The 56,001-nt window shown below is 62.0% G+C and carries 56 protein-coding genes and 1 pseudogene (1 of these 57 only partly in view); 27 read left to right on the top strand and 30 right to left on the bottom strand.

All coding sequences use genetic code 11. The annotated features are described in order from the left end of the window. Positions 1-168 precede the first annotated feature (168 nt). The 3 genes from ASF84_RS22375 to ASF84_RS22385 all read right to left on the bottom strand — a co-directional run bounded on the left by ASF84_RS22375 (position 169) and on the right by ASF84_RS22385 (position 3,453). Positions 169-801 carry a LysE family transporter gene (locus tag ASF84_RS22375; protein ID WP_056841062.1) on the bottom strand — a complete coding sequence of 211 codons (633 nt, stop codon included), beginning with the start codon at positions 799-801 and terminating at the stop codon, positions 169-171. A gap of 131 nt (positions 802-932) precedes the next feature. Next, positions 933-1,526 carry a mechanosensitive ion channel domain-containing protein gene (locus ASF84_RS22380; protein WP_056841063.1) on the bottom strand — a complete coding sequence of 198 codons (594 nt, stop codon included), beginning with the start codon at positions 1,524-1,526 and terminating at the stop codon, positions 933-935. 16 nt (positions 1,527-1,542) lie between these two features. Beyond that, positions 1,543-3,453, bottom strand: a complete 1,911-nt coding sequence (locus ASF84_RS22385; protein ID WP_056841064.1) for an ATP-binding cassette domain-containing protein — start codon at positions 3,451-3,453, stop codon at positions 1,543-1,545. 47 nt (positions 3,454-3,500) lie between these two features. Here ASF84_RS22385 and ASF84_RS29405 point away from each other — a divergent pair, with 47 nt between their 5' ends. Continuing rightward, a complete protein-coding gene (locus ASF84_RS29405) occupies positions 3,501-3,962 on the top strand; it encodes a TIGR02444 family protein (RefSeq protein WP_056841065.1) in 462 nt (153 codons plus the stop codon). Here the strand turns inward: ASF84_RS29405 and ASF84_RS29410 are convergent. Continuing rightward, a complete protein-coding gene (locus ASF84_RS29410) occupies positions 3,959-4,843 on the bottom strand; it encodes an AlgP family protein (RefSeq protein WP_056841066.1) in 885 nt (294 codons plus the stop codon). The genes ASF84_RS29405 and ASF84_RS29410 overlap by 4 nt on opposite strands. Positions 4,844-5,057: 214 nt before the next feature. On the opposite strand from ASF84_RS29410, the gene ASF84_RS22400 reads away from it, so the two are divergent. Beyond that, a complete protein-coding gene (locus tag ASF84_RS22400; RefSeq protein WP_056841067.1) occupies positions 5,058-5,732 on the top strand; it encodes an FKBP-type peptidyl-prolyl cis-trans isomerase in 675 nt (224 codons plus the stop codon). Positions 5,733-5,743: 11 nt separating this feature from the next. On the opposite strand, the gene ASF84_RS22405 is transcribed toward ASF84_RS22400, so the two are convergent. From ASF84_RS22405 to ASF84_RS22440, 8 genes are all read right to left on the bottom strand, one after another. Then, positions 5,744-6,202 (bottom strand): Rsd/AlgQ family anti-sigma factor, encoded by a 459-nt coding sequence (locus ASF84_RS22405; RefSeq protein WP_056841068.1) that lies wholly within the window; start codon positions 6,200-6,202, stop codon positions 5,744-5,746. 170 nt (positions 6,203-6,372) lie between these two features. Beyond that, positions 6,373-6,903 carry a disulfide bond formation protein B gene (locus ASF84_RS22410; RefSeq protein WP_056841069.1) on the bottom strand — a complete coding sequence of 177 codons (531 nt, stop codon included), beginning with the start codon at positions 6,901-6,903 and terminating at the stop codon, positions 6,373-6,375. A 232-nt stretch (positions 6,904-7,135) separates the two neighbouring features. Next, complete coding sequence (locus ASF84_RS22415; RefSeq protein WP_056841070.1) at positions 7,136-8,380, bottom strand: heme biosynthesis protein HemY; 1,245 nt, start codon at positions 8,378-8,380, stop codon at positions 7,136-7,138. After that, positions 8,377-9,516, bottom strand: a complete 1,140-nt coding sequence (locus ASF84_RS29815) for a uroporphyrinogen-III C-methyltransferase (RefSeq protein WP_056841071.1) — start codon at positions 9,514-9,516, stop codon at positions 8,377-8,379. The genes ASF84_RS22415 and ASF84_RS29815 overlap by 4 nt, the downstream gene beginning before the upstream one ends. A 48-nt stretch (positions 9,517-9,564) precedes the next feature. Continuing rightward, positions 9,565-10,329 carry a uroporphyrinogen-III synthase gene (locus ASF84_RS29820; RefSeq protein ID WP_056841072.1) on the bottom strand — a complete coding sequence of 255 codons (765 nt, stop codon included), beginning with the start codon at positions 10,327-10,329 and terminating at the stop codon, positions 9,565-9,567. Next, entirely contained in the window at positions 10,326-11,267 is a 942-nt protein-coding gene (hemC, locus tag ASF84_RS22430; RefSeq protein ID WP_056841073.1) for a hydroxymethylbilane synthase, read from the bottom strand. The genes ASF84_RS29820 and hemC overlap by 4 nt, the downstream gene beginning before the upstream one ends. Positions 11,268-11,570: 303 nt before the next feature. Then, the gene (locus ASF84_RS22435; protein WP_056841074.1) at positions 11,571-12,317 is read right to left on the bottom strand and encodes a LytR/AlgR family response regulator transcription factor; all 747 of its coding nucleotides are present in this window, start codon (positions 12,315-12,317) and stop codon (positions 11,571-11,573) included. Beyond that, positions 12,314-13,384, bottom strand: a complete 1,071-nt coding sequence (locus ASF84_RS22440) for a sensor histidine kinase (RefSeq protein WP_056841075.1) — start codon at positions 13,382-13,384, stop codon at positions 12,314-12,316. Before ASF84_RS22440 ends, ASF84_RS22435 begins: the two co-directional genes overlap by 4 nt. A gap of 135 nt (positions 13,385-13,519) precedes the next feature. On the opposite strand from ASF84_RS22440, the gene argH reads away from it, so the two are divergent. Beyond that, entirely contained in the window at positions 13,520-14,914 is a 1,395-nt protein-coding gene (argH, locus tag ASF84_RS22445; RefSeq protein ID WP_056841076.1) for an argininosuccinate lyase, read from the top strand. A 30-nt stretch (positions 14,915-14,944) separates the two neighbouring features. Here the strand turns inward: argH and ASF84_RS22450 are convergent, their stop codons facing one another. Then, a complete protein-coding gene (locus ASF84_RS22450) occupies positions 14,945-15,619 on the bottom strand; it encodes a glutathione S-transferase family protein (RefSeq protein WP_056841077.1) in 675 nt (224 codons plus the stop codon). Positions 15,620-15,786: 167 nt separating this feature from the next. Here ASF84_RS22450 and ASF84_RS22455 point away from each other — a divergent pair, with 167 nt between their 5' ends. From ASF84_RS22455 to ASF84_RS22465, 3 genes are all read left to right on the top strand, one after another. After that, positions 15,787-16,062 (top strand): hypothetical protein, encoded by a 276-nt coding sequence (locus tag ASF84_RS22455; protein ID WP_056841078.1) that lies wholly within the window; start codon positions 15,787-15,789, stop codon positions 16,060-16,062. Positions 16,063-16,179: 117 nt separating this feature from the next. After that, positions 16,180-16,428: a TIGR02647 family protein gene (locus tag ASF84_RS22460; protein WP_056841079.1), complete on the top strand. Its 249-nt coding sequence runs from the start codon at positions 16,180-16,182 to the stop codon at positions 16,426-16,428. A 235-nt stretch (positions 16,429-16,663) separates the two neighbouring features. Beyond that, entirely contained in the window at positions 16,664-19,510 is a 2,847-nt protein-coding gene (locus tag ASF84_RS22465; RefSeq protein WP_056841080.1) for a class I adenylate cyclase, read from the top strand. Here the strand turns inward: ASF84_RS22465 and ASF84_RS22470 are convergent. Together ASF84_RS22470 and cyaY are read right to left on the bottom strand one after the other, a co-directional pair. Next, positions 19,503-19,739: a DUF1289 domain-containing protein gene (locus tag ASF84_RS22470; RefSeq protein WP_056841081.1), complete on the bottom strand. Its 237-nt coding sequence runs from the start codon at positions 19,737-19,739 to the stop codon at positions 19,503-19,505. The two genes, ASF84_RS22465 and ASF84_RS22470, sit on opposite strands and share 8 nt — an antisense overlap. Before the next feature lie 2 nt (positions 19,740-19,741). Next, positions 19,742-20,074, bottom strand: coding sequence for an iron donor protein CyaY (gene cyaY, locus ASF84_RS22475; protein ID WP_056841082.1), 333 nt, complete (start codon positions 20,072-20,074; stop codon positions 19,742-19,744). A gap of 241 nt (positions 20,075-20,315) precedes the next feature. On the opposite strand from cyaY, the gene lptM reads away from it, so the two are divergent. Genes lptM through ASF84_RS22500 form a run of 6 tightly spaced genes read left to right on the top strand, consistent with a single transcriptional unit; the run spans position 20,316 to position 24,908 of the window. Next, a complete protein-coding gene (gene lptM / locus ASF84_RS28715; RefSeq protein ID WP_082481780.1) occupies positions 20,316-20,468 on the top strand; it encodes an LPS translocon maturation chaperone LptM in 153 nt (50 codons plus the stop codon). Positions 20,469-20,471: 3 nt separating this feature from the next. Further along, complete coding sequence (gene lysA / locus ASF84_RS22480; protein WP_056841083.1) at positions 20,472-21,719, top strand: diaminopimelate decarboxylase; 1,248 nt, start codon at positions 20,472-20,474, stop codon at positions 21,717-21,719. Positions 21,720-21,723: 4 nt separating this feature from the next. Continuing rightward, positions 21,724-22,554 carry a diaminopimelate epimerase gene (dapF, locus tag ASF84_RS22485; protein ID WP_056841084.1) on the top strand — a complete coding sequence of 277 codons (831 nt, stop codon included), beginning with the start codon at positions 21,724-21,726 and terminating at the stop codon, positions 22,552-22,554. A gap of 13 nt (positions 22,555-22,567) precedes the next feature. Next, positions 22,568-23,299 carry a DUF484 family protein gene (locus ASF84_RS22490; protein ID WP_056841085.1) on the top strand — a complete coding sequence of 244 codons (732 nt, stop codon included), beginning with the start codon at positions 22,568-22,570 and terminating at the stop codon, positions 23,297-23,299. 2 nt (positions 23,300-23,301) lie between these two features. Continuing rightward, a complete protein-coding gene (xerC, locus tag ASF84_RS22495; RefSeq protein WP_056841086.1) occupies positions 23,302-24,201 on the top strand; it encodes a tyrosine recombinase XerC in 900 nt (299 codons plus the stop codon). 14 nt (positions 24,202-24,215) lie between these two features. Next, complete coding sequence (locus ASF84_RS22500) at positions 24,216-24,908, top strand: HAD family hydrolase (protein WP_056841087.1); 693 nt, start codon at positions 24,216-24,218, stop codon at positions 24,906-24,908. Between the two features lie 78 nt (positions 24,909-24,986). Here ASF84_RS22500 and sutA read toward each other — a convergent pair whose 3' ends face one another. From sutA to glnK, 4 genes are all read right to left on the bottom strand, one after another. After that, a complete protein-coding gene (gene sutA, locus ASF84_RS22505; RefSeq protein WP_056841088.1) occupies positions 24,987-25,316 on the bottom strand; it encodes a transcriptional regulator SutA in 330 nt (109 codons plus the stop codon). 96 nt (positions 25,317-25,412) lie between these two features. After that, positions 25,413-25,838: a secondary thiamine-phosphate synthase enzyme YjbQ gene (locus tag ASF84_RS22510; RefSeq protein ID WP_056841505.1), complete on the bottom strand. Its 426-nt coding sequence runs from the start codon at positions 25,836-25,838 to the stop codon at positions 25,413-25,415. A gap of 234 nt (positions 25,839-26,072) precedes the next feature. After that, positions 26,073-27,410 (bottom strand): ammonium transporter, encoded by a 1,338-nt coding sequence (locus ASF84_RS22515; RefSeq protein WP_056841089.1) that lies wholly within the window; start codon positions 27,408-27,410, stop codon positions 26,073-26,075. 34 nt (positions 27,411-27,444) lie between these two features. Continuing rightward, complete coding sequence (glnK, locus tag ASF84_RS22520) at positions 27,445-27,783, bottom strand: P-II family nitrogen regulator (protein ID WP_002555808.1); 339 nt, start codon at positions 27,781-27,783, stop codon at positions 27,445-27,447. Between the two features lie 410 nt (positions 27,784-28,193). On the opposite strand from glnK, the gene ASF84_RS22525 reads away from it, so the two are divergent. From ASF84_RS22525 to ASF84_RS22570, 10 genes are all read left to right on the top strand, one after another. Continuing rightward, a complete protein-coding gene (locus ASF84_RS22525; protein WP_056841090.1) occupies positions 28,194-28,457 on the top strand; it encodes an accessory factor UbiK family protein in 264 nt (87 codons plus the stop codon). Positions 28,458-28,998: 541 nt separating this feature from the next. After that, the gene (mqo, locus tag ASF84_RS22530; protein WP_056841091.1) at positions 28,999-30,654 is read left to right on the top strand and encodes a malate dehydrogenase (quinone); all 1,656 of its coding nucleotides are present in this window, start codon (positions 28,999-29,001) and stop codon (positions 30,652-30,654) included. A 273-nt stretch (positions 30,655-30,927) separates the two neighbouring features. Then, complete coding sequence (locus tag ASF84_RS22535) at positions 30,928-31,980, top strand: ABC transporter substrate-binding protein (protein ID WP_056841092.1); 1,053 nt, start codon at positions 30,928-30,930, stop codon at positions 31,978-31,980. Between the two features lie 324 nt (positions 31,981-32,304). Then, positions 32,305-33,231 carry an ABC transporter permease gene (locus tag ASF84_RS22540; RefSeq protein ID WP_056841093.1) on the top strand — a complete coding sequence of 309 codons (927 nt, stop codon included), beginning with the start codon at positions 32,305-32,307 and terminating at the stop codon, positions 33,229-33,231. Further along, entirely contained in the window at positions 33,232-34,026 is a 795-nt protein-coding gene (locus ASF84_RS22545) for an ABC transporter permease (protein ID WP_056841094.1), read from the top strand. A gap of 159 nt (positions 34,027-34,185) precedes the next feature. Then, on the top strand, positions 34,186-35,646 hold the full coding sequence (locus ASF84_RS22550) for an NAD-dependent succinate-semialdehyde dehydrogenase (RefSeq protein ID WP_056841095.1): 1,461 nt from the start codon (positions 34,186-34,188) through the stop codon (positions 35,644-35,646). Positions 35,647-35,801: 155 nt separating this feature from the next. After that, positions 35,802-36,890 (top strand): ABC transporter ATP-binding protein, encoded by a 1,089-nt coding sequence (locus ASF84_RS22555; RefSeq protein ID WP_056841096.1) that lies wholly within the window; start codon positions 35,802-35,804, stop codon positions 36,888-36,890. Positions 36,891-37,105: 215 nt separating this feature from the next. After that, positions 37,106-38,395: a 4-aminobutyrate--2-oxoglutarate transaminase gene (gene gabT, locus ASF84_RS22560; RefSeq protein WP_056841097.1), complete on the top strand. Its 1,290-nt coding sequence runs from the start codon at positions 37,106-37,108 to the stop codon at positions 38,393-38,395. Between the two features lie 92 nt (positions 38,396-38,487). Then, on the top strand, positions 38,488-39,174 hold the full coding sequence (locus tag ASF84_RS22565) for a hypothetical protein (protein WP_056841098.1): 687 nt from the start codon (positions 38,488-38,490) through the stop codon (positions 39,172-39,174). A gap of 38 nt (positions 39,175-39,212) precedes the next feature. Further along, positions 39,213-39,704 carry an Lrp/AsnC family transcriptional regulator gene (locus ASF84_RS22570; RefSeq protein WP_056841099.1) on the top strand — a complete coding sequence of 164 codons (492 nt, stop codon included), beginning with the start codon at positions 39,213-39,215 and terminating at the stop codon, positions 39,702-39,704. Between the two features lie 58 nt (positions 39,705-39,762). Here ASF84_RS22570 and ASF84_RS22575 read toward each other — a convergent pair whose 3' ends face one another. The 4 genes from ASF84_RS22575 to ASF84_RS22590 all read right to left on the bottom strand — a co-directional run bounded on the left by ASF84_RS22575 (position 39,763) and on the right by ASF84_RS22590 (position 43,625). Beyond that, positions 39,763-40,473: a cupin domain-containing protein gene (locus ASF84_RS22575; RefSeq protein WP_056841100.1), complete on the bottom strand. Its 711-nt coding sequence runs from the start codon at positions 40,471-40,473 to the stop codon at positions 39,763-39,765. A gap of 15 nt (positions 40,474-40,488) precedes the next feature. Further along, positions 40,489-41,772 (bottom strand): NAD(P)/FAD-dependent oxidoreductase, encoded by a 1,284-nt coding sequence (locus ASF84_RS22580; protein WP_056841101.1) that lies wholly within the window; start codon positions 41,770-41,772, stop codon positions 40,489-40,491. Positions 41,773-41,832: 60 nt separating this feature from the next. Continuing rightward, the gene (locus tag ASF84_RS22585) at positions 41,833-42,537 is read right to left on the bottom strand and encodes an HAD-IA family hydrolase (RefSeq protein ID WP_056841102.1); all 705 of its coding nucleotides are present in this window, start codon (positions 42,535-42,537) and stop codon (positions 41,833-41,835) included. 140 nt (positions 42,538-42,677) lie between these two features. Further along, positions 42,678-43,625: a LysR family transcriptional regulator gene (locus ASF84_RS22590; RefSeq protein WP_056841103.1), complete on the bottom strand. Its 948-nt coding sequence runs from the start codon at positions 43,623-43,625 to the stop codon at positions 42,678-42,680. A gap of 139 nt (positions 43,626-43,764) precedes the next feature. Here ASF84_RS22590 and ASF84_RS22595 point away from each other — a divergent pair, with 139 nt between their 5' ends. Further along, positions 43,765-45,204 carry an aldehyde dehydrogenase family protein gene (locus ASF84_RS22595; protein ID WP_056841104.1) on the top strand — a complete coding sequence of 480 codons (1,440 nt, stop codon included), beginning with the start codon at positions 43,765-43,767 and terminating at the stop codon, positions 45,202-45,204. A gap of 25 nt (positions 45,205-45,229) precedes the next feature. On the opposite strand, the gene ASF84_RS22600 is transcribed toward ASF84_RS22595, so the two are convergent. The 3 genes from ASF84_RS22600 to ASF84_RS22610 form a co-directional block, all read right to left on the bottom strand. After that, on the bottom strand, positions 45,230-46,963 hold the full coding sequence (locus ASF84_RS22600; protein ID WP_056841105.1) for a GMC family oxidoreductase: 1,734 nt from the start codon (positions 46,961-46,963) through the stop codon (positions 45,230-45,232). 12 nt (positions 46,964-46,975) lie between these two features. Further along, entirely contained in the window at positions 46,976-48,025 is a 1,050-nt protein-coding gene (locus tag ASF84_RS22605; protein WP_056841106.1) for an ABC transporter substrate-binding protein, read from the bottom strand. Between the two features lie 179 nt (positions 48,026-48,204). Further along, positions 48,205-49,164, bottom strand: a complete 960-nt coding sequence (locus ASF84_RS22610; RefSeq protein ID WP_056841107.1) for a LysR substrate-binding domain-containing protein — start codon at positions 49,162-49,164, stop codon at positions 48,205-48,207. Between the two features lie 117 nt (positions 49,165-49,281). Here ASF84_RS22610 and ASF84_RS22615 point away from each other — a divergent pair, with 117 nt between their 5' ends. From ASF84_RS22615 to ASF84_RS29285, 4 genes and pseudogenes are all read left to right on the top strand, one after another. Next, positions 49,282-50,373, top strand: coding sequence for a tartrate dehydrogenase (locus tag ASF84_RS22615; RefSeq protein WP_056841108.1), 1,092 nt, complete (start codon positions 49,282-49,284; stop codon positions 50,371-50,373). Between the two features lie 95 nt (positions 50,374-50,468). After that, positions 50,469-51,395, top strand: coding sequence for a 2-hydroxyacid dehydrogenase (locus ASF84_RS22620; protein WP_056841109.1), 927 nt, complete (start codon positions 50,469-50,471; stop codon positions 51,393-51,395). 240 nt (positions 51,396-51,635) lie between these two features. Further along, positions 51,636-51,949 (top strand): magnesium chelatase domain-containing protein (locus ASF84_RS28720; RefSeq protein WP_274604972.1); only part of this gene is annotated, 314 nt, incomplete at its 3' end. Between the two features lies 1 nt (position 51,950). Further along, a pseudogene (locus ASF84_RS29285) lies at positions 51,951-52,104 on the top strand (magnesium chelatase domain-containing protein); the annotation flags it as partial. 148 nt (positions 52,105-52,252) lie between these two features. On the opposite strand, the gene hglS reads toward ASF84_RS29285, so the two are convergent. The 4 genes from hglS to ASF84_RS22640 form a co-directional block, all read right to left on the bottom strand. Further along, the gene (gene hglS, locus ASF84_RS22630) at positions 52,253-53,647 is read right to left on the bottom strand and encodes a 2-oxoadipate dioxygenase/decarboxylase HglS (protein WP_056841111.1); all 1,395 of its coding nucleotides are present in this window, start codon (positions 53,645-53,647) and stop codon (positions 52,253-52,255) included. Positions 53,648-53,792: 145 nt separating this feature from the next. Beyond that, positions 53,793-54,158: an ethanolamine utilization protein EutQ gene (locus tag ASF84_RS28725; protein ID WP_236709465.1), complete on the bottom strand. Its 366-nt coding sequence runs from the start codon at positions 54,156-54,158 to the stop codon at positions 53,793-53,795. Next, on the bottom strand, positions 54,155-55,486 hold the full coding sequence (locus ASF84_RS22635) for an NAD(P)/FAD-dependent oxidoreductase (RefSeq protein ID WP_056841112.1): 1,332 nt from the start codon (positions 55,484-55,486) through the stop codon (positions 54,155-54,157). The genes ASF84_RS28725 and ASF84_RS22635 overlap by 4 nt, the downstream gene beginning before the upstream one ends. A 1-nt stretch (position 55,487) precedes the next feature. Next, positions 55,488-56,001: the final stretch of an FAD-dependent oxidoreductase gene (locus ASF84_RS22640; protein ID WP_056841113.1), read on the bottom strand. Its footprint extends 920 nt past the window's final position; the window shows 514 of its 1,434 coding nt (coding positions 921-1,434); its start codon lies off the right edge, out of view — the gene reads right to left on this strand; its stop codon occupies positions 55,488-55,490.

Consider the following 56,001-nt stretch of genomic DNA (forward strand, 5'->3'; position numbering starts at 1 on the left):
CTACAAAGCAGGTTATTCGCACAGGCACCGACCGGTAGGAGCGCGCTCTGCCCGCGACCGGCTGCGTTAGCAGTCGTAAAATTGTGGCGTTTTATAAATTTTGCGAGCGCTTCGCACTCGGTCGCGGTGGTCCGGCATTCCGGCAAGCGCGCTCCCACGGTAGCTATTTCAGGCCGTACCGCGATGCAAGGTGGCGATGAATGCCGCGGCTGCGACAAACAGGCTGGCGAAGGTGCGGTTCAGGCGTTTCTGCTGGCGCGGCGTCTTGAGCAGGCGCAGCACCTTGGCCGCCAGGCCCGTGTAGCCGGCCATGACGATCAGGTCCACGGTCACCATGGTCGCGGCAATGGTCACGTACTGGGCCAGCAACGGCGCGTTCGGGTCGATGAACTGTGGCAGGATGGCCAGCATGAACACCATGGCCTTGGGGTTGCTGATATTGACCAGGAACCCGCGCAGCATCAGGCTCATTGGTTTGCCGACCGGGCGCACGGCCGGGTCTTCGTTCATGTCGGTGGGCAGCGCTCGCCACTGCTTGACGCCCAGGTAGATCAGGTATGCCACGCCGAACCACTTGATCACGGTAAAGGCCAGCTCGGAAGTGGCCAGGATGGCGCCCAGGCCGGCGGCGATGATGCCGATCTGCACCACCAGCGCGATTTGCAGTCCCAGCGCGTTCCAGTAGCCGCGCCAGAAGCCGTATTGCAGGCCGCAGGACATCGACGCGATGGCGCCGGCACCCGGCGACAGGCTGATCACCCAGCAGGCGGCAAAGAATGCCAGCCATGTTTCAAACGCCATCGCACACCTCACTTTATCGGATGGCGAATACGTTAATCCTGATCGGCAAGTGTAGCCAGATGTTTATCGCGGACAGGTTGGGGTCGATAGATCCATTTCGGGTGCAGGAATATTCGCCATCACCCTCCGGCCTATTTGCCCTCGCCGGCCGGCCGCTCGGTGATCACCTGCGCCAGGCCGTCGGTGCCGCGCCAGCGGCGTACCGATTTCTGGAAGAACTGGCTGTTGGGCACCTGCACCAGTGCGCCGCCCTGCTCGGGAAGTTCGATCAGGGTGGTGAACATCAGGTTGATGGCCGTGACCCGGCCCTTGACCCCGGGCTTGTCGAGGGTGTCGACCAGCTCGACGATGTCGCCGATACGAAACGGGCCGATGGTGAAGATCATCACCGCGCACAGCAGGTTGGACAGGACGCTCCACATGGCGAAGAAGGCCACCGCCGCCACGGCGACAAAGCCCGACAGCGCCGTCCACAACACGGTGGCCGAGACGCCCAGGCGCCCGAGCACGACCACGAAGGCGCTGCCCATGATGAACCACCGCAGGCACCCGCGCACCGGCATCAACAGCTCGGGTGGCAACGGGTAGCGCTCGCCCAGGCGCGTAAGAAAGCGCCCCACGACACGCTGGGTCAGGTAGCCCACCAGCAGGATCAGCAGAATCTGCAGGCCCAGCCAGATCGGTTCGACCCAGTGCGCTGCCAGCGGTAAACCAAAAACGTCCATCACCCTCTCGCCTCGCTTACGACAATGCTTCCAGCTCGGCCTGCATGGTTTCCAGCACTTCCAGTGCCTCCATCCAGCCCTCTTCCAGTTCGGCCTCGCGCACCTTCAAGCGAGCCTGGTCGGCCAGCAGGTCGCGCAGCTTGTCTTTGCTGGCGGCCTCGTAGAGGGCGCTGTCGGCCAGGCCCTGTTCAATCCGGGCCAGCTTTTCGTGGACCTCGCCCAGCTCCTTTTCCAGCTTGTCAGCCTGGCGTTTGTGCGGTGCCAGTTGCTGACGCAAGGCGGCGGCCTGTTGGCGCTGGGCTTTTTTGTCGGTCTTGTCGGCATTGACCGGCGTGGTGCTGGCCGGTGCATGACGCACGCGGTAATCGGCCAGCCAGCGGGTGTAGTCGTCCAGGTCGCCATCAAAGGTTTCGACCCGGCCATCGGCCACCAGCAGGAAGTCGTCAGTGGTGCTCTTGAGCAAGTGCCGGTCGTGAGAGACCACCAGCACCGCTCCGCTGAATTCCTGCAGGGCCATGGTCAGCGCCAGGCGCATTTCCAGGTCCAGGTGGTTGGTCGGTTCGTCGAGCAACAGCAGGTTGGGCTTTTCCCAGGCAATCAGCGCCAGGGCCAGGCGGGCCTTTTCGCCACCGGAGAAGTTCAGCACCGGCTCGTCGAGCCGCGCACCGCGAAAATCGAAGCCGCCGAGGAAGTCGCGCAGGGTCTGCTCGCGTTCGGTCGGTGCCAGGCGCTGCAAGTGCAGCAGCGGCGTGGCCTTGGCATCCAGCGAGTCGAGCTGGTGCTGGGCAAAGTAGCCGACCGAGAGGTTTTCACCGCGTTGCAGGCGCCCGCTGATGGGGTCCAGCTCGCCGGCCAGGTTCTTGATCAGCGTCGACTTGCCCGCGCCGTTGGGGCCCAGCAGGCCAATACGCGCGCCGGGCACCAGTTGCAGTTTGACCTTCTCGAGGATGACCTTGTCGCCATAGCCCAGACGGGCATCGGACAGGTCCAGCAAGGGGCGCGAAAGCTTGTCGGATTCGCGGAAGACGAAGTTGAAGGGCGAGTCGACATGGGCGGCAGACAGCTCTTCCATGCGCTCCAGCGCCTTGATGCGGCTCTGGGCCTGGCGGGCCTTGGTGGCCTGGGCCTTGAAGCGCGCAATGTACTTCTCCATGTGCGCACGTTGCACCTGCTGCTTCTCGTAGGCCTGTTGCTGCTGGGCCAGACGTTCGGCACGGGCGCGCTCAAAGGCACTGTAGCCGCCGCGATACAGGGTGATCTTGCGTTGCTCGACGTGGGCGATGTGATCAACCACCGCATCGAGAAAGTCGCGGTCGTGGGAAATCAGCAGCAAGGTGCCGGGATAGCCCTTGAGCCAGTCTTCGAGCCACAGGATGGCGTCGAGGTCCAGGTGGTTGGTCGGCTCGTCGAGCAGCAGCAGGTCCGAAGGGCACATCAAGGCTTGCGCCAGGTTCAGGCGCATCCGCCAGCCGCCGGAAAAACTGCCAACAGGCCGCTCCATCTGCTCGTTGCTAAAGCCCAGGCCGGCCAGCAGCTTGCGGGCACGGGCGTCGGCGGTATAGCCGTCGGCGCTGTCGAACTCGGCATGCAGGCGTGCCAGTGCGGTGCCGTCGTGGGCGGCCTCGGCCTCGGCCAACTGGCGCTGGATATCGCGCAGCAGCAGGTCGCCGTCAAGCACATAGTCCACGGCCAGGCGTTCGAGGGTCTCGATTTCCTGGCGCATATGTGCGATGCGCCAGTCGGCCGGCAGATGGCAATCGCCGGAGTCGGGGCTCAACTCGCCGCGCAACAGGGCAAACAGGCTGGATTTACCGGCACCATTGGCACCGATCAGACCGGCTTTCTGGCCGGCGTGCAGGGTCAACTCGGCGTTTTCTAGCAGACGCTGAGGGCCACGCTGTAAGGTAAGGTCTTGAATTCGAATCATGATGGCGGCGGAGTCTACCAGCTTCGTCCCGGACGGGGTTGACCACTATGCCTGTTGATCTATGGAGTTTCACCCTCGATTTCTATGCCCGGCCCGGTGTGGAGCCGGCGTGCCTGCAACTTCAGGCCCAGGGAGCCGACGTTTGCGTGGCGTTGTTCGGGGTGTGGCTGGGGTGGCGCGCCGTGCCGTGCACTGACGCCCGGGTGGCGGCCATTGTCCAGGCAGCAGGCGCGTGGCAGGCGCAGGTCGTGGGGCCTTTACGGGCCTTGCGCACGCAATGGCGTCAAGCCGCGGCAGGCGATAGCGCGCTTGCCACCTTGCGCGAACAGGTCAAGGCGTTGGAGTTGCAGGCGGAGCGAACATTGCTGGAACGGTTGCAGGGTCTGGCCAGGGACTGGCCACAGGGGCAGGTGCAGGATATGCAGGGCTGGCTTGATGCGTTGGCGGGCCGGCAGGACCGCGCCGCACGGCAGGTGCTGTGCGACGCGGCCCTTACCCTGAGGGCTTAGACGCTGTCGGTAGCCGCCGGCGCAGCAGGGGCCGGTGTACCGGCAGGCTGGGCAACCGCTGTTACTGCGGTCTCAACCTTGGCGGCCGCCGGTGCCTTGGCCGGTTTTGCGGCCGGCTTGGTCGCGGTCTTTACAGCAACCGGCTTGGTGGCTGGCTTGGCGACGGCAGGTTTGGCAGCGGCGGTCTTGGCTGCAGGCTTGGCGGCCGCCGTTTTGGCCGGCGCCTTGGTGGTCGCAGGCTTGACGGGTGCCTTCTCGGCAACCGGCTTGGCCGCCGGGGCCTTCACCGGTGCCTTGGCTGGCGCCGCAGCGGCTTTTTCAGTGGCTGGTTTGGCCGGGGCCTTGGTGGCTGGCTTGGCCGCTGCTTTGGCAGGCGCTTTCTTGACCGCGGCAGGCTTGGCGACGGCGTTGTCGGCGGGTGCTGCGTCTACCTTGGCAACGGCGGGCGTGGTTGCGGCCTTGCTCGCGGCCGGTTTGGCTTCGCGGGTGGTCAGTGCCTTGCCGACGGCTTCCTTGACCCGGCCTACGCCCTGGGCCAGCTTCAGGCTTTCCTGGACATCGCGTTTGAGCTGCTGGATGTAGGTGCGTGTTTCGGTCTGGCGATCCTTCAAGGCATCGAGCAGTTCTTCAAGCTCATCGATGGCGGCCTTGGCCTTGGTCTGTGCCTTGGCTTTGCCGGCAACAGCGGCGTCCTGCACCTTGGTGCGCGACTTGTGCAATTTTTCCTGGGCCTTGACGCGTTGCTTTTCCAGCTTGGCGAGCAGTTTCTCGGCATCAGCCAAAGCGGTGGAACAGGCGTCTTCCAGGTGTTCGAGCAGGCTGCCCGACAATTGTTGGAGCAGATGCAACGGCGTGGTTACGGGCTTCTTGTTGGCCGACATGACTTACCTCCGGGCTGGCGAAATAGCGGCTCATACTAGACCTCTGCCTGCAGCGCCGCTAGCGCTGTTGACAGCATGAACAGTCCGCTGTTGCACGGCGCCACCTGCAATGGCCGGGGGTTTGAGCCGTCTGTGCAAAATTTCACCCGGGCCGCTCTCTGCGTAACGCTGTCGGTACTGGCATAATCACAGCCTTCTCAGCCGGAGAGCCTCCATGTCGCGCTACTTGTTGATGTCGTTATTGCTTGTGCTGCCGCTGGGACAGGCTGCCGAAAATCCGGCTGCCAACGATGCCCATGACCTGGCGTACAGCCTGGGGGCGAGCCTGGGCGAGCGCATGCGTCAGGAGGTGCCGGACCTTGACCTGACTGCCCTGGTCGATGGCTTGAAGCAGGCGTATCAGGGCAAGCCCCTGGCACTCAAGCAAGCGCGAATCGACCAGATCCTGGCCGATCACGATGCCGCGATGGCGCAGGCCGAAGCTGCGGGCACCGACTCGCAGACCGAGGCAGCACTCAGTGCCGAACGGCGTTTCATGGACGCGGAAAAGGCCAGGCCTGGCGTCAAGGTCCTGGCCGACGGCATCCTGATGACCGAGCTGGTGCACGGTGACGGTCCCAGGCCCGATGCCAACGGCCGGGTGGAAGTGCGCTATGTAGGGCATCTGCCGGACGGCACGGTGTTCGACCAGAGCAGCCAGCCGCAATGGTTCCGCCTGGACAGTGTGATCAGTGGCTGGACCACGGCCTTGCAGGACATGCCGACCGGAGCGAAATGGCGTTTGGTGATTCCCTCGGCACAAGCCTATGGCGCCGAAGGAGCGGGCGACCTGATCGACCCGTTTACACCACTGGTGTTCGAGATCGAACTGGTCGCCGTGTCGTCGTAACCCCGTCGGCGTTACGCGCTGGCCTGTTCCTTGTGCGAGGTGTGCAGCACCTCGATCAGGCAGTCTTCAAGCTCGAAGCGCTCATGCAACAGCCCGCCCAGGGTCTTGAACTCGCTGGCGCAATCGGCTGACGAATCACCGTGATCACAATGGTCGTTGAACGCCAGCGCCAGTTGCGTCAAGGCCTCCAGGCGCGGGATGAGCGTATCGGCCAGTTCCAGCCCGCGCTCGTCGTTGAACGCCTTGGCCTCGTTGCTCAGTTGTTCATAGACCTCGAAATGCCCCGCCGACACGTAGTCGACCAGCAATTGACAGAAGTCCTGCTTGGCCGAGCGGTCCCGCAGGGACTCGGGCGTTCCGCCCAGCGCATCGTAGGCCTGGATCAGTTCGTGACGATTGTGAAGCCAGCGATCGATCAGCAGATTGACCCCGCCCCAGCGTTCCTGAGCATTCTGACAACTTTCCAGCATGATGATCTCTCTTCCCTTCAGGGGGCATGCAGTCCTGTACCGGCATCAAGTCGTACCCGATCTGTGTAAACCGAGCCTGAATGAGCGTCATGACAACAGACTTGGATTGACGCGTGCGAGCCAGATTATGCCCGCAGGATAAGGGCTTCAAGCGATGAGGTCGAGAAAGTTCATACAAGCGTTTGATCGTTGGGCAATATCTTGCGGGGTATTTCGACCAGCAGCAGATACAGCGCCAGCAGGATTGCCCCGACAAACGCCAGCAGGCTCCACTCCGGCAGGCTGATACCGAACAGCGACCAGTTGATCTCGGCACAGCTCAGCAGTGCGTGCTCCAGGATGCCTCCCCAGGCCGGCAGCGCGAGCAGGCTGAAACCTTCCTTGACGTGGGTGACGGCCAGGGCCAGTTGCTCGGGGGACGAGGTCTGCGAGCCGATATGAGCGCCTGCGACACCGGCGCCAAGCAGGGCCATGACCAGCAACGCCAGCGCATAGCGATGCCAGGTGCGCAGGGTCGTGGGGCCGTGCACGGAAGCAGCCAGGCAGATCAGGGCGCAGGCAAGCAGCAGCGCCCGTTGTACATGGCATAACAGGCAAGGCGTGAGGTTGTAGGTGAACTGCAGGTAGACCGCCGCGCCGACGGATGTTGCACAGGCGATGAACGCCAGACAGAACAGAAAGCGCGTGCGGGCCGGGTGCATGACAAATCCGTAACGGGAAACAAGGGGGGCTACGGTAGAGGAAAGCGTACAGAGCTTTCAAGGCGGCCGCGCGCCAGGATGCTGATAGCTGCACGCGGAAACAAACACCCATGAATCAGGTTTTATTACATTTTCATGTACGAATTATCTTCATACACAGTATTTGCCGGGCAATTCCCCCGCCGCGCCGGCAAGGCGTTCGCGCAAGAAGGCTCTTGCGCGAACGTCAGCCTCAAGCGCGGGCCAGGGCCGGCAGGGGGCTGGCCAGGAAGCGTTCGTCGAGCATGCCGAGGCCTTGCTGGAACAACTGGTTGCTGCGCTCGGTCTCGCCCATCTGCGCCAGCAAGCGTGCCAGCTCCGCACAGGTTTCCGGGTTGGGCTGCAGGCGCAGGCTGCTTTCGAGGTAGTCGCGTGCCTTGCCCCACAAGCGGCCCTGCAGGCAGATGCGACCCAGGGTCAGCAGCAGGCTCGGGTCCTTGGGGTGCTGTTTGAGCCAGCCTTCGGCCGCCTGCAACTGCTTGCCATTGTCGCTGCCGTGCACCAGCCCGTAGAGCCGTGCCAGGTGGCTGTCGTAGTCGCGCTTGAGAGCCGTGCGCAGCACTTCTTCGGCCTGGGCATGGGCGTTGAGGCGCCGCAATTGCTCGGCATAGGCCAGCACCAGCGCCGGTTCCTGGCGCTGCGCCGAGGTCAGGGCTTTCCAGGCCTTGTCCAGCGAGGCCAGGCCGGTGCTGGCGCCTTCTTCGGCCTCGCGCCAGGCCGACAGGCTGAGATTTTCACCCCAGGCACGGCGTTCCAGCTCGGCCAGCTCTGCCGGCGGCAGCACCTTGTCCTTGCGCAGTTCGGGCATCAGGCGGATCAGTTCCGGCCAGTCGCCACGCAGTTGATACAGTCGATGTAATTGACGCAGCACCTGCGGGTTGTGCGGATGGTTCTGCTGCATGGCCTGCAGGGTGACCAGGGCCGCGTCGGTGTCACCGCGGTCCTGTTGCAACTGCGCATGGGTCAGCGCAATGGCCAGTTCGGCATGCGGCTGGCGCTGCAAGGCCCGCTCCAGCAGGCTGTCGCTGTCTTCGTAGCGGCCTTGCTCGTTGGCGGCACGTGCAGCGCCGATGTAATACAGCAGTGGCTGGGGATCGGCCTCGGCGGCGCGATGCAAATGGCGCTGGGCGCTGGCCCAGCGGCCTTCGGCCAGGTCCATCTGGCCTTGTTCGATCGCCACCTGCACGCGGCGATGACGATTGCGGCGCGACCAGGGGTTGACCACACCACCGGAGGTGGTCAGCAGCCTGATCGCCAGGCGCACGATCAGCACCACCAGCCAGAGGGCCAGCAACAGGCCCAGCGCCGCCCACAGGCTCGATTCAAAACGGAAGTTCTGGTACGAAATGAGCACATAACCGGCGTGCTCGGCCATGCCGATGCCAATCAGTGCGGCGACGGCAATGGCAATGAACAGCAGAACGTAGAAGCGCTTCATGGGCTGGTGCCTCGCTGCGTTTCGGTCGGCTGCGACGCGCCATGGCGACGCTCCAGGTAGGCCTGTACCGCGCTGAGGCTCTGCGCCAGGTCAGGCGTCATGACCGAGACAGGCTGGTCCACCAGTGCATCGAGACGCTCGGCGATGACCTTGCTCTGCGGGTTGTCCTTGTTGAAGTTGGCCGTCAGCACGCTGCGCGCCTCTTTGATGGCCGCCGCATAAATCTGCGGCTCGCCATTGAGGGCGGCCCACTGCGCCTGCTCCAGCGCCAGGGTCAGGGCCAGGCGTACCTGGGCCAGGCTCTGGCCCGCGAGCACAGGGCGAATGTCTTTTTCAGCGTTGAAGTCGATACGGATGTAGTGCGAGATCTGTTCCCACCATTTGGCCCAGTAATGCTCTTCACTGTCGGCCGGGTTGGTGGGTTGGGTGGGGGTCAGGCCGAACAGCGAGCCGCCCTTGTCTTCATACTCGGGCGCCAGCGCATTGAGCTGCGCGGCCTGCTCGCGCAGGGCCGCCAGTTGCAGGAACAGGCCGGTGCGGTCGGGTTGTTCGATGCTGTGCAGGGCTGCCAGGCTCTTGGCCAGTTGCTCGCGGGCGCCGAAGGACCCCGGATCGTCCTGTTCGCGCAGGATTTCATCGGCGCCCTGCACCAGGGCCCGGGCACTGTTGATGTCCTGCAGGGCCGACAGGCGCAGGCTGGCCAGGCGCAGCAGGTGCTCGGCCTCGGCCAGGCGCCAGTCCTTGCGGCTGGCGCCCAGTACGCCTTCCAGGCGCTGGCTCAGGCGTTGCTGATCGCCCTGCAGTTGTGCCACCAGGCGGCGGCTGTCTTCAAGCTGGTCGGCGGGCGGGAATTGCGCCAGGCGCGCCGTCAGTTGCTGGTCATTGCGTGTCAGCGCCAGCGTCTGCTCGGCGATGTCCTGCACCTCGCTGCGCTGTTGTATATGGCCAGCCTGCAGCATACGCAGTTGCCATACGCCCCAGCCGGCCACGCCGACGCCGGCGATGCCCAGCAACAAGGCCACGACCGCCAGGCCGCTGGTGCGATTGCCCGAGCGCTCGCGGCGCTTGGGTTCGGGCGTTGGGGTCGATGTTTTCGACACCGATTCTTCGTCTTTGGGCAAGGCTGTTTCGCTCACGTATCCGTCCTTTGCAATTGGGTGCCGCTGGCAGCGACACTTCGTCGATCAACAGGCGGGCGTTGCCCGCAAAGCCTCCAGCAAGGCCGTGGCGCTGGCGCCACGACAGTCAACAACCCTTCGAGCCCCGGCGGCATGCGCCAGTTGCGCAACCCGCGGGCTCGGTACAAACAGCGGCAGCCCGGCCAGCTCAGGCCAGCGCTCCCCCGCCATCTGGAGCAGATGCTCAAGACCCTGCCCACTGCTGACCACCAGCCCGTTCAAGCGTTCCCCCTCGACCTGCCCGAACAGGGCCTGCGGCGGGTAAACGGGCAAATAGCGGCGGTACAGTGGCAGGTACCGGACCCTGACGCCTTGCTCGCGCAAACGCTCGGCCATCCATTCGCGTCCCTCGTCACCGCGCATGATTAACACACGGCTTCCCGGTATGGCGATGGCCTCTTGCAGATGCGGCAGTGCCAACAGTGCTTCGCTGTCGTCGCCCTGCTGCGGCCAGCTGACATCCTGCAGGCCGTAGTCGAGCAGCAGCCTGCCGGTGCCGGCGCCTACGCAGAACCATGGCTGCTGGGGCGGCTGCGGCCAGATTTCATCGAGCAGTTCCAGGCACAGGCGGGCGGCCGGCTTGCTGACCACGATCACCGCCTGAAACTGCATCAGCTCAAAGATCACTGCGCGATGCGCGTCGTCCAACGGCAAAGGCTCCGTGGCCAGCAACGGCAGGCTGCGGGTGAAAATACCATGCTCGGCCAGTACCTGAGCCACCGCTGCCGACTCTTCGGCAGGGCGCGTCAGCAACAGGCGCCAGGCGCTCATTGCTCATCCGCCTCGCCGTAGATGGTTTGCAGGATTCGCCCGGCACCCTGGGCCAGCAGGTCTTCGGCCACTTGCACGCCAAGGGCCTGGGCGGCATCGCGTGAGCCACGTGCCTCGGCCCGCAGCAACAGGCCGCCATCAGGTTCGCCTACCAGCCCGCGCAGCCACAATTGCTCGCCTTCAAGCACGGCGTAGCAGGCAATCGGCACCTGGCAGCCGCCGTTGAGGTGACGGTTGAGGGCGCGCTCGGCCGAGACCCGCAGGGCGGTGTCGGCATGGTGCAAGGGGGCCAGCAAGGCGTGGATGTCGGCATCAAGGGTGCGGCATTCGATGCCGACCGCGCCCTGGCCACCGGAAGGCAGGCTGTCTTCGATCGACAGGCTGGCAGTGATGCGCGCCTCGAAGCCCAGGCGGATCAGGCCGGCGGCAGCCAGGATGATCGCGTCGTACTCGCCGGCATCGAGCTTGGCCAGGCGGGTGTTCACATTGCCACGCAGGAAGCGGACCTGCAGGTCGGGCCGCAGTGCCAGCAGTTGCGCCTGGCGACGCAGGCTGGAGGTGCCGACGATGCTGCCGGCCGGCAATTGGTCGAGGCTGGTGAAACGGTTGGATACAAAGGCGTCGCGTGGGTCTTCACGCTCGCAGATGCAGAACAGCCCCAGCCCTTCGGGAAAGGCCATCGGTACATCCTTCATGGAATGCACGGCGATGTCGGCTTCGTTTTCCAGCAGGGCGGTTTCCAGTTCCTTGACGAACAAGCCCTTGCCGCCGATCTTTGCCAGCGGAGAATCAAGCAGCTTGTCGCCACGACTGACCATGGGCACCAGGCTCACTGCCAGACCGGGATGGGCCTGTTCGAGCCGGGCCTTGACGTATTCGGCCTGCCAGAGCGCCAGCGCGCTCTTGCGGGTCGCAATGCGGATTTCGCGAGTGGACATGAATCAATCCGTACAGGGTAAAGACTGTCGATGATAACAGTTCGGCTGCGGGGGCTTCAGCGCCGCCGGTAAAGTCCGGGCATGGCCTGACACCCGTCAATGAAATCGACGCCCGCCGGCACGTTCAGTGGCTCATGCATCGTGACCGGGCAACGCCTCGACGATGCAGGGCATGTTGGGACAGGCAATGATAGTCGCCAGGGCAGCGACCATGCTGTGTTGAAAACAGCACGCAATTGCTTGTTAACGCCAGGCAGGTCAAACGGACATCAGGTCGTTTGCCATGCCCGATCGTCAAACGCTCTAGAGTTGCTGCATCATCTTGCGCACCCCTGCCACATGGCGACGGCTGACCACCAGGGCATCACCATTGAGGCCCTTGAGGTACAGCTGGAAATGCCCCAGTGGCGTGCGCTGCAGTCGTTCGATCCGCTCGCGGGCCACCAGGGCATTGCGGTGGATGCGCACGAAACGATCACCGAACTCGTCCTCCAGCGCCTTGAGGGGTTCATCGAGCAGTACTTCGCCGCCCTCGTGACGCAAGGTCACGTACTTGTGGTCGGCAATGAAGAAGATGACCTGATCCAGCGGGATCAGCTCGATGCCCTTGCGGGTCCGCGCACTGATGTGCGTGCGCGGGCCATTGCCGCTCTCGGCCGCAGGACGGGTCATGGCGGCCAACTGCACGCGATTGGGCCGCTCGGCTTTTTTCAGGGCCTCGGACAGATGCTCGGGACGCACTGGCTTGACCAGGTAGCCCACCGCACTGACCTGGAAGGCTTCCAGGGCAAATTCATCGTGTGCGGTGCAGAAAACAACGGCGGGCGGGGCTTCGCGCTCGCACAGTCTGGCAGCGACCTGCAGGCCGTCGAGGCCAGGCATGCGGATATCGAGCAGGACAATGTCCGGCTTGTGGCTTTCGATCAGCGCCAGGGCTTCATCACCATTGGCGGCGCTGGGTTCCAGGACCCGGTAGCCCTCGATTTCGCCGACCAGGCGGCTCAATCTTTCCCGGGCCAGGGGTTCGTCATCAACGATCAGGACATTCATATTGCTTTGGCTTCCTGCGTGAGTCTCGCACAAGGATAGCGTAGACAGGTGTAGTGACGGCCGTCACGGCGCTCCACGCTCAGACTGGCCTGCGGACCGAAAAGTGCCGTAATACGCGCACCTATGTTCGACAGGGCCTGGTGGGTGCCGCTGGACGTCTGCCGTGGGGCAACTTCGTCATAAGGATTGCTGACACACAATATGAACACTCCCCTTTCGTAATCTGCCTCAACCCGCACCACGCCGCCTTCGATGCGTGGGGCAATGCCATAGGTCAGGGCGTTTTCCAGCAATGGTTGCAAGGTTAGCTGGGGAATCGGCAAGTCATCGTCAATCTCACTCACCGCCCAGTCCAACTGTAGACGCTCGCCAAGGCGATATTGTTCGATCGATAAATATCGCCTGGCCAATTCCAGCTCCTCGCGCCAGCTCACCAGCGTTCCGGGGCGTGCCAGGCTGGCCCGGAACAGGTCGGACAGATCCAGCACCGCCTGCTCGGCCTTGACCGGATCACTGGCGACAAGGCTGGCAATACTGTTAAGCGTATTGAACAGAAAATGCGGCCGGATACGCGCCTGCAGCGCTTCGATCCTGGCCCGAAGTTCGGCCTGCTGCTGCTTGCGCCACTGACTCTGCAGATAAAAGTAGCGCAACATCAGCGCCGACATGATCAAGGCAATCAGCGAGTAACGAATATAGCGCTCGACCATTCCCTCCAGTGAAATCCGGCTGGACAGCTGGCAGACGTCGGTCACGGCCGTGCACAGCAGCGTCAGGCCCACCACCATCAGGCAGCCCAGAAGCCCCGCCAGGCCTGCCGGCAGTCGCGCCAGCCAGGGCCGCAGGCCGCAGAGCAAGGCGGCCGAAAGCAGGACGATCCACTGCACGAACAGCGACATCAAGGCCAGGCGCACCCAGGGAAAGGCACCGGGCATGGGCTCGACCAGCACAAGGGCCAGCACCAGCAGCTCGGCCAGTACCACCAGCACCAGCAAGGCCTGGGGCAGGCACAGTTCAGGCAGGAAGAAATCCTGCTCGGCAGTGGTTTTGTCGTTATTGATGATCATGGAGGCCCTCGCGCATGCGCCAGTCTCGTCGCGGGGGCTGAGCGCGACAAGCCGTTCGAGGATAAAAAAACCTCACCCTGCTATCATCGCCGTCGTTTAGCGAACTTCCTTTCACGCAGAGCAACGAGCGAAATCATGAGCACCGACAAGACCAACCAGTCCTGGGGCGGCCGCTTCAGTGAGCCCGTCGACGCCTTCGTCGCGCGCTTCACCGCCTCCGTCAACTTCGACCAGCGCCTGTATCGCCATGACATCATGGGTTCGATCGCCCATGCGACCATGCTGGCCAAGGTCGGCGTCCTGACCGATGCCGAACGCGACACCATCATCGACGGCCTGAAGACCATCCAGGGCGAAATCGAGGCGGGTCAGTTCGAATGGCGCATCGATCTTGAAGACGTGCACATGAACATCGAAGCTCGCCTGACCGACCGCATCGGCATCACCGGCAAGAAACTGCACACCGGACGCAGTCGCAACGACCAGGTCGCTACCGATATCCGCCTGTGGCTGCGTGATGAAATCGACGTGATCCTCGGCGAAATCACCCGCCTGCAACAAGGACTGCTGGAGCAGGCCGAGCGTGAAGCCGAGACCATCATGCCGGGCTTCACTCATCTGCAGACAGCCCAGCCGGTCACCTTCGGCCATCATTTGCTGGCCTGGTTCGAAATGCTCAGCCGCGACCACGAGCGCCTGGTCGATTGCCGCAAGCGCACCAACCGCATGCCGCTGGGCAGCGCCGCGCTGGCCGGCACCACCTACCCGATCGACCGTGAGCTGACCTGCCAGTTGCTGGGTTTCGAAGCCGTTGGCGGCAATTCGCTGGACGGTGTGTCGGATCGCGACTTTGCCATCGAATTCTGCGCCGCCGCCTCGATCGCGATGATGCACCTGTCGCGCTTCTCCGAAGAGCTGGTGCTGTGGACCAGCGCCCAGTTCCAGTTCATCGACCTGCCAGACCGCTTCTGCACCGGCAGCTCGATCATGCCGCAAAAGAAAAACCCCGACGTGCCTGAACTGGTGCGTGGCAAGAGCGGCCGTGTATTTGGCGCCCTGACCGGCCTGCTGACCCTGATGAAAGGTCAGCCGCTGGCCTACAACAAGGACAACCAGGAAGACAAGGAGCCGCTGTTCGACGCCGCCGACACGCTGCGCGACTCGTTGCGCGCCTTTGCCGACATGATCCCGGCCATCAAGCCGCGCCACGCCATCATGCGCGAAGCGGCCCTGCGCGGCTTCTCTACCGCCACGGACCTGGCCGACTACCTGGTCCGGCGCGGCCTGCCGTTCCGTGACTGCCACGAAATCGTCGGCCATGCGGTGAAGTACGGTGTCGAAAGCGGCAAGGACCTGGCAGAAATGAGCCTGGAAGAACTGCGCCGTTTCAGCGACCAGATCGAGCAGGACGTGTTTGCCGTGCTGACCCTTGAAGGTTCGGTCAACGCTCGTGACCATATCGGTGGTACAGCCCCGGCGCAGGTGCGTGCCGCCGTGGTCCGCGGCCAGGCCCTGCTGGCCAGCCGCTGATCACATCCAGTGACCCGTCAGGCGGCGTTGTTAGCCCGCCTGCCGGGCCACGGCCTGTACGCGGGCCAGGAACCTGGGCCAGTCGGCCTCCCTGGCCGCTGCCACCTGTTGCACATTCGGGTTTTGCGCCAGATGCTCCAGCAAGGCCTGTGCTCCGGGCAACTGCCCCAGCAGGTCCAGGCCAAACAGTTGCTCGCCCACACGCTGTGCCAGGTCGACGCTGTACAGGAAATAAATGTCCGCCACCGTGAAATGCTCACCGCTTATATAGGGTGCAAAGCGCGCGCGCTGGGACAGGGCGGCAAAACCCTTGATCAGGTCACGGCGCGCCTTGGCCTTGAGGTCGGCAGGCGTTGCCCGGCCGCCAAAGATCACTTCGACATAGCACAAGCGTGCCGGCAGCTCGATGTACAGCTCGATCTCCTTGGCAATGGTCCAGGCCTGGGCCCGGCAGAAAGGATTGGCCGGTACCAGCGGCCGGGCCGTCGAGGTGTCTTCCAGATAACGCAGGATGACATCGGTCTCGCTGATGAATCCCTGTGGCGTGCCCAGCACCGGTACCTTGCCGCGCGCGCTGATGGCCAGCGCTTCGGGATTCTGGCAGCCATGCAACGGCACGAATTCGAACGGCACCTGCTTCTCCAGCAAGGCCAGCTGGACCATATTGAAATAGTTGCTTGCGGCAAATCCGTATAATTTCAGCACCGAAAATCTCCTTGAATAGGGTACGCCTCGGCACTCTAGAGGATTTTTTCGTTTTAAAATCAGCGGCCTATGGCCAATTCTCAGCATTTCAGAACTGTCCTACAGCGTTCGTCGATTACCCCCACGCGATGCAGTTAAACTGCTGCACTTAATCTGAGGAGATTCCCATGACTGAAGTACTCGACGACAACGAAGAAGAATTCGCTGCCTCCACCCTGATGCAGGCCATCGAGAACCAGCTCGAGAATGACAATCCGCCTGCGGCAACGGCTGTGTTCAACAAGCTGACACTGGTGGGCTACGAGCGCGATGACATCATCGAAATGATGGCTCATGTGCTGGCCGTGGAGATCGACGCCATGCTGGCTGCCGACCGGCCGTTCGATGGCCAGTGGTACGAAACGGCGCTGCGCGCGCTGCCGGAGCTGCCACCAGAAAATTAAGCATGGCCGGGCACCCGGCGCCCAGGATCCGGGCTACACTGCGCAAGTCCCGTTGCCACCTCATCACCCGGGACCTGCGCCCGTACCGGCGTCCACTAATAAAAGTCTGGAGCACCTATGTCTTACACCCCTGAGCTGGTTGCTGAACTGGAAATCCTTGCCCTGTTCAACCTGGACAACACCCTTGAAGGCCTGAAGGTCCATCATGTGGCGGCCTCCACTGCCATCGCCGCTGCCCAACGCCTGCATGACAAAGGCCTGACGAGCCAGGTCGATGGTGGCTACCTGACCAGTCTGGGCCTGGAAGCGGCGCGTCATGCCCAATCCTTGCTGACCATCCTGCAGACGGCCCGCGAAGCTGCCTGACCTTTACGTCCTCTGGTTTGCGAAGCCACCGGGCCAGACAAAAAAACCTGTCTGGCCCCTTCACGCATGTGCACACAAACTGATACAAAGCCGCTACACATTTGACGTCAATTTCTTGCGGCTGCCGCGGCGGCGCCTTGTGCTCGCTATGCTGTCCGCCAACAGGCACCGGACAAACGGCAGATACTTCAGATAACGCCGTCAATAAAGCCTGCCACTCCGGGTTAACGCTGCGATGACGTCCCCTTTTGAAATCCGTCCCGATCTGGACGAAGGCATTGACCGCAAGGTCCTTGGCCAATTGCGCAACCGTTTCCTGAGCCTCAACGAAGGACGACTGGCGCGTGCCCGTGAAGGCCTGTCGCCGCGCCAGCAGAACGTCTTGACGCTGTTGCCGCTGTTGTTCCACGTCAATCATCCGCTGTTGCCAGGCTATGTGTCCGGCAGCACGCCGGCGGGGGTGTCCAACTACGATCCGGCCGCCCCGGTGCTGGCCGAAGCGCAGCGCCTGACCCGTTCGTTCTCGTACAAGGTGCGCCACAACCATGCGCCCCAGCCGATCCACGGCCTGTTCCTGATGGGCAGCCTGGGCACCCTGGCCCAGGCCGACCAGAGCGACATGGACGTGTGGGTCTGCCACGACAGCGAGCTGGCCCCCAATGCCATTGCCGAACTGCGCAAGAAATGCCAGGCGCTGGAAGTCTGGGCCGACACCCAGGGCGCCGAGGCGCACTTTTTCCTGATCGACCCGCAACGCTTCCGGGTGGGCGATCGCGATGCGCAGCTGAGCTCCGATGACTGCGGTACCGCGCAGCACTATCTGCTGCTCGATGAGTTTTATCGCACCGCCCTGTGGCTGGCCGGACGCACGCCCCTGTGGTGGCTGGTGCCGGCCTACGAAGAAGCACGGTATGACGCCTACACCCATACCCTGCTGTCCAAGCGTTTCATTCGTGCCGATGAGGTGCTCGACCTGGGGCACATGGCGCACATTCCCCCCGGCGAATTCGTCGGCGCCGGGCTGTGGCAGTTGTTCAAGGGTATCGACTCGCCGTACAAGTCGGCGCTCAAGCTGTTGCTGATCGAGGTCTACGCCAGCGAGTACCCGGATGTACAGTGCCTGAGCCTGCGCTACAAGAAGGCCGTGTTCGCCCGGCAGCCGGATCTGGACGAACTGGACCCGTACATGGTGGTGTATCGCCGTATCGAGGAGCACCTGCGCGCGCGCAACGAGCCCGAACGCCTGGAACTGGTACGCCGCAGCCTGTACCTGAAGGTCAACAAAAAGCTGACCGGACGCCAGCGCAGCGCCGGCTGGCAACGCCAGGTCATGGAGCGCCTGACAAGCGAATGGGGATGGGACGAGCAGCAATTGACGCTGCTCGACAGCCGCAACCAGTGGAAAGTCCGCCAGGTGAGTCACGAACGGCGTGCGCTGGTCAACGAGCTCAACTACAGCTATCGCTTTCTGACCCAACTGGCCAAGACCCAGAACACCACCCAGTCGATCAATGCCCGCGACATGAGCATCCTGGGCCGTCGACTGTATGCCGCTTTCGAGCGCAAGGCCGGCAAGATCGAGTTCATCAACCCCGGGATTGCCCCGGACCTGGCCGAAGACACCCTGACCCTGGTGCACTCGCCCAACAAGCGCGAACCGGGCAAACACCAGTGGAGCCTGTACAACGGCAGCCTGAGTGCGCATGAATGGCCCAGCTTCACGCCCCTCAAGCGCAGCCGCGAACTGCTTGAGCTATTGGCCTGGTGTCATCGCAACCAGGTCATCGACAACAGCACGCGCCTGGCCTTGCACCCGGGCATCAGCGACTTGAGCGAGCTTGAACTGTTCAACCTCACCGGCGCCCTGCAACAGAGTTTCGCCCTGCCGCTACCGACGGTCAGCGACGAACAACTGCTCAAGCCCAGCGTGCCCAGAGAGATCCTGCTGCTGGTCAACGTCGGTCTGGACCCGTTGCGTCATCATCGCGACCTGAACATTCTGATGACCACCGAGCGCACCGACTCGCTCAGCTATGCCGGCGCGCGGGAAAACCTGGTCCTGACCCTGGACCAGATCACCCTCAATAGCTGGAACGAGACCTTGTTCAGTCGCTATGAAGGCCCGCATGCCTTGCTCGATTGCCTGGTCGACCTGCTGGGCAGCCTGCCCGAGGGACCGGCCCAGCCGCGTATCCGGGTCAGTTGTTTCTGTCACAACCGGGCCCAGGCCATCGCCCAGCGCGTTGAAGACATCGTCGACACGGCCCGGCTGCTGGTGGCCCGACGCCTGAATCACCGCTACCTGATCCAGGTCCAGAAGCAGTACCACGTGCTGGAACTGTTGAACGGGCGCATCACGCCGGTGGTGATCAACAGCCTGTCCGGCCTGTTCAGCTACCTGGGCGAGGCGCTGCCCTGCTACAGCCCGTTGTACCTGGATCCCCAGGCGCTGGATGATCATGACCTGACCGTGATCGTGCCGCACGGCCAGCCCGAGTGCATCCAGGTGTTCTACCGGGTCAACGAAGCCTTCGCCGACCTGTATGTACTCGACGAGCACAACACCCTGTGGCACCAGAACCTGCCCTGGCATGACGAGCCGAGCCTGCTGCAACCCTTGCAACGGTTTTTCCAGGCCATGCTCTACCGGCGTGGTGCGTCATTGCCACTCGATACCGTGCAGGCGCCAGTGGCGCTGGAGGTGTTGTATTACCAGGTGTTGCCCTCGGGCAGCAGCCGCGCGCGCAGCATCGAGCCACGGCAGGCGCCGACGGCAACCGACAAGCCTTTCTATGATGTGCAGGCCATCATCGAGGAAAGCGTGCCAGGGCAGGTGAATGTCACGCTGTACTGCGACAACCGCGAATTCTCCGAACTCGAATACGGCGAGCACCTGTTCGCCGCCGTGGCCCGACAGATTCTGGCACGGCGTCACGAAACCGAGCGCTATCGCTGCTACATCACCGACCTGGACCTGTCAGGCCTGAACCCGGACGGCCACGGCCAGAGCATCCTCTATCTGCATCACAAGGCGCGGCTGGAAAAGCACCTCAATGACGCAATGCAGAACAGCCCTAGCTGACGGCCGCGCCCGCCACGAGTGACCGGCGCCGATCGGCAGCGCTGCGGATCTGGCGGCGGCGGTCGTCATCGGCCGAGCGCCATTCGCGGATGTCCTCGACATGCCGGAAGCAGCCCAGGCAGACCTTGTGCTCATCCAGCCGGCACAGGCTGACACAGGGTGAAGGCACGGCCGGGCTGACATTGCTGTACAGCGGCTTGGGCGGGCGTGGATTACTTGTTACGGTCACGATCAGATCTCGTCGAAGTCCAGCTCTACGCCGGCCTGTTCAAGTGTGATGCGCACCAGCATTTCGCTGAGCAGTTCTTCGCTGGTGTCGCAGACCCAACGGCTTTCCTGTTCGTCATAGTCGAAGTGGAAACCACCCGACCTGGCGGCCAGCCATAGCTGACGCAGCGGCTCCTGACGGCTGAAGATGAGCTGCGAGCCGTTCTCGAATTTCACGGTCAGTACACCGGCCGAATTTTCCATGTCCAGGTCCAGTTCACTGGCGTCGAAAATGTCTTCCAGATTCTCCTGAGTTGCATCGACCAGGTCGTGGAAGCGGGCTTCGGTCAAACTCATTGCATGAACCTCGGGAAAGTGGCGACGGATATCGCATGTGTCGCGCACGATACGGGCGCAGCCGGCCAAATGCAAAGCCTGCCCGTGTTCGCACGCCGCCAGCGTCAGTAATCCGCAATCGCGCCACGCGTGAGCATCAATTGCGTCAAACCCCCGCCAGACGGAAAGGCCGCCGCATAGGCAAGCCGCCGGGTGGCCGGTATACTCGGCCGCAATCAAAGCTTATACAAAGGATTTCGCCATGAAGCGCCTGATCTCTTCGCTTGCTGCGCTCCTCGCGGTCGCCTGTCTTGTCACCGCCTGTGGGCAGAAAGGCCCGCTGTACCTGCCCGATGACAGCAAGTCCTCCGACGAGCAAGCCAAGTCGCAATCGCACAAGCATTCTCAAGGGTAATCCATGGACGCTTTCAACTACCGCGACGGCGAGCTGTTCGCGGAAGGCGTGGCCTTGTCTGCCATTGCCGAACGTTTCGGCACGCCCACCTATATCTACTCGCGCGCCCACATCGAGGCGCAGTACCGTGCCTATGCCGATGCCCTGAGCGGCATGCCGCACCTGGTGTGCTTTGCCGTCAAGGCCAACTCCAACCTGGGCGTGCTCAACGTTCTGGCGCGCCTGGGCGCAGGCTTCGACATCGTCTCGCGCGGTGAACTCGAGCGTGTCCTGGCCGCCGGCGGCCAGGCCGACCGGATCGTGTTCTCCGGCGTGGGCAAGACCCGCGAAGACATGCGCCGCGCCCTGGAAGTCGGCGTGCACTGCTTCAACGTCGAGTCGACCGACGAGCTGGAACGCCTGCAGGTCGTGGCCGCCGAACTGGGTGTCCGTGCCCCGGTGTCGCTGCGGGTCAACCCCGACGTGGATGCCGGCACCCACCCGTACATTTCCACGGGCCTGAAAGAAAACAAGTTCGGCATTGCCATCAATGATGCCGAAGACGTCTATGTTCGCGCCTCGCAGTTGCCGAACCTGGAAGTGGTCGGCGTCGATTGCCATATCGGCTCGCAACTGACCACGCTGGAACCGTTCATCGATGCCCTGGACCGCCTGCTCGACCTGGTCGACCGCCTCGGCGACTGCGGTATCCACCTGCGCCATATCGACCTGGGCGGTGGCCTGGGCGTGCGTTATCGCGACGAAGAGCCGCCCCTGGCCGGCGATTACATCAAGGCCGTGCGTGAACGTCTCAAGGGCCGCGACCTGGGCCTGGTGTTCGAGCCGGGTCGCTTCATCGTCGCCAATGCCGGCGTGCTGCTGACCCGGGTCGAGTACCTCAAGCACACCGAACACAAGGATTTCGCCATCGTCGATGCGGCCATGAACGACCTGATCCGCCCGGCGCTGTACCAGGCCTGGATGGACGTCACGGCCGTGCGCCCGCGTGACGGTGCTGCGCGCACCTACGACATCGTCGGCCCGATCTGCGAGACCGGCGACTTCCTGGCCAAGAACCGGGAACTGGCCCTGGCCGAAGGCGACCTGCTGGCGGTTCACTCGGCCGGCGCCTATGGTTTTGTCATGAGCTCGAACTACAACACCCGCGGCCGCGCCGCTGAAGTACTGGTCGATGGCAGCGACGCTTTCGAAGTGCGTCGTCGGGAAACCCTGAGCGAGCTGTTTGCCGGCGAAAGCCTGTTGCCGGAGTGATCCCATGCTGCTGCGTTTTACCAAGATGCACGGGCTGGGCAATGACTTCATGGTTCTGGACCTGGTCAGCCAGCACGCGCACATCTTGCCCAAGCACGCCAAACAATGGGGTGACCGGCACACCGGCATCGGTTTTGACCAACTGCTGATCGTCGAGGCGCCGAGCGACCCGGACGTGGATTTCCGCTACCGGATCTTCAACTCCGACGGTTCCGAGGTCGAGCAATGCGGCAACGGCGCGCGGTGTTTTGCCCGCTTCGTGCTGGACAAGCGCCTGACCACCAAGCGCCTGATCCGTGTCGAGACCAAGAGCGGCATCATCGAGCTGGATGTGCGCAGTGACGGACAGATCTGCGTCGACATGGGCCCGCCACGGCTGGTGCCCGAGCAGATCCCTTTCCAGGCTCCGCAACAGGCCGTCAGCTATGACCTGGATGTGGACGGCCAGCACGTCGAGCTGGCAGCCGTGTCGATGGGCAACCCGCACGCGGTGCTGCGCGTTGACGACATCAACAACGCTCCGGTGCATGAACTGGGTCCGAAGATTGAGCATCACCCGCGTTTTCCGGCGCGGGTCAACGTAGGGTTTCTCCACGTCGTGGACCGCCAGCGCGCCCAGTTGCGTGTCTGGGAGCGCGGTGCCGGTGAGACCCAGGCCTGTGGCACGGGCGCTTGCGCGGCTGCCGTTGCAGCCATCAGCCAGGGCTGGATGGACTCGCCCGTGCTGATTGACCTGCCGGGCGGGCGCCTGTCCATCGAATGGGCGGGACCCGGCCAGCCGGTATTGATGACCGGGCCTGCGGTGCGGGTCTATGAAGGCCAGGTTCGTTTATGAGGGAACACATGCGATGATCGATCAGCCTCCTGCTTCACTCTCGCCCGGCGAGACACCGATCAACGGCGTCTCGCATGACCCGGAAGCAGAGGCGGTCATCGCCTACCTGCTGCGCCATCCGGAGTTTTTCGCCGAGCATGACGAACTGCTGGTGTCGATGCGTATTCCTCACCAGCGTGGCGACAGCGTCTCGCTGGTCGAGCGCCAGCTCAAGCTGTTGCGTGAGCGCAATATCGAGATGCGCCATCGCCTGTCGCAACTGATGGACGTGGCCCGTGACAACGATCGGTTGTTCGAGAAGACCCGCCGCCTGAACCTGGCTTTGATGGACGCCGGCAGTCTCGACGAACTGGTCATTACCGTCGAAGACAGCCTGCGTCATGACTTCCAGGTGCCGTTTGTGAGCCTGGTGCTGTTTGGCGACAACAACATGCCGGTCGGACGCTGGACCAGCAGCAGTGAGGCGCAGGTTGCCATTGGCGGCCTGATGGGCGAGAAGGCCGTGTGCGGTGCGTTGCGCGAGCACGAGCTGGCCTTCCTGTTCGGTGCCGAACAAGGCCGGCAGGTCGGCTCCACGGCCCTGGTCACGCTCAATCATCAGGGCCTGCTCGGCGTGCTGGCGATTGGCAGCCGTGACCCGAAGCACTACAAGAGTTCGGTCGGTACCCTGTTTCTGAGCTACATCGCCGACGTGCTCAGCCGTCTGCTGCCGCGTCTGACCCAATCGCTGCGCTCGGTTCGCTGAGCATGGAGCGACAACTGGAGGCCTACTGCACGCATCTGCACAGTGAGCGCCAGGTTTCGCCCCATACCCTGCTGGCCTACCGGCGCGACCTGAACAAGGTCTTGGCGTTCTGCCAGAAGCAGTCGCTGGGCCGTTGGGCCGATCTGGACATCCAGCAACTGCGCAGCTTCGTGGCCCGCCAGCACCAGCAGGGGCAATCTCCACGCAGCCTGGCCCGTTTGCTGTCGGCGGTGCGCGGCCTGTACCAGTACCTCAATCGCGAAGGCCTGTGCCAGCACGACCCGGCCAACGGCCTGTCGCCGCCCAGGGGCGAACGACGCCTGCCCAGAACCCTGGACACCGACCGCACTGCGCAACTGTTCGAAGGGGCCGTGGAGGACGATTTCCTGGCCCGTCGCGACCAGGCGATCATGGAGCTGTTCTACTCCTCGGGGCTGCGCCTGTCGGAGCTGACCGGCCTGGACCTCGAGCAACTGGACCTGAACGATGGCCTGGTGCAGGTGCTGGGCAAGGGCAACAAGACCCGCGTGTTGCCGGTGGGCAGCAAGGCGCGCCAGGCCCTGCAGGCCTGGCTCGACCTGCGGGCCCGGGCCAACCCGCGCGACAACGCGGTGTTCATTGGCCTGCAAGGCCGGCGCCTGGGGCCACGGGCCATCCAGGTACGCCTCAAGGCGGCTGGCGAGCGCGAGCTGGGCCAGAACCTGCATCCGCACATGCTGCGTCATTCCTTTGCCAGCCACCTGCTGGAATCGTCCCAGGACCTGCGGGCGGTGCAGGAATTGCTCGGCCATGCCGACATCAGCACCACGCAGATCTACACTCATCTGGATTTCCAGCATTTGGCCAGCGTCTACGACAGTGCCCACCCTCGGGCCAGGCGCAAAGACAGCGGCCATGATTAAAAAGGTAGCGTCCCATGATTAAGCTGATCACCTTCGACCTCGACGACACGCTGTGGGACAACGCACCGGCCATTCTTGGCGCCGAGACCGTGCTGCGTGACTGGCTGACCGAACATGCCCCGCGCCTGGGTCCGGTGCCCGTGGAGCACCTGTGGGCCATCCGCACCCGTTTGATCGAGCAGGAGCCGGCGCTTAAACACCGTATCAGCAGCCTGCGCCGACGCGTGCTGTTCCAGGCCCTGCAGGATGCCGGCTACGACCCCGAGCAAGCCCAGGACCTGGCGGATCGCAGCTTCGAGACCTTCCTGCATGGGCGCCATCAGGTGCAGGTGTTCCCGGAAGTCTTGCCGACCCTGGAAATCCTGGCCAAGACCTACACCCTGGGCGTCATCACCAACGGCAATGCCGATGTGCGCCGCCTGGGGCTGGCCGATTACTTCAACTTCGCCCTGTGCGCCGAAGACCTGGGCATTGGCAAGCCTGACCCGGCACCCTTTCTCGAAGCCTTGAGCCGTGCCCGCTGCGAGCCTGCCCACGCCGTGCACATCGGTGATCACCCAGAAGATGACATCGCCGGTGCCCAGCGTGCCGGCCTGCGCGCTATCTGGTACAACCCGCAGGGCAAGGTCTGGGACGCCGACAACCGGCCTGACGCCGAAATCCACAACCTCTCGCAACTGCCTGAAGTGCTGGCCCGCTGGGCCTGACCGGCCGGCTGGTTTTCATCACCGGCAACAAAAAGCCCGCAGCAATGGCGGGCTTTTCGTTACGCGTTCGTGCAGCCGTCAGATAGGACGGCTGCCGTACTTGTTGTCCGGCTTCTTGGGCGGATCAGCGACCACGTTGGCCTCCACTTCCTGCACGCGGCCGCCACGAGAAAGGAACTCCTCCATGGCGCGAGCCAGCGCGTCGCGATCCTTTTGCTTGGCCTCGATACTGGGCAGCTCGTCAACCGAGACAGCGGCCTTGGATTTGCCCTTGGCAGGCGTAATCGCGGCTTCGCCATCATCGGTATCGGGGGCGTCGTCTTCCGGAGCTGCACTAAGCTCCTCGCCCTCTTCTTCGCCTTCCAGATCGTCTACCAGATCATCGTTGTCGTTGTCGTCGTCGCTCATGTTCAACCTCATGACTTGCGAAAGCAGAATTAGTTATAGCTCAGCAGCGCTGAAAATCGAGCCGTCTCAAGGCGCGGCAGCCGCTCGAACCAGCGGTCAATCCCAGTCACCCTGCAGGGTGGCCAGGAGGCGACGAGCACCCCCATGATCCCGATGCTCGCCCAGATAGACACCTTGCCATGTACCCAGCGCCAGGCGACCGGCCGAGACCGGCAAAACCACCTGGCAGCCTAGCAAACTGGCCTTGAAGTGCGCCGGCAGGTCGTCGGGGCCTTCGTCGTTGTGTTCATGCCCGGCTACGCCCTGGGGCACCAGCCGGTTGAAGAAACGCTCGAAATCACGACGTACCGCCGGGTCGGCATTCTCGTTGACCGTCAACGAGGCCGAGGTGTGTTGCAGCCATAGATGCAGCAATCCGATACGACAACCGGACAGCTCCGGCAGGCCTGCCACGATCTCATCGGTGACCAGATGAAACCCGCGAGGCCTGGCCCGGAGGGTAATTCCAGATTGCTGCCACATGGCGTTCTCCGCACGTTCGGCGCGCATTCTAACTCGCCTGAGAAAAAAGCAAAGCGCGCGATAAAGCGACCGTGCGTTCAGTGCTGCCAGAGACGAATACAAGCGCCGCCCGTGCCGCATGAAACCTGTGCCATCACGCGCCGATGGTTACTCAATGACAACGCCGATGTCGAGTCGATCCCTGAATTTCAGGCAAAAAAATGCCCGGCTAGCCGGGCACTTTTCAGGTTGCGCTTACAGGTTGTAGCCACGTTCGTTGTGCTGCGCCAGGTCCAGGCCCACGGCCTCTTCCTCTTCGTTGACGCGCAGGCCGATGACCACATCCAGTACCTTGAGGATGATGTAGGTCACGATGGCGGTGTACACGACGGTGAACGCCACGCCTTTGAACTGTACCCAGACCTGGGTGCCGATGTCGGTCACGGTGCCAAAGCCGCCCAGTGCCGGGGCTGCAAATACGCCGGTCAGGATGGCGCCGACGATACCGCCCACGCCGTGCACGCCGAAGGCGTCCAGCGAGTCGTCATAGCCCAGCTTGCGCTTGAGGCTGGTGGCGCAGAAGAAGCACACCACACCCGACACCAGGCCGATGACCAGTGCGCCCATCGGGCCTGCAGTACCGGCAGCCGGCGTAATGGCCACCAGGCCTGCCACCACACCCGAGGCGATGCCCAGGGCGCTGGGTTTGCCGTGGGTCAGCCACTCGGCGAACATCCAGCCCAGGGCGGCGGCGGCGGTGGCGATCTGGGTGACCAGCATCGCCATGCCGGCAGTGCCGTTGGCTGCGGCCGCAGAGCCTGCGTTGAAGCCGAACCAGCCGATCCACAGCATGGCCGCACCAATCAGGGTATAGCCCAGGTTGTGCGGGGCCATCGGGGTGGTCGGGTAGCCTTTGCGCTTGCCCAGTACCAGGCACGCCACCAGGCCCGCCACACCGGCGTTGATGTGCACCACGGTGCCACCGGCGAAGTCCAGCACGCCCCAGTCCCACATCAGGCCACCCACACCGCCCCAGACCATGTGGGCAATCGGTGCGTAGACCAGGGTGAACCAGATGGCCATGAAGATCAGCATGGCGGAGAACTTCATGCGCTCGGCGAACGCACCGACGATCAGCGCCGGGGTGATGATCGCGAAGGTCATCTGGAAGGTGATGAACACCGCTTCAGGAAACAGTGCGGCAGCACTGGTCAGGCTTGCAGGTGTCACGCCGGCCAGGAAGGCTTTCTGGAAGCCGCCGACGAAGGAGCTGAAGTTGACCACGCCCTCTTCCATGCCGGTGGCGTCGAACGCCAGGCTGTAGCCGTACACCACCCAGAGGATGCTGATGAGACCGGTGATGGCAAAGCACTGCATCATCACCGACAGGATATTCTTGGAACGGACCATGCCACCGTAGAACAGGGCAAGACCTGGAATGGTCATGAACAGAACCAGGGCCGTCGCCGTCAACATCCATGCAGTATCGCCGGAGTTCAGCACAGGTTCTGCAGCAGGTTCAGCCGCCAGGGCCAGACCAGGTAAAGCGAGGGACAACAGGGCTCCTAGCCCTGCGAATTGACGCAGAGTCATATTGTTTCTCCTGGGGCGTTGGGTTTGGCGGCTGTTAGATCGCGTCGGTATCGGTTTCGCCGGTACGGATGCGGATGGCCTGTTCCAGATTGACTACGAAAATCTTGCCATCGCCGATCTTGCCGGTGTTGGCCGCCTTGGTGATGGCCTCGATCACCCGATCCAGGTCCTTGTCATCGATGGCGACATCGATTTTCACCTTGGGAAGGAAGTCGACTACATATTCAGCACCGCGATACAGCTCGGTGTGACCCTTCTGACGCCCGAAACCTTTGACTTCCGTGACAGTGATGCCCTGCACGCCGATCTCGGACAACGATTCGCGCACGTCGTCCAACTTGAACGGCTTGATGATTGCAGTGACTAGTTTCATGAAACTTTCTCCCGAATTGGTGGACTTGCCCCAGGAAAACAAACCCGTCTCAAGTCTAAGCGCAGTGCCTGGCTTTGTAACGTCTCGCGCGCCGCATTCAGGCGCCGATCGCTGCCAGATAGCTGTATCTGACGAAACACTTCCCCGCGTAGCCTGCCGCACTGCCTTCGTCACAGCGACTGCATCAGTGCATGGGTCACAAGGGACTAAGCAGAAAGCTTGCCAGCTCGTAATTTTTCATTGAAATCAGGCCATTGCTCTTGATCGACGGCCTTTGCAGGCCGTCAGGCGCTGCAAGACGCACAATAACGGTGCGTGCGTGCACGCCCGGATGCGCGATAAGCGTGCGTCAGAGCAAGGGAAAAATGCACCGTGCTACACTGGCGCGCATTTGCTAACGGGAAATCCTCATGCTCGCCCCCAAAGCCCTGCTCGATGCCCTGAGCGATCACGCCTCACGCCTGTTCAACGGCGACACGCCGCTGCCGCGCAACGAGTTCGAGGCCCAGTTCAAGATTCTGCTGCAGAGCGCCTTCAGCAAGCTCGATCTGGTCAGCCGCGAAGAGTTCGACAGCCAGATGGCTGTCCTGGCCCGCACGCGCGCTCGTCTGGAAGCACTGGAAGCGAAAGTCGCCGCATTGGAAAATAGCGAGACCGGCGAATCTCGGGACTGAGTTTCGCAGGCTCCCATAAAGTGTCACGGACGATGCAGGCACCTGCAGACGCCTGACGCTTGTCCCTGTCGACACGACATTTTGTCTGTCGATAACGGGTATTGCGCCAAGACCCCTGCAACTGGAGGTCTTTTATCTGGCTTTTTCGTCTAAAATGCCCGGCTGAATCGTTCAGGTCACTCCCCGTCTGCCTCATCGAGGCAGGCCGGACGCTGCCGGGCACGCCCGGTCCGGCGCTGTGACATCGACGAATCCGCGATCCGCCTGATGGGCGCGAGCAAGCAAGAAGGCTTGACCCTGGTGCCACGACGCCAGACGAGCCGGTACACCGAAGTGTCATCGAAGTCGCTGAAGCCAACAACTAATAAGAGATCAGCACGGGAGGGACATAATAATGAGGTCGATTTTTTTCGATCTGGTGAGTCGCCTCTCCAGCCTTGCTGCAAGGCAGCCTTGGACAACGCGGTAGTCATTACCGTCTCCGGGCCTGTGGTAGCGCAAGAATGGCAGGAGGGATGGCGTTAATCCTAGGAACTACAACATGTTTAATAAAGTGAACAAGGCCTTGCTCGGCTTGGCGCTGTCGGTGGGTTTCATGCCTGTCCATGCCGCCGAAGCCAAAAAAGTGGATGTACTGCTCATTGGCGGCGGCATCATGAGTTCCACCCTGGGTGTCTGGCTCAACGAACTGGAGCCGAGCTGGTCGATCGAAATGGTCGAACGCCTGGACGCCGTCGCCGAAGAAAGCTCCAACGGCTGGAACAATGCCGGCACCGGTCACTCGGCCCTGGCCGAGCTGAACTACACCCCGGAAGGCAAAGACGGCAAGATCGACATCTCCAAGGCGATCGAGATCAACGAGTCGTTCCAGATCTCGCGTCAGTTCTGGGCCTGGCAGGTCAAGAATGGCGTGCTCAAGGACCCGCGTTCGTTCATCAACTACACCCCGCACATGAGCTTCGTGTGGGGCGACGAGAACATCCAGTTCCTGCAGAAGCGCTTCGAGGCACTCAAGGCCAGCCCGCTGTTCAGCGGCATGCAGTATTCCGAAGACCCGGCGCAGATCAAGCAATGGGTGCCGCTGATGATGGAAGGGCGTGACCCGAGCCAGAAGATCGCTGCCACCTGGAGCCCGATCGGCACTGACATGAACTTCGGCGAAATCACCCGCCAGTTCGTCGGCCACCTCAAGACCAAAGAGCAGTTCGACCTCAAGCTGTCCAGCGAAGTCGAAGAGATCAAGCGCAACGCCGACGGCGGCTGGCGCGTGACTTACAAGAATCTCAAGGACGGCACCGAGACCTCCACTGACGCCAAGTTCGTGTTCATCGGCGCCGGCGGCGGTGCCCTGCACCTGCTGCAGGAATCGGGCATTCCTGAAGCCCAGGAATACGGCGGCTTCCCGGTCGGCGGTTCGTTCCTGGTGACCGAGAACCCGACCATTGCCGAAGCGCACCTGGCCAAGGCCTATGGCAAGGCATCGGTTGGCTCGCCGCCCATGTCGGTTCCCCACCTGGACACCCGCGTGCTCGATGGCAAGCGCGTGATCCTGTTTGGCCCGTTCGCGACCTTCTCGACCAAGTTCCTCAAGAACGGCTCGTACTTCGACCTGCTGACCAGCACCAACACGCACAACATGTGGCCGATGACCAAGGTGGGCATCAAGGAATACCCATTGATCGAATACCTCGCCGGCCAGGTCATGCTGGACGACGACGATCGCCTGGAAGCCCTGCGCGAATACTTCCCGAACGCCAAGAAAGAAGACTGGCGCCTGTGGCAAGCCGGCCAGCGCGTGCAGATCATCAAGCGTGACGAAGACAAGGGCGGCGTGCTGAAACTGGGCACCGAGATCGTAACGTCCGAGGACAAGACGATTGCCGGCCTGCTGGGCGCCTCCCCGGGTGCTTCGACTGCCGCGCCGATCATGCTGAGCGTGCTGGAAAAGGTCTTCAAGGACAAAGTGGCGACGCCTGCCTGGCAGGAAAAGCTGCACCAGATCGTGCCAAGCTACGGCACCAAGCTCAACAGCAGCCCGGAAGCGGTGGCCAAAGAGTGGGCCTACACCGCCGAAGTCCTGCAACTGCCGACGCCGCCAGCCGTCAACGGTGCAGCGGCTCCAGCCGTTGCGCCGGCAGCGCCTGCCACACCGGCCAAGCCGCGTGAAAGCAACGCCGCGACCGACATGGCGCTGTAAGCGTTCGCAAGAGCCGCATGCACGACCGAACCCCGTCAGGCGCACGCCTGGCGGGGTTTTCTTTTGGCCGTGAATCGACCGGTCCGCGCACAGGGCCTGGCACGAAATAGCGTGACTGCTGCGATTTTCACCATAAACCACTGTTCATCGGCCCATTTGTGACCGCTTCATTCATGGGCAAGCCGGTACATTAAACCTGCAGGGTCCCGCAGAGCGACCAACCACAAAATTTACAACTGGCCCACGACATCTGCCCACCATCCGGAGTCTTCCATGAGCCTATTGCGTACCACAGCGTTCAACCTCGCCAGCCTGACCCTGTTGATCGGTGGCGCCAGACAGGCAATGGCCGAGGGCATTACCTTCGTTTCCCAGGGCGGGGCCTATCAACAGGCACAGAGTCAGGCCATTCTCGAACCGGCTGCGAAAAAACTCGGACTGACGCTCAAGCAGGACAGCTCACCGAAGGCCTACCCGATCATCAAGACCCAGGTCGAAAGCGGCAAGGTCACCTGGGATGTGGTCGACCTGCCCACCGGAGACTGCATCCGGGGTGTGGCCGAAGGCCTGTTCGAAAAGCTCGACCTGGCCCTGATTCCCAACGCTGCGCAGATACCCGACAACCTCAAGGACGACTACAGCGTCGGCTATATCAGCTATTCAACAGTGCTGGCGTATCGCACAGACGCCTTCAAGGGTGACCAGGTGCCCAAGACCTGGGCAGACTTCTGGGACACCAGGAAGTACCCGGGCCAGCGCTCCCTGCGCAACCTGCCGCGTCCGACCCTGGAAATCGCGCTGCTGGCCGACGGCGTGCCGGTGGACAAGCTCTACCCGCTGGACGTGGATCGGGCCTTCAGAAAACTCGAACAGATCAAGCCCGACATTGCCACCTGGTGGACCTCCGGCGGGCAGTCGGCGCAACTGATCAGCGATGGCGAAGTGGATATGATCCAGGCATGGAACGGTCGCATCACGGCCGTGCAGGCCGCCGGCGCGCCGGTGGCGTTCGATTACAACCAGGGCGTACTGGAAACCAACTCGCTGTGCGTACTCAAGGGCTCACCGCACAAGGTGGCGGCGATGAAGTTCGTCAACGAAGCCATTGATGGCAGGCTTCAGGCGGCCCTGCCGATGATCATCGACTACGGTCCGCTGAACCCTGAAGCCTTCAAGACAGGTACGATTCCCGTCGAACGCCAGGCCCTATTGCCGTCCTCCCCCGAGAACATGGCCCGCCAGGCCCTGCTCTCGGCGCAATGGTGGGCCTCCCGGGAGGGGGTCGAGGCCGAAGAGCGCTGGCTGGCCTTCGTCCAGAAAAAGTAACGCCGGTCAGCGCTGCGCCGCAGGCCAGACGCCTGGGCGCAGGACATGCCGTCTGCCTCCCCGATTTCGACATAAAGCGCTTCGGCACCGGCCAATTCCACCTGCTTCGTTCGCGGGCATCCCGGTACATTAGGCCTGAAGGTCCCGCAGAGTGACCTGCGCAGGCAACTCGCGCCCGCCCCAAGCACCTGCCCACCATTGGGAGTTCCTTACATGACGCTATCCGAGCACCGCACCCTGCAGTCCGCAAGGACGCTTGCCATCGCCAGCACTGCCTGCCAGCGCTGGACCTCCTCCACCCCCGTGCTGTGACGAGAGGTCTTTATGTCGAATGCCTATCTCGCCAAATCCCTGCCCGACTCCAGCGACCAGCGCAAGCCGCCCTTGACCAACGAACATGCCATCGCCCGCGAAGAGCGCAAGGAACATACCTCGATGCTGTTGCTGCTCACTCCCGCGCTGGTAATGGTGGTGGTGCTGTTGATCATGCCGTTGTGCTGGCTGGCTCTGCAGTCGGTGCAGACCGAGGACGGGTTTTCCCTGGCCAACTACATGCGCATCTTCCAGGAAACCATTTACTGGGACACCTTCGCCCTGACTTTCAAGATCAGCTTCATGGTCACCGTCCTGGCAATTCTGATGGGCTTCCCCATCGCCTACGCCGCCTCGCGCCTGCAGGGGTTCTGGGCCAACCTGATTCTGATCTGCGTGATCCTGCCGTTCTGGACCAGCGTGCTGGTGCGCGCTTATGCCTGGCTGGTGCTATTGCAACGCCGCGGGCTGGTCAACCAGACACTGATGGACATGGGGCTCATCGACCAGCCGCTGACCCTGATGCACAACACCACCGGCACGGTGATCGGCACCCTGCACGTGATGCTGCCTTTCATGGTGCTGCCCTTGTACTCGGTGATGAAAAAGATTCCCCAGGACCTCATGCAAGCATCGCAAAGCCTGGGCGCAAAGCCCTTCTACACCTTCCGCCGCGTGTTCCTGCCGATGGCGGCGCCCGGCATCATGGCCGGTTCGATCCTGGTCTTCGTCATCTGCCTGGGTTTTTTCATCACTCCTGAGCTGCTCGGTGGCGGGCGTACGATCCTGGTGTCGATGCTGGTACAACGCAACGTCGAGCTGTACCACGCCTGGGGCGCGGCCAGCGCGGTCGGTCTGGTACTGCTGTTTGTGGTGTTCCTGATCTTCTGGGGCATCAACCGCTTCATCCCCATCGAACGCATTCTGGGAGCGCGCTAAATGAACCTGCTTGCCAACCTGCGTCACCTTCGCCTGTCACACGTGCTTTTCACCGTGGTGGTCACGGCGATCCTGCTGTACCTGATCATCCCGGTATTGATCGTGGTGCCCATGTCGTTTTCCGAGGCGCGCTTCCTGCAGTTCCCGCCCAAGCAATGGTCCTTGCATTGGTACGAGTCGTTCTTCAACAGTGTGGAGTGGATGTCGGCGGCACGGGTCAGTCTGATCACCGCCTTCTTCACCATGGTCATCAGCCTGCCGATCGGCATGGCCGCGGCCTATGCCATCAACAACTCAAGCCTGAAGGTGGTGCGCACGCTGCAGATCATTCTGCTGCTGCCGATGATGGTGCCGATCATCCTGATCGCCGCCGGCGTGTTCTTCGTCTACGCCCGGATCGGCCTGATCAGCACGCTGACCGGGCTGGTGCTGGCGCACATCATGCTTGCGCTGCCTTATGTGATCATCGCGCTGCTGGCCGGCCTGCGTAATTTCGACATGTCGCAGGAAATGGTGGCGCGCAGCCTGGGCATGAACCGCTTCCGGGCGTTCATGGCCGTGACCCTGCCGCAGATCAAGCCCAGCGTCGTGTCGGCCACGCTGTTCGCCTTTATCACCTCGCTGGACGAAACCGTGGTGGCGCTGTTCATCTCAGGGGGGGACAACCAGACGCTGACCAAGCGCATGTTCACGGCGCTGCGTGACGAGATCGATCCGACCATCGCGGCCATCAGCTCGATCCTGATCCTGGCCTCGCTGATCCTGGTGGTGATCGCCGGGCGCAACAAGCAGTAATTACTTGCTCAAGAAAAACGCCGTTTTCCGTCCCGGCACAGCCTGCTGTCACGCGCCTCATTTCAGCATCTATCACCCGTGCGCAGGCTCATCTCGGCATCGGCCACTGAGCGGGGCTTTTTACAATGAGCCCATCGTTCGTACCTCAAGGCTCTGATCATGTTGAAAAGCCAGCTGCGTGACCCCTCCCTGCTTGTCGAACGCGCCTATGTCAACGGCGCCTGGATCGAGGCCGATGACGGCGCGACGATCGAGGTGAGCAACCCGGCCGATGGCCGCGTGATTGCCCGGGTCCCGGCACTGCAGGCCGCTGAAACCCGCCGTGCGATCGACGCGGCGCAGGCACGCTTCTGCGCCTGGCGCGAAGTGCCTGCTGCCGAACGCGCACGTTACCTGGAGACGTGGTTCAACCTGATCATGACAAACCAGGAAGACCTGGCGCTGATCATGACCACCGAGCAAGGTAAGCCGCTGGCCGAGTCCCGGGGCGAAATTGCCTATGGCGCCAGCTTCGTCAAGTGGTTCGCCGAAGAGGCCCGGCGCATCTATGGCGACACCATTCCTTCACCCGCCGCCGACCGGCGCATTCTGGTCCTCAAGCAACCTATTGGTGTGGTCGCGGCCATCACCCCCTGGAATTTTCCGAACGCAATGATCACCCGCAAGTGCGCCCCCGCGCTGGCGGCCGGTTGCACGGTGCTGGTCAAGCCATCGGAGATGACACCACTGTCGGCCCTGGCGCTGGCGGTCCTGGCTGAACGTGCGGGCATCCCGGCTGGCGTGTTCAACGTCCTGACCGGCCTGCCGGCCGGCGTCGGCGGCGAGATGACCGCCAACCCCGATGTGCGCAAACTGTCGTTCACCGGTTCCACCCGGATCGGGCAGCTACTGATGAGCCAGTGTGCGACCACCATCAAGCGCCTGAGCCTGGAGTTGGGCGGCAACGCGCCGTTCATTGTCTTCGACGACGCCGACCTTGACCTGGCCATCGCGGGTGTCATGCAAAGCAAGTTTCGTAACGCCGGCCAGACCTGCGTGTGCGCCAACCGTATCTTGGTGCAGGAGGGCATTTACGACCGCTTTACCGAGCGCCTGAGCGCCGCCGTCGCTGGGTTGAAGGTCGGCGACGGCCTGCAAGACGGGGTCACCATCGGCCCGCTGATCAACGCCGCGGCCGTGGACAAGGTGGCGCGGCACATCAACGATGCCCTGGAAAAAGGCGCGAGCATTGCCATTGGCGGTGTCCCTCAAGGCGAAGGCTTGTATGTACAGCCGACCGTGCTGCGCAATGCCAACGCCGACATGCTCCTGGCCACCGAAGAAACCTTCGGCCCGGTCGCGCCGCTGTTTCGCTTCAAGGATGAAGCCGACGCATTGGCCCTGGCCAATGCCACGCCCTACGGGCTTGGCGCGTATTACTTCACCCAGGACATGCGCCGTGCCTGGCGCGTGGGTGAGCGCCTGGAGTTCGGCATGGTCGGGCTCAATACCGGAATCATCTCCATGGAGGTGGCGCCCTTTGGCGGCATGAAGCAATCGGGCACCGGCCGCGAGGGTTCCAAGTACGGGCTGGACGAGTTCCTCGAGGTAAAGGCCTGGCACATCGGCGGCCTGGGTTGATCGAGGCAGGCGCCAGGCAGTCTCTGCTCACGGGTGCCGCGCAGCAGATCCTGTCGGTCCGGCAGCCCAAAACGGCACGAATCCGGCCTGCGCCTGTGTTCAGATAACAGGCAGGCTTATCGGGCAATCCCTGGTTCCACAGAGGAAAATGCTTCATGAATTTCACTGAAGGCTTTGAATCGGTCAGCGTTAACAAGGTGTGCAAGCACTATGGCAACCTAACGGCTTTGAACAATGTGGACCTCAAGGTCGAAGCCGGGGAATTCATGTCATTGCTGGGTCCGTCCGGCTCGGGCAAGACCACCTTGCTGAGCATTCTGGGGGGGTTTATCCGGGTCAGTTCCGGCAGCATTTCATTTGGTGAGCGCGACGTCACCCTGATGCCGCCGCATAAGCGCGAAATCGGCGTGGTGTTTCAGAACTACGCGCTGTTCCCGCACATGACCGTCGGGGAAAACGTGGCTTTTCCATTGCGGGCCCGGGGCGAGAGCGCCAGCAAAAGCCGCGACCGCGTCAAGAATGCCCTGGCGACCGTCGAGCTGTCCGGCTATGAAGAGCGCAACATTGCGGCATTGTCGGGCGGGCAGCGTCAGCGCGTGGCCCTGGCCCGCGCAATCGTCTTCGAACCCAAGCTGATCCTGATGGACGAGCCGCTGTCAGCCCTGGACAAGCAACTGCGTGAAGTCATGCAGATCGAGCTGCGAGCCCTGCACAAGCGCCTGGGCGCCACCATGATCTACGTGACCCACGACCAGCGCGAAGCCCTGACAATGAGCGATCGCATCGCCATCATGCGCGGCGGTCAGTTGGTGCAGGTCGATACACCGCGCCGGCTGCACGACCACCCGGCCGACGACTTCGTCGCCAGTTTCATCGGCGAAAGCACTCTGGTGCCCCTGCAGCGCGGCTCGGACAACGGCCTGACCCTGGGCGCCACGCCGCTGCGCACCACCCGCCCGGTACCGGCCTCGGGCGACGTCTTCCTGGCCCTGCAATCGGAAAAACTGCTACTGGACAACGACAGCTCGGGGCCGGAATGGAACCGTCTGCGTGGCCGCGTGGCGGACATTGTCTTTCAGGGCGAGAGCCTGAAAGTGTTCGTCGACCTCGACGGCGGACCAACGGTCAGCCTGCGCCAGCCCAGCCATCATGAAGGCAACCTCAACCTGCCGCCGATTGGCGCGCCCATGATGATGCGCCTGCACCCCGAAGACACCATCGTGGTGCCACGCGCCAGGGTCTGATGCACGCGTTTCAGACTGTTCGGCCCGTGACAGCACGGGCCGATGTCGTTTCCGGTGCAGACCGGTTGCGGTGAGCGCCACAGTGAAATATGTCGCCATCACCCTGCAAAACAGTCGATCACCGCACCCGGCGCTTGAAGTTCAGCGCTTGTGGTTCCGGGCAATCCTTATCCTGATGGCATCAGCCGCCACCCTTGGCATCCATGGAGATCGAGATGAATTCTGCATTGACTGAAAACCAACGCCTGCAGGCCCTGCGCGAGCACCATGTACCACGCGGTATCGCCACGGCCCACCCGGTGGTCGCGGCGCGTGCCCAGGGTGCCGAGCTGTGGGATGTCGACGGCAGGCGCTACCTGGATTTCGTCGGCGGCATCGGCGTGCTCAACGTCGGCCATAACCACCCCAAAGTGGTCGAGGCGGTCCGCCGCCAGGTCGGCGAGATCTCCCATGCCAGTTTCCAGGTGGTGGCGTACGAAAACTACATTCAGGTGGCCGCGCGCCTGAACAAACTGATCGGCGGCGACACTCACTACAAAAGCGTGCTGTTCACCTCCGGCGCCGAAGCCGTCGAGAACGCGGTGAAGATCGCCCGCGGCTACACCCATCGCCCGGCGGTGATTTCCTTTCGTGGCGGCTTCCACGGCCGTACCTTGCTGGGCGTGACCCTGACGGGCATGAGCCAGCCCTACAAACAAAACTTCGGACCCTTCCCGGCCGAGATCTACCATGCCACCTACCCCAACGCCTACCGGGGTATCAGCAGCGATGACGCGCTGGCCGAACTGGATGAGCTGTTCGCCACCGATGTGGCGCCGGATCGGGTGGCCGCGATCATCGTCGAACCGGTGCAGGGTGATGGCGGCTTCCTGGCCGCGCCCAAGGCGTTCCTGCAAGCCTTGCGCGCCCTCTGCACCCGACACGGTATCGTGTTGATTCTGGACGAGATCCAGGCGGGTTTCGGTCGCACCGGCACGATGTTCGGTTTCCAGCATGCCGGTATCCAGCCAGATCTGGTGACCGTCGCCAAGAGCCTGGCCGGTGGCATGCCACTGTCCGGCGTGGTCGGTCGCGCCGAGATCATGGATGCGCCGACCCCTGGCGGCCTGGGTGGCACTTACGGCGGCAATGCCGTGGCGTGTGCTGCAGCGCTGGCAGTGCTGGACCTGTTCGAAGAGCAGGATCTGCTGGCCCAAGGTGAGGCGCTGGCCACACAACTGCATGAAGGTTTGCTGGCGCTGCAGAAACGTTACCCCAGAGTCGGTGATGTGCGCGGCCTGGGCTTCATGCAGGCAATCGAAATGGTCGCCGACGACACTGCCTGCAGCCCGGATGCGGCCCTGGCGCAGCATGTCATCGATGAGGCCCGCCGTGCCGGTCTGCTGGTGATCAAGTGCGGTGTGCATCGCAACGTGGTGCGCTTCCTCGCGCCATTGGTGACCACGCCCGAGCAAGTGGCAGAAGCCTTGCAGATGCTCGAAACGGCGCTGGCCGCCACCTGCTGAACCTCAGGCGACAAGACCCGGCCCGGCGCACCTTGGTGTGTCGGGCCACGGACCGGATCATGGAGCCGGCATGGCCTACTCAGGAGCACGTCATGAGAGTCACTCATTACAAGGCGTTGGGGTTGTCACTGGGCACGCTGGTTGACCGCGAACGGGGCATTCTCGAAGGTCTGCGACCGCTGGCAGTGCAAAGTGAGTCCAGCGCCAGCGATGCACAGTTACTCAGTGCTTACCGACAGGTGGCGCAAGCGCTGGCAGGCCGTGCGCCACAGATCAGCGCAACGGCTTTTCACGGCCAGATCTACCAGAGTGTGGCGCAACAATTGCAAATTATTCCGGGCTGGGATGAGAGTGTGGCATTCAGTAGCTCTTCAGCCTTGTGGCCTATTTTCGAAGACGCGCCCGGCGCTCTCCAGTATCTGGGCAAGTTCTACCGTTTGATACTGATCGCCCCACCCCAGGGCATTGATGTTCCGGCCCTGGCCCGTCGCCTGCCCGTCGAGTTCGATGCGATTGTCGAGCCCAGCGACGACGATTGGCACAGCAGCCTGGAGCACGAATTGCGTCGCCTGGGACTGGAGCGCTCGGAACTGTTACCGGTGCGCAGCACGGAAAGCGATGACCCGTGGAATGAGCGGGTGGATTTTCCGGTCTGCACGCTACGACGCGGCCATGAACAGCCGTGGAACCATTCGCCTCAGGCAATGGACGCCAAGCGCTGTGAGTACGCCAGCCTTGCCGACCTGGCCCATGCCCATCAAAAGGCATTGCACGCCTGAGCCCGACAGAGCTGATTCGACATTGCGAGGACTGATCAATGGACGGCGCAACCAAGCTTGACCGCATCGACATCAACATCCTGGTCCAGTTGCAGAAGGACGGGCGCATGACCAATGTCAGCCTTGCCGAAGCCGTAGGGCTGTCGCCCAGCCCTTGCCTGCAACGGGTCAAGCGCCTGGAGGCCGCCGGTTACATCAGCGGCTATGAAGCCCACGTCAACCTGGCCAAGTTCGCCAATTCGGTCACCGTGTTCACCGAGATGACCCTTTCGGACCACAAGCGCGCCGACTTCGTGAAATTCGAATCGAGCATCCGCAATATCGAAGAAGTGCTGGAGTGCCACTTGATCAGCGGTGGCTACGACTACCTGGTGCGCTTTCTGTGCAGCAGCATCCAGCACTACCAGGAGCTGATGGAATCGATCCTCGACAAGAACATCGGCATCGAGAAGTACTTCAGCTACATCGTGATCAAATCACCAGTGCTCAAGAGCACCGTCCCCCTGCGCAGCCTGGTCCGGGCGGTCTGAAACAGACCTGTGCAACTTGAAGCCCGGGCCGGCCGGCCCGGCAGCCGGCCTTGCGCATTCACGACAGAATGCAGAACACCTTGCGCACGGTCTCCGTGCTGGTCCAGGCATTGGTGGCACCCTTGGGCACCACCACGGTTTCCCCCGCCTGCACGTGATGGCTGGCGCCCTGCCAGGCCTGCAGGGTCACCGCACCTTGCAGGATGAACATCAGTTCGCTGTAGGCCGGCTCGACCGGCCTGCGCGCATACGCCTCGCATTGCCAAACCCCGATACGTAGCTGGCCGGCGCTGAATACGCTTGCGCTCCAGGCGCGTGGCGGTGCGGTCAACAGCACCTCGGCGGCCGGTGGCGTGGTTGGCGTCAGCGGTTGGGAGAGGTCGACCCGGACCGGCTCCGCGGGCATGTCCGTCCCGGCTGAAAGCCCTGGAAAGGCCATGAACACCCGGCGCAGCGGGCCGCGATGCTGCCAGCGCAGGCGAACCCCGCGCGGCACGATGAAGCAATCCCCCGCCGTCAGGCGCAGGTCGAAACCCTCGCCTTGTACCTGCAATTCGCCGGCTTCGATCACACTCAGCTCGACCCAGGGAAACGCCTCGATCAGCACGTTGGCACCCGTGCAGGTGCTGCTGCCGACGGCACAGCCCTGCACGGGGTCGTGAAAATTGACGGCACGCCCGTCCGCCAGCGGATCGCCCGGCAGGGCCAAGGCTGTGCTGGGTAACTGGCGATCCGTGTAGGGGTGGGAGTAATGCAGGATCGGGGGCATAGGCTCAACGCTCGCTCATCGGCCGAGTACATCCAGAAATTGCTGCCAGCCCGCCGCCAGGCGAACGCCCGGTGCCCGGAAGGCATGCAGTGGAATGGGATTGAAATGCTCGCCGGCCAGCAGGCCGAGCTCGACCTTCTCGCCTGCCGTCATGGCTGCCAGTTGCCTGCCCATCCAGGTCGACATCGCGACGCCGCCGCCGTTGTAGCCAATGGCATAGTAGCTGCGCTCATCAAGCTGCCCGGCATGCGGAAGGTAGTCCAGGGTCATTGCCACCAGGCCAGACCAGCGATAGGCAATGGTCTGGTCGTGCAGAATCGGAAAGACCTCGACCATGCTGCGTTGCAAGGCATCGAACGCGCTGTGTGAGTCGCCTTTGCCGAAGGCGCCCCGCCCGCCAAAAATCAGGCGATCACCCACGACGCGAAACCAGCGCAGCATGCGCTTGGTGTCCCCGCACACCTGCCCGCCCGGCATGATCGCTGCCAGGATATGTGCAGGCAATGGCCCGGTGGCGATGATCGCGCTGCGAAACGGAATCAGGCGCCGATGCAGCGTATCGGTGGCACGGGTCTGGTCGGAATACCCATTGGTGGCGTAGATCACTTGCCGGGCGCTGACCTGCCCTTGCGAGGTCTGCACGATCACCCGCTCACCTTCACGGCGCACCTGCACGGCCGGGCTGTTGATGAATATCTTCACGCCCTGCCCGACCAGATGACGCGCCAGGCCGCGCGCATAATTCAACGGGTGCAGGCCGCCGGCGCCAGGCGTCAGCAGGCCGCCGCTGAAGAGCGTCGAACCGGTCATTTCCCGCACCTGATCGGCCGTGATCATGTGGGATGACGTGCCGCCGGTTTCGCGCTTTATCCAGTGGGCGGTGGACTCCAGCGCGCCCAGTGCATGGACATTGTGCGCCGCCGCAATATGCCCGCCCAAGTGCAGCCCGGCGTCGCTCAGGCCCAGGGTCTCGACCGTTTCCACCAGGCTGTCGACCGCCGCGTAACCGGTGCGATACATCTGCAGCGCGGTCTCACGGCCGAAGCGCGCCATGAGCGTGGGAAACCCTACCCGGAACTTGGGTGAAACCACGCCACCGTTGCGCCCACTGGCGCCCCAGGCCAGGGTGTTGGCCTCGACGATGAGGGGCTCGCGGCCACTGAGGGCGATATGCCGGGCTGCCGAGAGGCCGGTGTAACCCGCACCGATGATCACCACGTCGCATTGTCGTTCGCCTTGCAGCGATTGCAGTGCAGGTGCCGGTTGGGCGGTGGCCGCCCATAAGCTCTGAACAGTCATGCCAGCCTCTCGACTCGGTAAGGATGGGCGCTTGCGGCCAGGGCCGGGGCACCGTGGAGGTCAACCCAGTTCTTTGTCGACCGCGTCAGCCAGTTGTGCCAGCGAGGTGAAGTGGTAATGCGGTTCGGTGCGTTCCGACTCCAGGGTGCCGCCCGTGCCTTTCTGGGCAAAGCGACGCTCGATCCAGCAGGTCTGGTAGCCCAGGCGCATGGCCACGCCGATATCGTGGTACTGGCTCTGGGCGACGTGCAGGATGTCTTCGAACAGGATGCCCTGGGTCGCCAGCACGCCGCGAGTGTAGGCAAAGAACTGCGGGTCAGGCTTCTCGAAACGCACGTCGTCGACCGTGACCCGCACGTCGAACGGCTGCTCGAGGGTTTCGGCCATGTGGTTCAAGGCCCAGATCTGCGAATTGGTGGTGGCGACCAGCTTGAAGTGCTTGCGCAGGCGCTTGAGGGCCTGGATCGAATCAGGAAAGGCCGGGAAGTTCTTGACCGACTGCGCCAGGCCCTTGGCGTAGTCATCGTTGTCCGGCAGGCCCAGCCTGGAGGCGATGATGTGGTAGCAACGCTCCAGGTCATCCGGCCACCAGCCCGAGTCGCTCGAGGCACGGGCCTCGCGGTAGGCTTTGAGGATATCGTCGTCGCTGCAGGCCTTGCCCGCTTCACCCGCCACTTCACGCACATGGGCCAGGATTCCGGCTTCGAAATCGATAAGGGTACCGACAACGTCAAACGTCAGGGCTTTGAACTGCTTGAAGGACATAGGGCGCTCCGCAAGAAAAGTCGTGGGTGAAACTGACTGGACAGGTCCATTATCGACCCGCCTTCTCGCGCAATATTCTGTTTTGCCCTGCCCCAGAGGCATAACCTACTGTTTTTTTACCCGACGTGCCGCACCTGTGCTCAACGGGTCGAATCCAGGGTGGCAAGCAAGCCTAGATGTGGATAAAGCGTATCGATTCTGAGCATGTCTTCGCGCATCTCTTCGATGATCCAGTCACGCACGTTTTCCACGATCGGGCGTACCGGCCGGTTGGCTGGAACGACCAGGCAGCAACGTCTGGAGTTGACCTTGAAAGCGTCCGTGGCCGGCACCAGTTCACCCTTGCACAGAGCGTTTGACACCACGTTAAGCCACCCCAGGGCCATGCCCTGGCCCAGCAGGGCGGCCTGCACTACCACGGCGTAATCGGAGAACACCAGCGTGTTGTCGGCGCGCCCGGGCGTCTCGAAAGCGCCTGCCCAGCTGCGGTCCTGATTGTCCATGCTGATCAGCGTCGGCACGCGTTTGCGGCCCTTGCCATGAACCCCTTCAGCCAGGTACTGGGCGTTGCACACCGGTAGCGTGATTTCCGGAATCACCTGTGTATCCGTGGCCTTGAGGCTGTCGGCCTCGAGGTAACGCATGCCCAGGTCGACGTCCACCAAGGGGCCGCCGATCCGGCCGGACATCAACTGATAGCGCATGTCGACGGTGGGGAATCGCTGGCTGAAACGGCTCATGCGTGGCATCAGCCAATGAGTGGTGAACGCCGTGGACACCGACAGTGTCACGGTTTCGAGCCCCGTTGCCCGCGCTTCGATTTCACTGATGGCCGACTCGATGGCACTGAAGCCTTCCTGCACACGCCGGTACAGGATGCTGCCGCTTTCGGTCAGCTTCGCGCCGCCACGTACACGCTCGAAAAGCTGTACGCCGAGGTGCTCTTCGAGGCGTGACAACATACGGCTCACGGCCGGTTGACTGACACACAGCTCATCCGCCGCCCGGGTGAAGCTGCCACAACGGGCGGCCGCTTCAAAGACGAACAGGGAGCTGGAACTGGGGACCTTGCGGCGCAGGTTAGACATGACCTGAGTTTATGCCTGACACAACTATTAGTAAATTGTCCCCGGTAAATTCCCCTGCCTATTCTGGTGAGCGGCTGCGTAAGGTGACCCCAGGGATTTTCGGCGCGGCGCACCTCTTCCTCACGAGACCTTCCTTGCGATGAAAAACAACCTGAAATTCTATATCGATGGCCGCTGGGTCGAACCTCACAGCACCGATCGTCTGGCGGTGATCAACCCTGCGACCGAGCAGGCACTGGGTGAAATCGCCATGGGCGACCTGCACGATGTCGAGTCTGCCGTCATGGCCGCCCGGCGCGCGTTTCCAGCGTTCGCAAGCACCTCACCGGCGCAGCGCAAGCAGCTGCTGCAACGGATCCTGGAGACGTTCATGGCCCGCTACGATGACATCGCCGAGGCCATCATGCAGGAAGTAGGCGCCCCCAAAGCCCTGTCTCATGCCTGGCAAGCCGGGATCGGCAGGCGGCATCTGGAGCAATTGCTGCGCACCCTCGACACGTTCGAGTTCCAGAGAACGCGTGGCACCACACTGATTACCCATGAACCGGTGGGCGTGGTGGCGCTGATCACCCCCTGGAACTGGCCCATCAACCAGATCGTCTGCAAGGTCGCGCCGGCATTGGCCGCCGGTTGCACCATGATTCTCAAGCCGAGTGAAGTCGCCCCTTTCAATGCCTTGCTGTTTGCCGAGGTGATGCATGAGGCCGGTGTGCCAGGCGGTGTTTTCAACCTGATCAACGGCGAGGGTGCGACGGTGGGTGCAGCCTTGTCGGCTCATCGGCACGTGGACATGGTGTCGTTTACCGGCTCGACCCGGGCAGGCACGGAAATCGCGCGCCTGGCCGCGCCGACGGTCAAGCGCGTCCATCAGGAGCTGGGCGGAAAATCGGCCAACATTCTGCTCGAAGACGTCGACCTGCAAGCGGCTGTCACGGCCGGTGTCGACAGCTGCCTTGGCAACAGCGGCCAGTCCTGCAATGCACCGACACGCATGCTCGTGCCTGCTGCACTGCACGACCAGGCCGTGGTCATTGCCCGGCGCGCCGCACAACGCCACATCGTCGGCGCTCCCGATGCTGACGCCACGACCCTGGGGCCGGTGATCAGTGCGCGGCAGTTCGACAGCATCCAGCGGATGATTGCCATCGGCATCGACGAAGGCGCACAACTGGTGTGCGGTGGGCCGGGTCGACCCGAGCACCTGCCGCGGGGCTATTACGTGCAGCCGACGATCTTTGCCCGGGTGACCCAGGACATGACCATTGCCCGCGAGGAAATCTTCGGCCCGGTGCTGGTCATCCAGGCTTATGACGATGTCGCGCACGCCGTGAGCATGGCCAATGACAGCGTGTTTGGCCTGGCGGCCTACGTGCAATCGGCAGATCCGGCGCGAGCCCGCGAGGTGGCCCTGCAGATGCGTGCCGGCAGCGTCTACATCAACTATCCGCAATGGGATGCCGGTGCCCCGTTCGGCGGCTACAAACAGTCGGGTAACGGCCGCGAGTACGCCGAATGGGGGCTGGAGGCTTTTCTGGAAGTAAAAGGGATCGTCGGCTGGGGCGCCAGTGTCGCAACCTGACCCGCGCCTGTCGGCTCAGGGGCGGCTACCCGTGGGCCGCCCCCTCTGCAACGCCAGGCGACACCGTCGCCTCGGCCTTGATCAGGTCGGCGATGCGCTCGGCGATCATCAGCGTGGGAACGTTGGTATTGGCACAGGGGATCGACGGCATCAACGAGGCATCACACACACGCAACCCTTCGACGCCGATCACCCGGCCATCGCCGGTGGTGACTGCCTGTGGATCATCGGCACGCCCCATGCGGCACGTGCCTGACGGGTGCCAGGTGCCACCAACATTGCGCTGGACGAAATCGGTCAGTGCCTGGTCATCGGCGAGCAGCTTTTTCAGGGTCACCCCTTGGGTCACCAGGCCATGGATCAGTGCGCTTCGCAACGGTCCGGCGATGTCCAGCAGCAGGCTCAAGGCACCCCGCTGCAGCGCATTGAACCGGCCCGGCATCGCGACCCTGGCCACCCGTGGCGAATAGCTCGATGGAAACACCACGCTGCACTCACGGCTCAGGGCTGGCGCCAACAGCGTCTGGGCGCCAAAGCGCACCGCCTGTTTCAGGCGCTCAAGGTCGCGCCTGTCGCCCAGCATGTCGAAGCGTACCTGCGGTTCTTCATGGGGGTCGCTGGACGTCAGGCGCAGGCATCCGCGCGAATAGGATTTGTTGACCCAGAAAAACAGCGTGCCCAATCGATAACCGACCGAGTGCCAGCCCGAGCGGGAAAGGATCGCGCCGTGCATGTCGCATGGCACTGTATCGGCGAGCCCGGAAGAAAACCGCACGATGGCTTGCTCATGGTGCTCTTCGGGAAAAGCCGTGCGGCCCTCACGGTTGAGCAATGCCGACACCGCAATCGAAGGATGCTCCATCAGATTGGCGCCCACCCCTGGACGGTCCGCCACCGTGGCAATGCCCAGCGCCGCCAGGTCGTGCGCCGGACCGATGCCACTGCGCAGCAATACGGCAGGGCTGTGGATCGCCCCGGCACAGACAATGACCTCCCGGGCCTGTAACGACTCGATGCCTCCCCGGCTGTTTATGATCCTGGCGCCTGTCGCACGGCCGGCCTTGATCAATACCCGGTCCACCACACACTGGGTGAGCAAGGTCAGGTTCTTGCGCTGGCGCACTTCATCGGTCAGGTAACAGACCGAGGTCGGGATTCGCTCGCCCTGTTCGCTCACCCCAATGGCGCCCACGAAGACGCCCTCTTCCCAGGCACCATTCTGGTCGGCCTTGTGCTCGAGCCCGCGACTGCCCAGCACCTTCATCACGGCCTTGACGAACGGCGACAAGCGTTGCGCCGGGGTACGCCGGATCCTGACCGGGCCGTCGCGGCCATGCAGTGTCTGATCCTGCGGGGCGCAAAAGTCGGTGTCGTTTTCCAGCTTGCGAAAGTACGGCAGGCAGGCTTGCCAGTTCCAGCCTTCGGCCCCCAGCGCCTGCCATTCGTCATAGTCGGCCGGCGCTCCCCGGTTGGTCATCAGCGCGTTGATTGCCGAGCCTCCACCCAGGATCCGCGCCTGCTCGTAGCGCCGCGTGGCACCGGCACCCTGCCCCATCGACGCGGTCAGGCGCTGCCAGATATTGCTGACATCCAGGTAGGCGCGCCCCGGGTAACGGCTTCGAATCTCGGGGGGCATCGTCTGCCGGGAAATGTCGCGCCCCGCCTCGACCAGGCACACCTGCTTGTCGGGGTCCTGCGAGAGCCTTGCGGCCAGCACACAGCCGGCCGAGCCACCGCCCAGAATCAAATAGTCAATCATGCCGCCCCCGCCTCACTGAACGAACTTGAGCCAGCGATCCTTGGCCGCGATGCCTTCGGCAGAAGCCCACCACTCTTCCGACATCAGCGCCTGCCTTGCCGCGTTGTCCGGCGAGCTTGGCAGCTCTCTGGCACGCTCGGCGGAGATTTTGCCGGTGTCGAAAGCCGCCGGGTTGCCCGGGCCGTAATCGATATGGAGCGGCAGGTTGGCTTGCAGGTCAGGCGACAGCGCAGTGTTGATGAACTTCACCGCCGTCGCATAGTTGGGCGAATTTTTCAGGATGCACAACTGGGTGTTCTGCAACAGGCCGTCGTTATAGGTAAAGCTGACGTCCGGATTGCTTTTTTGCACGGCACTGGCGCGGCCATTCCAGATCATCAGCATGTCGACTTCGCCGTCGGCGAGCAATTGCGCCGACTGCCCTCCCGAGGTCCACCACACCGCGATGTCGGGTTTGATCTGCTCGAGGCGCTTGTAGGCGCGGTCAACGTCCAGCGGGTAGAGCTTGTCGCGAGGCACACCGTCTGACAACAGGGCCGCCTCCAGGGTGCTCATCGGATCGTTACGCAGGGCACGCGCGCCAGGGAAGTTCTTCACATCCCAGAACTCGGCCCAGTTCTGCGGGACTTTCTTGAGGTTTTTCTTGTTGTAGCCAATGACCGACGAATAGAACTCGTAAGCCACCGAATAGGGGGTTCGATAAGCCTCCGGCATGCTCTTCACGTTCGGCAGCTTGCTCAGGTCCAGCGGCTCGATGAGACCTTCCTTGCCACCGCGCAGGCAGTTGGACGGTGGTGTATCGATCACGTCCCAGACCGGTTGTTTCGCCTCGCCCTGCGCCTTGATCATCGGCCAGGCATCGGGGGCACTGTCTTGCTTGATGGTGATGTTCAACTGCTTGGCCGCCGGATCCAGAATCGCCTTGGTCTGCGCCTCCTGATAAGTGCCGCCTTGGGAAACAAAGGTGATCTGGTCCGCCACAGCGGGCATTGCGCAGGCCACCGAAAGACTCAACAGGGAAATGACGGAACCGAACGCTTGAGCAAAAGACAAGGTTTTCATGGCAAATCATCCTGGACGTAGATTAATTCGGCAGCGTTAAAACCTCGACTGAACACCCGGCACCGGCGTGCGTTGCTCAGGTTTGATTTTATTGTTAGACCGAGCGGGACATTTCGACGTTACAAGACCGTGACGCTACAAGGCAATGCACGAATAGTCAGGGACGCCATAACTTCAAATTATGTTTTTTTCATTGTTGCCAGTTCGTGCCTGCGCGAGTCGCTGGGGTGCCGGCAGGCTGCAAATGGCAGGCGCCTGGCCAGTTCCTGCGCCAGGAACCGGGTGAACACCGAAATGCGTTGTGGAATGTGCCGGCGATGCTGGTACACCGCAAAGACATCGGCACCGGGCGTCTGATAGTCAGCGAGTAACACACGCAAGTGCCCGCTCTCCAGGTATTGCTGAACATTCCAGCGTGATCGCAGGATCACCCCGTGCCCGTCCAGCGCCAGCTGCAAGGCGACCTCACCGTCGTTGCTCGACAGCGTGCCACTGACTTTATGAGCATGATTGCGGCCATCCTTGCTGAAGCGCCAGATGGCGTAGTCGCTGCCGAACTGGCGCAGCACGATGCAGTTGTGGTGCGCCAGGTCAGCCACCGTTGTCAGTTCTGGCATAGCCTCAAGGTATTGCGGGGCGGCACAGAGAATGCGCGGATTCTCCAGCAGGCGCACTGCAATCAGCCGCGAGTCCGGCGGTTCGCCCATGTAGACGCCCAGGTCGAATTGATCGTCCAGCAGGCTCGAAGGCTGGCTGGACAGCTCCAGGGACAGCTCCAGCTGCGGGTGCAACCGGGCGAAGCTGGAGACGATCGGCGCCAGGTGTTGCCGGCCAAATCCCAGGGTGCCATTGATCCGCAGGAGTCCCTGCAAGGTCGGTTGCCGGCTGTCGAGCGCATTCTCCAGCTCTTCCAGTTGCCGCAGGATCGGTCGCCCGCCTTCCAGGTACAAGGTCCCTTCCGGCGTCAGTGACAGCCGTCGGGTGGTGCGCTGCAGCAATTGCACGCCCAGGCGCGCCTCAAGCTGGCTCAGGCGCTTGCTCACCGCCGGTAACGACAGGCCAAGGTGGCGCGCGACTTCAGTGAGGCTGCCGCGTGTCGCCACCTGCTGAAAGAAACTCAAGTCATCGATCATCGCCATGGATTCTTTCCTTAAAAGCAAGAATGGCTTTCGCACCAGACTAATTATTAATACAGGTCAGCTGCCTACACTGGCAATCGATCCCACCCATTCCAGGTCATCCCAAGAGGCGAATCCATGAGCAAAGCCCACTACAAAATTGCAGTGATCCCCGGCGACGGCATCGGCAAGGAAGTCATGCCCGAAGGCGTGCGGGTGCTCGATGCCGTGGCGGCCAGGCATGATCTGCAACTGCAATGGGACTGGTTCGATTTCGCCAGTGCCGATTACTACCTGGCCCACGGCAAAATGATGCCCGACGACTGGTTCGAGCTTCTCAAGGGTTACGACGCCATCTACTTCGGCGCGGTAGGCTGGCCAGATGTGGTGCCGGATCACATTTCCCTGTGGGATTCCCTGTTGCAGTTTCGCCGTGAATTCGACCAGTACGTCAACCTGCGGCCCTGCCGCCTGATGCCGGGCGTCAAGGCGCCGTTGGCCAACCGCAAGCCCGGCGACATCGACTTCTGGGTGGTCAGGGAAAACACCGAGGGCGAATACTCCAGCGTCGGCGGCAAGATGTTCCCGGGCACCGACCGCGAAATCGTATTGCAGGAAACCGTCATGACCCGCGTCGGTGTGGACCGTATTCTCAAGTTCGCCTATGACCTGGCCCAGAGCCGCCCGAAGAAACACCTGACATCCGCCACCAAATCCAATGGCATCGCGATCACCATGCCGTACTGGGATGAGCGCGTCGCCGAGATGGGCAAGAAATATCCCGAGGTGAAGGTCGACAAGTACCACATCGATATCCTCACCGCGAACTTCGTCCTGCACCCGGACTGGTTCGACGTGGTGGTCGCCAGCAACCTGTTCGGCGACATCCTTTCCGATCTCGGCCCGGCCTGCACCGGCACCATCGGTATCGCGCCGTCTGCCAATATCAATCCGGAGCGAAACTTCCCAAGCCTGTTCGAACCCGTACACGGTTCGGCGCCGGACATCGCCGGCAAAGGGATTGCCAATCCGATCGGGCAGATCTGGTGCGGTGCCATGATGCTCGAACACCTGGGCCATGCAGAGGCCGGTGCAGCGGTGCTGGCCGCCATCGAGACGGTATTGGCGATGGGGCCGGAAAACGCTCCGCTGACGGCCGACATTGGCGGCACGGGTAATACCGAAGCCCTGGGCAAGGCCATCGCTGCTGCGGTCCGAGCCGGTCAATAACGCGCAATCTTCCGTTTAGCACCTTCGATACGGACGATTGTTGCGTGTGACTCTGGCATCGTGTGAACACTTTTGCCGCCTTGACAGGAGCCCGCATGACCCTGCTGTTCAAAGTCGATGATGCTCGTGGCCGGATTTGGAAATCGCTGTTCGAACACCATGCGCCGGACATCGAAGTGCGCGTGTGGCCGGACATCGGCAACCCGCTGGACATACGCTATTTCGCAGCCTGGCAACCGCCACGGCAACTGCATGAGCGCTTCGCGAATCTGGAGGTGGTGTTCGCCACCTCGGCGGGCGTCGATCAGTTCGATCTGGACGCACTGCCCGGGCACATCAAGCTTGTACGCATGCTTGACCCTGGTATCATCCAGGGCATTGTCGAATATGCCTGCTGTGCAGTGCTGAGCCTGCATCGGCAGTTTCCGCTGTACTTGCAGCAACAACAGGCCAGGTGCTGGCAAGACCACCTGTTGACCGCGGCAGCGCAACGCCGGGTCGGCGTCATGGGCCTGGGCAACCTGGGCAGGGCGGTACTGCACAGCCTGCGTGCGTTCAACTTCCAGCTTCATGGCTGGGCACGCTCGCATAAATGCATCGACGGCGTGCAATGCCATGCCGGTAGTGACCAGCTCGAAACCTTTCTCCACCAGTGCGACATCCTGATCTGCCTGCTGCCGCTGACCGACGAGACCCGCGGCCTCCTGAACGCCAGAACACTGGATGCCCTGCCCAAGGGGGCCAGTCTGATTAACCTGGGCCGGGGCGGTCATCTCAAGGAGGACGATTTACTGCAGGCGCTCGATAGCGGGCAACTGAGCCACGCCATCCTCGATGTGCTCAACGACGAACCGCCATCGCCGGGACATCGGTTCTGGCAGCACCCTCGTGTCTGGCTGACCCCGCACATTGGCGCCATGACGGCTCCGCAGAGCGCATTCGAAGGATTGCTGGCCAATATCAGGCGTCACCAGGCCGGCGAGCCGTTGCAAGGCTTGATCAGGCGCGAGCAGGGTTATTGAGGCACGGTCACCGCAAAACCTGCGCGTACGCTCGATGCCACCTACACGGCCCTTGTTCATTCACACCCTGTATCCATTCCCCCACCCCCATACCTTGCAAATACCGCACGATGCCCGCTCATGCATTTCAAGGAAGAATCCATGTCGCTGGCNGTTCATTCACACCCTGTATCCATTCCCCCACCCCCATACCTTGCAAATACCGCACGATGCCCGCTCATGCATTTCAAGGAAGAATCCATGTCGCTGGCCATCGTTCACAGTCGCGCCCAGGTCGGGGTGCAGGCACCTGCCGTCACGGTTGAAACCCACCTGGCCAACGGCCTGCCGGCGCTGACCCTGGTAGGCCTGCCGGAAGGCGCGGTCAGGGAAAGCAAGGACCGGGTGCGCAGCGCCATTCTCAATTCCGGGCTCAAGTTTCCCGACCGGCGCATCACGCTCAACCTGGCCCCGGCCGACCTGCCCAAGGACGGCGGGCGCTTCGACCTGGCCATTGCGCTGGGCCTGCTGGGGGCCAACGGACAGATTCCGCTGGCCGCGCTGCAAGACATCGANCCCGGCCGACCTGCCCAAGGACGGCGGGCGCTTCGACCTGGCCATTGCGCTGGGCCTGCTGGGGGCCAACGGACAGATTCCGCTGGCCGCGCTGCAAGACATCGAGTGCCTAGGCGAACTGGCGTTGTCCGGGGCGCTGCGGCCGGTGCAGGGGGAGCCGTATGCGTTCATTCCGCACGTACGGATCTGTGCGGGGGGCGGCAGGTAACTGCCTTTCCTACTGCGACCGATTCAGCATATGCACAGATAAAAAGAGCGCACATACGAAATGTGCGCCAATACTTGGTCACTACAGAAAAACGCTAAACAGCTCCAAGTGCCTTGAGAGATGCGTTCAACGACCGGGTCTGAATTTCTTCATAGAGAGGAAATTCATCCTGCACCCTGCTACCCAATGCAGATTCGAAGTCAAAGCGAGAGGATCCAGACAGACCGGTTTCCGAAGCTTCATCGCCTAGGTTGGACTGGAAAATTCCCGCTGCACTGACCGGGAGGAAATCCTCATAGACCACCGGACTATACTTGAGTAGGCCCTCGGTAATCAGATCTTGCAAAGACCATCCCTTTAGATCAGCACTCTGATAGCTCATGAGGCGGTCGAGCACCGGGTAATACCTGACAAAAATCAGTCCGTTATCGTATAACTCCTTGAGGTCGTCAGGGAACGCTAAGAAAATCCGTTGCATGATTTCGGCGTATTGCAGGGCATTGGCTTCGGAGGGCGGTCTTCCCAACTCCGCCTTGGCCGCGAGCAACAGTCTGTCGTAGAGCTCACGACCTTTGAGAGTCAAGGCGGCGCCTCGCTGCTCGATCTCACCGAAGCGAGCTGAGTGTCGACCATCGACATCACCGTTCTCTCCAGGAAAAGCAATGTGTTCATTGAGAGCCTTGAAGCTAGTCTGACGCAGTAAGATAGCCACCTTTCTCTTTGGAGGTCCCTCAATTACCGCTTTGGGTACAATGCCCTTGGAGGGCATTGCGGATTGAACGGCATCGATATCAAGAGTGCGAGGTGTCAGGTGGTTGATATGAGGGCCTTTGAACGCAACCACATCAGCGATCAGGCGATGTTGTTGCTGCAGTTTGTTGAAAGTTTCATAGCTGACAGTCGCTAAGCTGTGCCACCTGAAAGTCTCCAGTGACTCTGCAACAAAGATCTCTGACTGATCGGCAGTCAGACCACCATAGGTCTCATGCAATCCTATCAGCTCGATTGCTTTTGGTGTGAAGATGCTCCTTGCCTGAAGAGCGCTAAGGGCAACGGCCCGCAGTTGCGCATCTGCAATTAGCTCCAGCCGCAAGAGAGAGGTAAAGACCCGAAAAGGGCTTTTGTTGAGGGATGTCTCTTCAACAGCCCTGAATGCGGTGGCATGTACTGGAATGCCGACAGGTGCAAGGTCGTAGTAGCCTACTGGCTCCATCCCCATGACGGCGAATAAACGACGAAGCGTTGAAAGCTCATAGGGTGTGCCCACACGAATTGCACCATGGCGCTCCATCGATAGGCGCTCTATATCGCCACTTTGAATCAGGTTACTCTTAATCTGCGTATCGCGCTCGATGGTGCTGGCGTTGATGTGTGCCACAAGATCCAGAAGTGTTCCATACTGAGGAACTTCGCTCTTGTACATCTCAGACATTGCTGCTGAAAAAAGCGCCCGGATTTCGTCTTTACTTTTGAATACGCTAGTGCTCATAAACACTCCTGACCAATGATTTAAGCTTGCAATCATTGGCTAATGTAAATGGTGGACTAATACTCTCTCTGACCCGCGTCATCTAGGTATAAGCTCAAGCGTTAGACTGATGCGGATCACAAGCCACTACTGGGGGTGAATTCGGTTAAAGCGAATGTCTTTTTTTCCAGTCGCCTGGGTAAACAACATAGCCGAACGTTGCATAGCCGGAGTATTCAAGGACTGTATTTTCCGGGATCCAGAGGAGCTGACCAGGACGTACGTCATAGGTGTCCCCATTCGCTTTCAGCGTGAAACATCCCTCGAAAACGAAGATCACTTCGTCATACAGCACAGTCCATGAGACCTCTGCGCCCTCCCACTTACCAAATCCAACACCCAAGTTTGGAGATATCTCGTCGGACAGTGCACGCACGACACCTGCACTTCCCGGTGGACCACCGCGATGAGTGAACACTAGATCCCGGTGATCAACGACAAAGACAGGGGTCCTACCGGTTTTAGGTTTCATAGTTCGCTCCGGCTGGTCCATGCAGCCCAGCGGATACGACTACGAACGCCTAATCCCAAGAACGGCTCTGGAGGGTTGAGGGAAGGCATTCCGCTAACATGGTGGATATCTTTCAGGAGTGACGAGTCGGCACCCACTACGCTATCAGCCAGCAGCGTGCCACCGATGGTGCCCCAGGCAGCCCCAACACCATTGTCACACGCTGACGCATACACACCCTCATCTAGCTTTCCGAAAAAATTAGTAAAATTTCGGGAAATAGCATAGGACCCGCCCCAAGTATGAGTAAAGGGCACATCCTGGAGGTGAGGATAACGACGTAGCATTGATATGCGGTGTTTTTCGCGAATCTTGTTCTTCAGATCATCACCCACACTCTGCGCATACTTTGGAACATGCTCATAAGAGTTGCGAATAATGAGACGACGATCTTTCGTCATGCGCACAGTAGTACCTGCGTGATCCGCTGGTGTAAGACCCCAATCTTCCGTGATACCAGTCGCGCTCATCTCCGCTTGGGTGAGGGGACGAGTCCAGCTCGCGAATGTCATCACAGGCAGAAGACGGTTTTTGAGGTAGCCAAACTCTTGCGTGAAAATACTGGTAGTCAGCAGCAAGCTTTTGGTCTGTACTGAGGCACCTTCAAGCTCCACAATCCAACTGCCATTGCTGCCTTTACGCAGGCCAGTAACAGGAGAGTTTTCGAACAGTTGAACGTTCTTCGGCAGCGAATCGCCCAATCCGCGAACCAGCGCTGCCGGCTGCATAAGGTAGCAGCCAGGCGTAAAAACAGCACGGCTGTAGTGTGTGGTACCCAAAACTTCCTTCAGCCGGGCACGTTCTACAATTTCAAAGGGTTCGCCCAAATTGCGCATGAGCGAAACGAAGTTTTCAAGGTATGCGACTCCACGCTCACCCACGGCACCTTGATATTTGCCGGCATGAGACCACTGGCAATCAATGTTGTGGGTTTTTACCAAGCCTTCCAGCTTAGAGATCGCGGAACGATTCAGTCGCAGCAGCGCCTGCTTGAAGTTCGGATCTGGATGCTCCAGAGCCATTTTATGTGGCAGATCGATAACGAATCCTGAGTTACGGCCTGAAGCGCCGAAGCCGACGCGTTGAGCGTCGATCAGAAATACTGTGGCTTCAGGCTTCAATTCCGCCAAACGACGAGCTGCGGCAAGACCTGCAAAACCGGCGCCAATCACCACATACTCAGCGCGCTGATCGCCTTTCAATACCTTCGCAGGCGTAGGCTCAGGGAGGATGTCATACCAGCCACAGTCGTGGTTGTCGTTGGGGAGGTTGATAGCTCGATTTTTCATTTTATTGTGATCCCACGATTGGCAGTGAATGGCATTTTTCGAGCATGTCTGCCCTGCTCTTTTGCGCTTGTCGTCCCAGCAGTACAAACCCAGTGATATGACCTGAAGGATCCTTGTGACTGGCCACTAGGCCGTCGTGGAGCGAATCAACATACCAGTCGCCTGTGCTGCCGATGGGTGGCGGAAGAAGAGATAACGGCGCAGACGGCGTCTTCACGGTGATAGGCATAAGCGGGTAATTCACGACAGTAGGCTCGCCTAAGAGCGTGCGCGCCAGTGCGCTGAGCCCTTGATTTATGGGAGCGAGATATGGCAATAGTTGTCCATTGATCTCAACGCAATCACCAATGGCGTAGATGTCCTTTTCCGAGGTCTGCAGATGGGCATCTACTTTTATCCCGCGCCCGCATTCAATACCGCTGGCTCGAACAAAATCGACATTCGGGAGCAATCCGACAGCGGATAGTACAAAATCCGCAACTACAGCCTCGCCATTGGTGAGCTGAATATCGTAG

Source organism: Pseudomonas sp. Leaf127 (assembly GCF_001423155.1).
Classification (GTDB): Bacteria; Pseudomonadota; Gammaproteobacteria; order Pseudomonadales; family Pseudomonadaceae; genus Aquipseudomonas; species Aquipseudomonas ovata.

Bases quoted from the DNA above. Each gene is read 5' to 3' on its own strand.
- dapF (WP_056841084.1), top strand. From the start codon at position 21,724: ATGCTGCTGCGTTTTACCAAGATGCACGGGCTGGGCAATGACTTCATG.
- ASF84_RS22635 (WP_056841112.1), bottom strand. From the start codon at position 55,486: ATGAAAAATCGAGCTATCAACCTCCCCAACGACAACCACGACTGTGGC.
- ASF84_RS22585 (WP_056841102.1), bottom strand. From the start codon at position 42,537: ATGTCCTTCAAGCAGTTCAAAGCCCTGACGTTTGACGTTGTCGGTACC.
- ASF84_RS22615 (WP_056841108.1), top strand. From the start codon at position 49,282: ATGAGCAAAGCCCACTACAAAATTGCAGTGATCCCCGGCGACGGCATC.
- ASF84_RS22375 (WP_056841062.1), bottom strand. From the start codon at position 801: ATGGCGTTTGAAACATGGCTGGCATTCTTTGCCGCCTGCTGGGTGATC.
- ASF84_RS22595 (WP_056841104.1), top strand. From the start codon at position 43,765: ATGAAAAACAACCTGAAATTCTATATCGATGGCCGCTGGGTCGAACCT.
- ASF84_RS22385 (WP_056841064.1), bottom strand. From the start codon at position 3,453: ATGATTCGAATTCAAGACCTTACCTTACAGCGTGGCCCTCAGCGTCTG.
- ASF84_RS22600 (WP_056841105.1), bottom strand. From the start codon at position 46,963: ATGATTGACTATTTGATTCTGGGCGGTGGCTCGGCCGGCTGTGTGCTG.
- ASF84_RS22440 (WP_056841075.1), bottom strand. From the start codon at position 13,384: ATGATCATCAATAACGACAAAACCACTGCCGAGCAGGATTTCTTCCTG.
- ASF84_RS22405 (WP_056841068.1), bottom strand. From the start codon at position 6,202: ATGCTGGAAAGTTGTCAGAATGCTCAGGAACGCTGGGGCGGGGTCAAT.
- ASF84_RS22565 (WP_056841098.1), top strand. From the start codon at position 38,488: ATGAGAGTCACTCATTACAAGGCGTTGGGGTTGTCACTGGGCACGCTG.
- sutA (WP_056841088.1), bottom strand. From the start codon at position 25,316: ATGAGCGACGACGACAACGACAACGATGATCTGGTAGACGATCTGGAA.
- ASF84_RS22515 (WP_056841089.1), bottom strand. From the start codon at position 27,410: ATGACTCTGCGTCAATTCGCAGGGCTAGGAGCCCTGTTGTCCCTCGCT.
- mqo (WP_056841091.1), top strand. From the start codon at position 28,999: ATGTTTAATAAAGTGAACAAGGCCTTGCTCGGCTTGGCGCTGTCGGTG.
- ASF84_RS22545 (WP_056841094.1), top strand. From the start codon at position 33,232: ATGAACCTGCTTGCCAACCTGCGTCACCTTCGCCTGTCACACGTGCTT.
- ASF84_RS22455 (WP_056841078.1), top strand. From the start codon at position 15,787: ATGACTGAAGTACTCGACGACAACGAAGAAGAATTCGCTGCCTCCACC.
- ASF84_RS22605 (WP_056841106.1), bottom strand. From the start codon at position 48,025: ATGAAAACCTTGTCTTTTGCTCAAGCGTTCGGTTCCGTCATTTCCCTG.
- ASF84_RS22435 (WP_056841074.1), bottom strand. From the start codon at position 12,317: ATGAATGTCCTGATCGTTGATGACGAACCCCTGGCCCGGGAAAGATTG.
- ASF84_RS22555 (WP_056841096.1), top strand. From the start codon at position 35,802: ATGAATTTCACTGAAGGCTTTGAATCGGTCAGCGTTAACAAGGTGTGC.
- ASF84_RS22575 (WP_056841100.1), bottom strand. From the start codon at position 40,473: ATGCCCCCGATCCTGCATTACTCCCACCCCTACACGGATCGCCAGTTA.
- ASF84_RS29410 (WP_056841066.1), bottom strand. From the start codon at position 4,843: ATGTCGGCCAACAAGAAGCCCGTAACCACGCCGTTGCATCTGCTCCAA.
- cyaY (WP_056841082.1), bottom strand. From the start codon at position 20,074: ATGAGTTTGACCGAAGCCCGCTTCCACGACCTGGTCGATGCAACTCAG.
- hemC (WP_056841073.1), bottom strand. From the start codon at position 11,267: ATGTCCACTCGCGAAATCCGCATTGCGACCCGCAAGAGCGCGCTGGCG.
- xerC (WP_056841086.1), top strand. From the start codon at position 23,302: ATGGAGCGACAACTGGAGGCCTACTGCACGCATCTGCACAGTGAGCGC.
- ASF84_RS22415 (WP_056841070.1), bottom strand. From the start codon at position 8,380: ATGAAGCGCTTCTACGTTCTGCTGTTCATTGCCATTGCCGTCGCCGCA.
- ASF84_RS28725 (WP_236709465.1), bottom strand. From the start codon at position 54,158: ATGAAACCTAAAACCGGTAGGACCCCTGTCTTTGTCGTTGATCACCGG.
- ASF84_RS22620 (WP_056841109.1), top strand. From the start codon at position 50,469: ATGACCCTGCTGTTCAAAGTCGATGATGCTCGTGGCCGGATTTGGAAA.
- ASF84_RS22510 (WP_056841505.1), bottom strand. From the start codon at position 25,838: ATGTGGCAGCAATCTGGAATTACCCTCCGGGCCAGGCCTCGCGGGTTT.
- ASF84_RS22550 (WP_056841095.1), top strand. From the start codon at position 34,186: ATGTTGAAAAGCCAGCTGCGTGACCCCTCCCTGCTTGTCGAACGCGCC.
- ASF84_RS22590 (WP_056841103.1), bottom strand. From the start codon at position 43,625: ATGTCTAACCTGCGCCGCAAGGTCCCCAGTTCCAGCTCCCTGTTCGTC.
- ASF84_RS22540 (WP_056841093.1), top strand. From the start codon at position 32,305: ATGTCGAATGCCTATCTCGCCAAATCCCTGCCCGACTCCAGCGACCAG.
- ASF84_RS22535 (WP_056841092.1), top strand. From the start codon at position 30,928: ATGAGCCTATTGCGTACCACAGCGTTCAACCTCGCCAGCCTGACCCTG.
- ASF84_RS22460 (WP_056841079.1), top strand. From the start codon at position 16,180: ATGTCTTACACCCCTGAGCTGGTTGCTGAACTGGAAATCCTTGCCCTG.
- glnK (WP_002555808.1), bottom strand. From the start codon at position 27,783: ATGAAACTAGTCACTGCAATCATCAAGCCGTTCAAGTTGGACGACGTG.
- ASF84_RS22490 (WP_056841085.1), top strand. From the start codon at position 22,568: ATGATCGATCAGCCTCCTGCTTCACTCTCGCCCGGCGAGACACCGATC.
- hglS (WP_056841111.1), bottom strand. From the start codon at position 53,647: ATGAGCACTAGCGTATTCAAAAGTAAAGACGAAATCCGGGCGCTTTTT.
- ASF84_RS22570 (WP_056841099.1), top strand. From the start codon at position 39,213: ATGGACGGCGCAACCAAGCTTGACCGCATCGACATCAACATCCTGGTC.
- lysA (WP_056841083.1), top strand. From the start codon at position 20,472: ATGGACGCTTTCAACTACCGCGACGGCGAGCTGTTCGCGGAAGGCGTG.
- ASF84_RS22500 (WP_056841087.1), top strand. From the start codon at position 24,216: ATGATTAAGCTGATCACCTTCGACCTCGACGACACGCTGTGGGACAAC.
- ASF84_RS22400 (WP_056841067.1), top strand. From the start codon at position 5,058: ATGTCGCGCTACTTGTTGATGTCGTTATTGCTTGTGCTGCCGCTGGGA.
- ASF84_RS22610 (WP_056841107.1), bottom strand. From the start codon at position 49,164: ATGGCGATGATCGATGACTTGAGTTTCTTTCAGCAGGTGGCGACACGC.
- ASF84_RS22465 (WP_056841080.1), top strand. From the start codon at position 16,664: ATGACGTCCCCTTTTGAAATCCGTCCCGATCTGGACGAAGGCATTGAC.
- argH (WP_056841076.1), top strand. From the start codon at position 13,520: ATGAGCACCGACAAGACCAACCAGTCCTGGGGCGGCCGCTTCAGTGAG.
- ASF84_RS22525 (WP_056841090.1), top strand. From the start codon at position 28,194: ATGCTCGCCCCCAAAGCCCTGCTCGATGCCCTGAGCGATCACGCCTCA.
- ASF84_RS29820 (WP_056841072.1), bottom strand. From the start codon at position 10,329: ATGAGCGCCTGGCGCCTGTTGCTGACGCGCCCTGCCGAAGAGTCGGCA.
- lptM (WP_082481780.1), top strand. From the start codon at position 20,316: ATGAAGCGCCTGATCTCTTCGCTTGCTGCGCTCCTCGCGGTCGCCTGT.
- ASF84_RS22410 (WP_056841069.1), bottom strand. From the start codon at position 6,903: ATGCACCCGGCCCGCACGCGCTTTCTGTTCTGTCTGGCGTTCATCGCC.
- ASF84_RS29405 (WP_056841065.1), top strand. From the start codon at position 3,501: ATGCCTGTTGATCTATGGAGTTTCACCCTCGATTTCTATGCCCGGCCC.
- gabT (WP_056841097.1), top strand. From the start codon at position 37,106: ATGAATTCTGCATTGACTGAAAACCAACGCCTGCAGGCCCTGCGCGAG.
- ASF84_RS22580 (WP_056841101.1), bottom strand. From the start codon at position 41,772: ATGACTGTTCAGAGCTTATGGGCGGCCACCGCCCAACCGGCACCTGCA.
- ASF84_RS22380 (WP_056841063.1), bottom strand. From the start codon at position 1,526: ATGGACGTTTTTGGTTTACCGCTGGCAGCGCACTGGGTCGAACCGATC.